Origin of the sequence: Polaribacter sp. (assembly GCF_036480315.1) — a bacterium.
GTDB lineage: Bacteria > Bacteroidota > Bacteroidia > Flavobacteriales > Flavobacteriaceae > Polaribacter.
Window position 1 is genome coordinate 57,672 of sequence record NZ_JAZGGG010000033.1, and the last position, 57,671, is coordinate 115,342.

At 29.4% G+C, this 57,671-nt stretch carries 49 protein-coding genes and 2 tRNA genes (2 of these 51 cut by a window edge); 29 read left to right on the plus strand and 22 right to left on the minus strand.

What is annotated here, in order from left to right; translation table 11 throughout:
• The 3 genes from rpoB to V3V28_RS06345 form a co-directional block, all read left to right on the plus strand.
• A protein-coding gene (gene rpoB, locus V3V28_RS06335) for a DNA-directed RNA polymerase subunit beta (RefSeq protein ID WP_331364175.1) crosses the window boundary here: on the plus strand, positions 1–3,068 show its 3' portion. Its footprint begins 742 nt before the window's first position; only the last 3,068 of its 3,810 coding nucleotides appear in the window; its start codon lies beyond the left edge, outside the window; it ends in the stop codon at positions 3,066–3,068.
• A gap of 79 nt (positions 3,069–3,147) precedes the next feature.
• The gene (gene rpoC / locus V3V28_RS06340; protein WP_331364176.1) at positions 3,148–7,428 is read left to right on the plus strand and encodes a DNA-directed RNA polymerase subunit beta'; all 4,281 of its coding nucleotides are present in this window, start codon (positions 3,148–3,150) and stop codon (positions 7,426–7,428) included.
• A 118-nt stretch (positions 7,429–7,546) separates the two neighbouring features.
• Positions 7,547–7,858, plus strand: a complete 312-nt coding sequence (locus tag V3V28_RS06345; RefSeq protein ID WP_331364177.1) for a DUF3467 domain-containing protein — start codon at positions 7,547–7,549, stop codon at positions 7,856–7,858.
• 37 nt (positions 7,859–7,895) lie between these two features.
• Here the strand turns inward: V3V28_RS06345 and aroC are convergent, their stop codons facing one another.
• On the minus strand, positions 7,896–8,960 hold the full coding sequence (gene aroC, locus V3V28_RS06350) for a chorismate synthase (protein ID WP_331364178.1): 1,065 nt from the start codon (positions 8,958–8,960) through the stop codon (positions 7,896–7,898).
• Between the two features lie 245 nt (positions 8,961–9,205).
• Here aroC and V3V28_RS06355 point away from each other — a divergent pair.
• The 14 genes from V3V28_RS06355 to V3V28_RS06420 all read left to right on the plus strand — a co-directional run bounded on the left by V3V28_RS06355 (position 9,206) and on the right by V3V28_RS06420 (position 26,871).
• Positions 9,206–9,290 (plus strand) — tRNA-Ser (locus tag V3V28_RS06355).
• 163 nt (positions 9,291–9,453) lie between these two features.
• Positions 9,454–9,867 carry an HYC_CC_PP family protein gene (locus tag V3V28_RS06360; RefSeq protein WP_331364179.1) on the plus strand — a complete coding sequence of 138 codons (414 nt, stop codon included), beginning with the start codon at positions 9,454–9,456 and terminating at the stop codon, positions 9,865–9,867.
• Positions 9,868–9,975: 108 nt separating this feature from the next.
• Positions 9,976–13,683 carry an efflux RND transporter permease subunit gene (locus V3V28_RS06365; protein ID WP_331364180.1) on the plus strand — a complete coding sequence of 1,236 codons (3,708 nt, stop codon included), beginning with the start codon at positions 9,976–9,978 and terminating at the stop codon, positions 13,681–13,683.
• Complete coding sequence (locus tag V3V28_RS06370) at positions 13,680–14,897, plus strand: TolC family protein (protein ID WP_331364181.1); 1,218 nt, start codon at positions 13,680–13,682, stop codon at positions 14,895–14,897. Before V3V28_RS06365 ends, V3V28_RS06370 begins: the two co-directional genes overlap by 4 nt.
• A 3-nt stretch (positions 14,898–14,900) precedes the next feature.
• Positions 14,901–16,670: an efflux RND transporter periplasmic adaptor subunit gene (locus tag V3V28_RS06375; protein WP_331364182.1), complete on the plus strand. Its 1,770-nt coding sequence runs from the start codon at positions 14,901–14,903 to the stop codon at positions 16,668–16,670.
• A 36-nt stretch (positions 16,671–16,706) separates the two neighbouring features.
• The gene (locus V3V28_RS06380; RefSeq protein WP_331364183.1) at positions 16,707–17,141 is read left to right on the plus strand and encodes a heavy-metal-associated domain-containing protein; all 435 of its coding nucleotides are present in this window, start codon (positions 16,707–16,709) and stop codon (positions 17,139–17,141) included.
• Between the two features lie 332 nt (positions 17,142–17,473).
• Positions 17,474–19,408: a protein-disulfide reductase DsbD family protein gene (locus V3V28_RS06385; protein ID WP_331364184.1), complete on the plus strand. Its 1,935-nt coding sequence runs from the start codon at positions 17,474–17,476 to the stop codon at positions 19,406–19,408.
• Between the two features lie 17 nt (positions 19,409–19,425).
• A complete protein-coding gene (locus V3V28_RS06390; protein ID WP_331364185.1) occupies positions 19,426–20,925 on the plus strand; it encodes an aminotransferase class V-fold PLP-dependent enzyme in 1,500 nt (499 codons plus the stop codon).
• A gap of 13 nt (positions 20,926–20,938) precedes the next feature.
• Entirely contained in the window at positions 20,939–21,541 is a 603-nt protein-coding gene (locus V3V28_RS06395) for an alpha-ketoglutarate-dependent dioxygenase AlkB family protein (RefSeq protein WP_331364186.1), read from the plus strand.
• Between the two features lie 67 nt (positions 21,542–21,608).
• Positions 21,609–22,499, plus strand: coding sequence for a 23S rRNA pseudouridine(2604) synthase RluF (gene rluF, locus V3V28_RS06400; RefSeq protein ID WP_331364187.1), 891 nt, complete (start codon positions 21,609–21,611; stop codon positions 22,497–22,499).
• 188 nt (positions 22,500–22,687) lie between these two features.
• On the plus strand, positions 22,688–23,818 hold the full coding sequence (tgt, locus tag V3V28_RS06405; protein ID WP_331364188.1) for a tRNA guanosine(34) transglycosylase Tgt: 1,131 nt from the start codon (positions 22,688–22,690) through the stop codon (positions 23,816–23,818).
• Between the two features lie 44 nt (positions 23,819–23,862).
• A complete protein-coding gene (locus V3V28_RS06410; RefSeq protein ID WP_331364189.1) occupies positions 23,863–24,954 on the plus strand; it encodes an LptF/LptG family permease in 1,092 nt (363 codons plus the stop codon).
• Positions 24,941–25,855 carry a DMT family transporter gene (locus V3V28_RS06415; RefSeq protein WP_331364190.1) on the plus strand — a complete coding sequence of 305 codons (915 nt, stop codon included), beginning with the start codon at positions 24,941–24,943 and terminating at the stop codon, positions 25,853–25,855. Before V3V28_RS06410 ends, V3V28_RS06415 begins: the two co-directional genes overlap by 14 nt.
• Positions 25,856–25,917: 62 nt before the next feature.
• Positions 25,918–26,871, plus strand: coding sequence for an acetyl-CoA carboxylase carboxyltransferase subunit alpha (locus V3V28_RS06420; protein WP_331364191.1), 954 nt, complete (start codon positions 25,918–25,920; stop codon positions 26,869–26,871).
• Between the two features lie 80 nt (positions 26,872–26,951).
• On the opposite strand, the gene V3V28_RS06425 is transcribed toward V3V28_RS06420, so the two are convergent.
• Together V3V28_RS06425 and V3V28_RS06430 are read right to left on the minus strand one after the other, a co-directional pair.
• Positions 26,952–27,986 (minus strand): TlpA family protein disulfide reductase, encoded by a 1,035-nt coding sequence (locus V3V28_RS06425; protein ID WP_331364192.1) that lies wholly within the window; start codon positions 27,984–27,986, stop codon positions 26,952–26,954.
• Between the two features lie 3 nt (positions 27,987–27,989).
• Positions 27,990–29,087: a TlpA family protein disulfide reductase gene (locus V3V28_RS06430; RefSeq protein WP_331364193.1), complete on the minus strand. Its 1,098-nt coding sequence runs from the start codon at positions 29,085–29,087 to the stop codon at positions 27,990–27,992.
• A 116-nt stretch (positions 29,088–29,203) separates the two neighbouring features.
• On the opposite strand from V3V28_RS06430, the gene hutH reads away from it, so the two are divergent.
• Positions 29,204–30,712, plus strand: coding sequence for a histidine ammonia-lyase (hutH, locus tag V3V28_RS06435; protein ID WP_331364194.1), 1,509 nt, complete (start codon positions 29,204–29,206; stop codon positions 30,710–30,712).
• A gap of 188 nt (positions 30,713–30,900) precedes the next feature.
• Here the strand turns inward: hutH and V3V28_RS06440 are convergent, their stop codons facing one another.
• The gene (locus V3V28_RS06440) at positions 30,901–32,175 is read right to left on the minus strand and encodes a DDE-type integrase/transposase/recombinase (RefSeq protein WP_331364195.1); all 1,275 of its coding nucleotides are present in this window, start codon (positions 32,173–32,175) and stop codon (positions 30,901–30,903) included.
• Between the two features lie 105 nt (positions 32,176–32,280).
• Between V3V28_RS06440 and V3V28_RS06445 the strand changes: the two genes are divergently transcribed.
• The 3 genes from V3V28_RS06445 to V3V28_RS06455 all read left to right on the plus strand — a co-directional run bounded on the left by V3V28_RS06445 (position 32,281) and on the right by V3V28_RS06455 (position 35,588).
• Positions 32,281–33,459: a Fic family protein gene (locus V3V28_RS06445; RefSeq protein WP_331364196.1), complete on the plus strand. Its 1,179-nt coding sequence runs from the start codon at positions 32,281–32,283 to the stop codon at positions 33,457–33,459.
• A gap of 117 nt (positions 33,460–33,576) precedes the next feature.
• Positions 33,577–34,593 (plus strand): RHS repeat-associated core domain-containing protein, encoded by a 1,017-nt coding sequence (locus V3V28_RS06450; RefSeq protein ID WP_331364197.1) that lies wholly within the window; start codon positions 33,577–33,579, stop codon positions 34,591–34,593.
• The gene (locus tag V3V28_RS06455) at positions 34,593–35,588 is read left to right on the plus strand and encodes a hypothetical protein (protein ID WP_331364198.1); all 996 of its coding nucleotides are present in this window, start codon (positions 34,593–34,595) and stop codon (positions 35,586–35,588) included. The genes V3V28_RS06450 and V3V28_RS06455 overlap by 1 nt, the downstream gene beginning before the upstream one ends.
• Positions 35,589–35,842: 254 nt before the next feature.
• Here V3V28_RS06455 and V3V28_RS06460 read toward each other — a convergent pair whose 3' ends face one another.
• From V3V28_RS06460 to V3V28_RS06500, 9 genes are all read right to left on the minus strand, one after another.
• The gene (locus V3V28_RS06460; protein WP_331364199.1) at positions 35,843–37,120 is read right to left on the minus strand and encodes a hypothetical protein; all 1,278 of its coding nucleotides are present in this window, start codon (positions 37,118–37,120) and stop codon (positions 35,843–35,845) included.
• Between the two features lie 215 nt (positions 37,121–37,335).
• Positions 37,336–38,196 carry a DUF6371 domain-containing protein gene (locus tag V3V28_RS06465; RefSeq protein WP_331364200.1) on the minus strand — a complete coding sequence of 287 codons (861 nt, stop codon included), beginning with the start codon at positions 38,194–38,196 and terminating at the stop codon, positions 37,336–37,338.
• Positions 38,197–38,252: 56 nt separating this feature from the next.
• On the minus strand, positions 38,253–38,450 hold the full coding sequence (locus V3V28_RS06470) for a hypothetical protein (protein WP_331364201.1): 198 nt from the start codon (positions 38,448–38,450) through the stop codon (positions 38,253–38,255).
• Between the two features lies 1 nt (position 38,451).
• Complete coding sequence (locus V3V28_RS06475) at positions 38,452–39,486, minus strand: AAA family ATPase (protein ID WP_331364202.1); 1,035 nt, start codon at positions 39,484–39,486, stop codon at positions 38,452–38,454.
• 11 nt (positions 39,487–39,497) lie between these two features.
• Positions 39,498–39,707: a ribbon-helix-helix domain-containing protein gene (locus V3V28_RS06480; protein ID WP_331364203.1), complete on the minus strand. Its 210-nt coding sequence runs from the start codon at positions 39,705–39,707 to the stop codon at positions 39,498–39,500.
• A 207-nt stretch (positions 39,708–39,914) separates the two neighbouring features.
• Positions 39,915–40,445 carry a hypothetical protein gene (locus tag V3V28_RS06485; protein ID WP_331364204.1) on the minus strand — a complete coding sequence of 177 codons (531 nt, stop codon included), beginning with the start codon at positions 40,443–40,445 and terminating at the stop codon, positions 39,915–39,917.
• 55 nt (positions 40,446–40,500) lie between these two features.
• A complete protein-coding gene (locus V3V28_RS06490; RefSeq protein WP_331364205.1) occupies positions 40,501–40,878 on the minus strand; it encodes a hypothetical protein in 378 nt (125 codons plus the stop codon).
• On the minus strand, positions 40,878–42,233 hold the full coding sequence (locus tag V3V28_RS06495; RefSeq protein ID WP_331364206.1) for a tyrosine-type recombinase/integrase: 1,356 nt from the start codon (positions 42,231–42,233) through the stop codon (positions 40,878–40,880). Before V3V28_RS06495 ends, V3V28_RS06490 begins: the two co-directional genes overlap by 1 nt.
• 52 nt (positions 42,234–42,285) lie before the next feature.
• Positions 42,286–42,359, minus strand: a tRNA-Met gene (locus V3V28_RS06500).
• A 108-nt stretch (positions 42,360–42,467) separates the two neighbouring features.
• Here V3V28_RS06500 and V3V28_RS06505 point away from each other — a divergent pair.
• Both V3V28_RS06505 and V3V28_RS06510 read left to right on the plus strand, forming a co-directional pair.
• The gene (locus tag V3V28_RS06505) at positions 42,468–42,851 is read left to right on the plus strand and encodes an START-like domain-containing protein (protein ID WP_331364207.1); all 384 of its coding nucleotides are present in this window, start codon (positions 42,468–42,470) and stop codon (positions 42,849–42,851) included.
• Positions 42,852–42,954: 103 nt separating this feature from the next.
• Entirely contained in the window at positions 42,955–43,788 is an 834-nt protein-coding gene (locus V3V28_RS06510; RefSeq protein WP_331364208.1) for an aminotransferase class IV, read from the plus strand.
• Here the strand turns inward: V3V28_RS06510 and V3V28_RS06515 are convergent.
• The 5 genes from V3V28_RS06515 to V3V28_RS06535 form a co-directional block, all read right to left on the minus strand.
• Positions 43,785–44,339: a YqgE/AlgH family protein gene (locus V3V28_RS06515; protein WP_442957523.1), complete on the minus strand. Its 555-nt coding sequence runs from the start codon at positions 44,337–44,339 to the stop codon at positions 43,785–43,787. The genes V3V28_RS06510 and V3V28_RS06515 overlap by 4 nt on opposite strands.
• A 92-nt stretch (positions 44,340–44,431) precedes the next feature.
• Positions 44,432–44,704 (minus strand): HU family DNA-binding protein, encoded by a 273-nt coding sequence (locus tag V3V28_RS06520; RefSeq protein ID WP_331364210.1) that lies wholly within the window; start codon positions 44,702–44,704, stop codon positions 44,432–44,434.
• Positions 44,705–44,892: 188 nt separating this feature from the next.
• A complete protein-coding gene (fmt, locus tag V3V28_RS06525; protein ID WP_331364211.1) occupies positions 44,893–45,837 on the minus strand; it encodes a methionyl-tRNA formyltransferase in 945 nt (314 codons plus the stop codon).
• Positions 45,838–45,839: 2 nt separating this feature from the next.
• Entirely contained in the window at positions 45,840–47,732 is a 1,893-nt protein-coding gene (locus V3V28_RS06530; protein ID WP_331364212.1) for a RecQ family ATP-dependent DNA helicase, read from the minus strand.
• On the minus strand, positions 47,729–48,271 hold the full coding sequence (locus tag V3V28_RS06535) for an ATP-binding protein (RefSeq protein WP_331364213.1): 543 nt from the start codon (positions 48,269–48,271) through the stop codon (positions 47,729–47,731). Before V3V28_RS06535 ends, V3V28_RS06530 begins: the two co-directional genes overlap by 4 nt.
• 166 nt (positions 48,272–48,437) lie before the next feature.
• Here V3V28_RS06535 and V3V28_RS06540 point away from each other — a divergent pair, with 166 nt between their 5' ends.
• Genes V3V28_RS06540 through V3V28_RS06560 form a run of 5 tightly spaced genes read left to right on the plus strand, consistent with a single transcriptional unit; the run spans position 48,438 to position 53,514 of the window.
• Positions 48,438–48,719: a DUF493 family protein gene (locus tag V3V28_RS06540; protein ID WP_331364214.1), complete on the plus strand. Its 282-nt coding sequence runs from the start codon at positions 48,438–48,440 to the stop codon at positions 48,717–48,719.
• 11 nt (positions 48,720–48,730) lie between these two features.
• Positions 48,731–50,368, plus strand: coding sequence for a peptidylprolyl isomerase (locus tag V3V28_RS06545; protein ID WP_331364215.1), 1,638 nt, complete (start codon positions 48,731–48,733; stop codon positions 50,366–50,368).
• A complete protein-coding gene (locus tag V3V28_RS06550; protein ID WP_331364216.1) occupies positions 50,368–51,213 on the plus strand; it encodes a hypothetical protein in 846 nt (281 codons plus the stop codon). Before V3V28_RS06545 ends, V3V28_RS06550 begins: the two co-directional genes overlap by 1 nt.
• Complete coding sequence (locus V3V28_RS06555) at positions 51,179–52,561, plus strand: peptidylprolyl isomerase (RefSeq protein WP_331364217.1); 1,383 nt, start codon at positions 51,179–51,181, stop codon at positions 52,559–52,561. Before V3V28_RS06550 ends, V3V28_RS06555 begins: the two co-directional genes overlap by 35 nt.
• Positions 52,561–53,514 carry an AAA family ATPase gene (locus V3V28_RS06560; RefSeq protein ID WP_331364218.1) on the plus strand — a complete coding sequence of 318 codons (954 nt, stop codon included), beginning with the start codon at positions 52,561–52,563 and terminating at the stop codon, positions 53,512–53,514. Before V3V28_RS06555 ends, V3V28_RS06560 begins: the two co-directional genes overlap by 1 nt.
• Positions 53,515–53,548: 34 nt before the next feature.
• On the opposite strand, the gene V3V28_RS06565 is transcribed toward V3V28_RS06560, so the two are convergent.
• Genes V3V28_RS06565 through V3V28_RS06575 form a run of 3 tightly spaced genes read right to left on the minus strand, consistent with a single transcriptional unit; the run spans position 53,549 to position 55,627 of the window.
• Positions 53,549–54,097 (minus strand): RsmD family RNA methyltransferase, encoded by a 549-nt coding sequence (locus V3V28_RS06565; RefSeq protein WP_331364219.1) that lies wholly within the window; start codon positions 54,095–54,097, stop codon positions 53,549–53,551.
• Positions 54,094–54,915 (minus strand): DUF3822 family protein, encoded by an 822-nt coding sequence (locus V3V28_RS06570; protein WP_331364220.1) that lies wholly within the window; start codon positions 54,913–54,915, stop codon positions 54,094–54,096. Before V3V28_RS06570 ends, V3V28_RS06565 begins: the two co-directional genes overlap by 4 nt.
• Complete coding sequence (locus V3V28_RS06575) at positions 54,899–55,627, minus strand: hypothetical protein (protein WP_331364221.1); 729 nt, start codon at positions 55,625–55,627, stop codon at positions 54,899–54,901. The genes V3V28_RS06570 and V3V28_RS06575 overlap by 17 nt, the downstream gene beginning before the upstream one ends.
• A 104-nt stretch (positions 55,628–55,731) precedes the next feature.
• On the opposite strand from V3V28_RS06575, the gene V3V28_RS06580 reads away from it, so the two are divergent.
• Positions 55,732–57,153 carry an ATP-dependent DNA helicase gene (locus V3V28_RS06580; protein WP_331364222.1) on the plus strand — a complete coding sequence of 474 codons (1,422 nt, stop codon included), beginning with the start codon at positions 55,732–55,734 and terminating at the stop codon, positions 57,151–57,153.
• Positions 57,154–57,254: 101 nt separating this feature from the next.
• Here V3V28_RS06580 and V3V28_RS06585 read toward each other — a convergent pair whose 3' ends face one another.
• Positions 57,255–57,671: the 3' portion of a lipid A deacylase LpxR family protein gene (locus V3V28_RS06585; RefSeq protein ID WP_331364223.1), read on the minus strand. It continues 534 nt past the right edge of the window; the window shows 417 of its 951 coding nt (coding positions 535–951); the start codon falls outside the window, past its right edge — the gene reads right to left on this strand; its stop codon occupies positions 57,255–57,257.

Consider the following 57,671-nt stretch of genomic DNA (forward strand, 5'->3'; position numbering starts at 1 on the left):
CTTGGCATGAAGATTTCGTAGATGAAGATACTGGTGAAGTTGTATCTATTGAAAGAAATGAAATCATTTTCGATCGTGATACAATTTTAGATAAAGAACATATTGATGAAATAATTGAAGCAGGTGCTAAAACCGTTTTACTACATAAAGTAGATAACGATATGGCAGATTATGCTATTATTCATAATACACTTCAGAAAGATCCTACCAATTCAGAAAAAGAAGCAGTAGAACATATTTATAGACAACTTCGTAATGCAGAACCGCCAGATGAGGAGACTGCAAGAGGTATTATAGATAAGTTATTCTTTTCTGAACAAAGATATAATTTAGGTGAGGTTGGTCGTTTTAGAATGAACACCAAACTTCAGTTAAATGAACCTATAGATCAAAAAGTATTAACAAAATTAGATATTATAACAATTATTAAATATTTAATTGAGTTAATTAACTCTAAAGCAGAAGTTGATGATATTGATCACTTATCTAACCGTCGTGTTAGAACTGTAGGTGAACAATTAGCAGGTCAGTTTGGTGTTGGTTTAGCTCGTATGGCTAGAACAATTCGTGAGCGTATGAATGTACGTGATAACGAGGTGTTTACACCAATTGATTTAATTAACGCAAAAACCTTATCTTCTGTAATTAATTCTTTCTTCGGAACGAATCAATTATCTCAATTTATGGATCAAACCAATCCTTTAGCAGAAATTACGCACAAGCGTAGATTATCTGCACTAGGACCAGGTGGTTTATCAAGAGAAAGAGCAGGTTTTGAGGTACGTGATGTTCACTATACTCACTATGGTCGTTTATGTCCAATTGAAACTCCAGAGGGACCAAATATTGGTTTAATTTCTTCACTTGCAGTTTTTGCAAAAGTGAATAATTTAGGTTTTATTGAAACTCCTTATAGAAAAGTAGAAAATGGTGTAGTATCTACAGAAGAACCAATTTACTTAAGTGCTGAAGAAGAAGAAGGTATGAAAACTGCCCAGTCTAATTTAGAATTAAAAGAAGACGGTGCTATTGTTTTAGATAGAGTTATTGCTAGAGAAGAAGGCGATTTCCCTGTTGTTACTCCAGACCAAATAAATTTAATGGACGTTGCTCCAAATCAAATTGCATCTATATCTGCATCTTTAATTCCTTTCTTGGAACATGATGATGCGAATAGAGCATTGATGGGATCTAACATGATGCGTCAAGCAGTTCCATTATTAAGACCAGAATCACCAATTGTAGGTACAGGTTTAGAGCGTAGAGTTGCAAAAGATTCGCGTATTCTAATCAATGCTGAAGGTGCTGGACAAGTTATTTATGTTGATGCAAATAAAATTACAATTAAGTACGATAGAACTGAAGAAGAAAAACTAGTTAGTTTTGATTCTGATGAAGTTTCTTATAACTTAATTAAATTTAGAAAAACCAATCAAGGAACCAACATTAACCTAAAACCAATTGTAGAAAAAGGTGATAGAGTTACTGAAGGTCAAGTTCTTTGTGAAGGTTATGCAACACAAAAAGGAGAATTAGCTTTAGGAAGAAATATGAAAGTAGCCTTTATGCCTTGGAAAGGGTATAACTTTGAGGATGCAATTGTAATTTCAGAAAAAGTTGTTCGTGAAGATATATTTACATCTATTCATATTGATGAGTACTCTTTAGATGTTAGAGATACAAAATTAGGAATTGAAGAATTAACTAATGATATTCCTAACGTTTCTGAAGAAGCTACCAAAGATTTAGATGAAAATGGAATGATTAGAATTGGAGCAGAAGTAAATCCTGGTGATATCTTAATTGGTAAAATTACACCAAAAGGAGAATCTGATCCAACTCCAGAAGAAAAATTATTACGTGCTATTTTTGGTGACAAAGCAGGTGATGTAAAAGATGCATCATTAAAAGCTTCTCCATCATTAAGAGGTGTAGTAATTGATAAAAAATTATTTAGAAGAGCTGTAAAAGATAAAAACAAGAGATTAAGAGATAAAGAAGCTGTTGCATCTTTAGAATCATCTTTCGTTGGTAAATTTGAAGGCTTAAAAGATGAATTAATCGAGAAGTTATTTACTTTTATTAGTGGAAAAACTTCACAAGGAGTACTTAATGATTTAGGTGAAGAAGTATTACCAAAAGGTAAAAAATATACACTTAAAATGTTAAACTCTGTAGATGATTATGTGCATTTAACAGGTTCTTGGACAACTGATAAAGACTTAAATGGTTTAGTAGGTGAATTAGTTCACAACTATAAAATTAAAGTGAATGATTTACAAGGTTCTTTAAGACGTCAAAAGTTTACAATCTCTGTAGGTGATGAATTACCAGCAGGAATTTTAAAACTAGCTAAAGTTTATATCGCTAAAAAACGTAAGTTAAAAGTAGGTGATAAAATGGCAGGACGTCACGGAAATAAAGGTATTGTAGCTCGTATTGTTAGAGCAGAAGATATGCCTTTCCTAGAAGACGGAACTCCAGTTGATATTGTATTAAATCCATTAGGTGTACCATCTCGTATGAACATTGGTCAGATTTATGAAACTGTTCTTGGTTGGGCAGGTCAAAAATTAGGAACTAAATATGCAACACCAATTTTTGATGGAGCATCTTTAGATCAGATTAATGAGATTACAGATGAAGCTGGCGTACCAAGATTTGGTCATACTTATTTATATGATGGTGGAACAGGAAAACGTTTCGATCAACCAGCAACAGTTGGTATCATTTATATGATTAAGTTAGGACACATGATTGAAGATAAAATGCATGCGCGTTCTATTGGTCCTTATTCATTAATTACACAACAACCTTTAGGTGGTAAAGCACAATTTGGAGGTCAACGTTTTGGAGAGATGGAAGTATGGGCACTTGAGGCTTATGGAGCTTCTGCAATCTTAAGAGAAATCTTAACTGTAAAATCTGATGATGTCATGGGTAGAGCTAAAACATACGAAAGTATTGTTAAGGGAGAATCTATGCCAGAACCAGGTTTACCAGAATCGTTTAACGTATTAATGCATGAACTTAAAGGTTTAGGTTTAGACGTTAGATTAGAAGAATAAATTTTTTCAGTAACCAATTTCCAATAGCAATTTTGTTATTGGAAATTGAATACTGCCAACTGAATACTTATTAAAAGACATGGCAAGAAAACAAGAGAAGTACACTGTAAAAAAGTTTAACAAAATCTCAATCGGTTTATCATCACCAGAAGCTATTTTAGAAATTTCTAAAGGTGAAGTTTTAAAACCAGAAACTATAAATTACCGTACACACAAACCTGAAAGAGATGGTTTATTTTGTGAACGTATTTTTGGTCCTGTAAAGGATTATGAATGTGCTTGTGGAAAGTACAAAAGAATTCGTTACAAAGGAATTGTTTGTGATAGATGTGGAGTAGAAGTAACAGAAAAAAAAGTACGTAGAGATAGAGTAGGACATATCAACTTGGTAGTCCCTGTAGCTCATATTTGGTACTTTAGATCATTACCTAACAAAATGGGATACCTTTTAGGTTTACCATCCAAAAAGTTAGATATGATTATTTACTACGAACGTTACGTAGTAATTCAGCCAGGTATTGCTAAAAATGTTGAAGGAGAACCATTACAAAAAATGGACTTCTTAACGGAAGAAGAATATTTAGATATTCTTGAAGAAATTCCTGCTGAAAATCAATATTTAGATGATGAAGACCCAAATAAGTTTATCGCTAAAATGGGAGCTGAATGTCTAATTGATTTATTAGCTCGTATTGATTTAGAAGCATTATCTTTTGAATTAAGACACAAAGCAAATACAGAAACGTCTAAACAACGTAAAACTGAAGCATTAAAACGTTTAAATGTTGTTGAAGCATTTAGAGATTCTCAAAAGAATAGAGAGAATAATCCAGAATGGATGATAATGAAAGCAGTTCCGGTAATTCCACCAGAATTGAGACCATTAGTACCATTAGATGGAGGTCGTTTTGCAACTTCAGATTTAAATGATTTATATAGAAGAGTTATTATCAGAAACAATCGTTTAAAAAGATTAGTTGAGATAAAAGCTCCTGAAGTTATTTTACGTAATGAGAAACGTATGTTACAAGAATCTGTAGATTCTTTGTTTGATAATACACGTAAATCATCAGCAGTAAAAACTGAATCTAACAGACCTTTAAAATCTTTATCAGATTCATTAAAAGGTAAACAAGGACGTTTCCGCCAGAATTTATTAGGAAAACGTGTAGATTATTCAGCACGTTCTGTAATTGTTGTTGGACCAGAATTAAGACTTTCAGAATGTGGTATCCCTAAAGATATGGCAGCTGAACTTTACAAGCCTTTTGTAATTAGAAAACTAATTGAAAGAGGAATTGTAAAAACAGTTAAATCTGCAAAGAAAATAATAGATAGAAAAGAGCCAGTTGTTTGGGATATTTTAGAAAATGTAATTAAAGGACATCCAGTTTTATTAAACAGGGCTCCTACTTTACACAGACTAGGTATACAAGCTTTTCAACCAAAATTAATTGAAGGAAAAGCAATACAATTACATCCTTTAGCATGTTCAGCATTTAATGCGGATTTTGATGGAGATCAAATGGCGGTTCACTTACCATTAGGACCAGAAGCTATTCTAGAAGCACAATTATTAATGTTGGCTTCCCATAATATCTTAAATCCTGCAAATGGTGCTCCAGTAACAGTTCCTTCTCAGGATATGGTACTTGGTTTATACTATATGACTAAAGAAAGAATCTCTACTCCAGAAGTTAAAATTAAAGGAGAAGGATTAACTTTTTATTCACCAGAAGAAGTAACTATTGCTTTTAACGAAGAAATGGTAGACTTAAATGCTGGAATTAAAGTAAGAACTTACGATGTTGATGAAAACGGAGAGCAAGTTAGAAAAATAATAAAAACTACTGTTGGTAGAGTTTTATTTAATGAAAAAGTTCCTGCTGCTGCTGGTTATATCAATGAAGTTTTAACTAAAAAGAATTTACGTGGAATTATTGGTGGTATTTTAAAAGCTACTGATATTCCTACAACTGGAGACTTTTTAGATCAGATAAAAAATATGGGTTATAAATTTGCCTTTCAAGGTGGTTTATCTTTCTCATTAGGGGATATTATTATTCCTAAAGAAAAACAATCTATGATTGATGAAGCCAATAAAGAGGTGGATGTAATTGTAGGTAACTATAATATGGGTATGTTAACGCAAAAAGAGCGTTACAATCAGGTAATTGATGTTTGGGGTTCTACCAACAACAGATTAACTGAATTGTCTATGAAAAACTTACGTGAAGACCAACAAGGTTTTAACTCGGTTTACATGATGCTTGATTCTGGTGCAAGGGGTTCTAAAGAACAAATTCGTCAGTTAACAGGTATGCGTGGATTAATGGCAAAACCTAAAAAATCTACTGCTGGTGGTGGTGAAATTATTGAGAATCCAATTCTTTCTAACTTTAAGGAAGGTTTATCAATTCTTGAATACTTTATATCTACTCACGGTGCGCGTAAAGGACTTGCAGATACCGCTTTAAAAACGGCAGATGCTGGTTACTTAACTCGTAGGTTGGTAGATGTTTCTCAAGATGTTATCGTAAATGAAGAAGATTGTGGTACATTAAGAGGTTTAGAAGTTACTCCATTAAAGAAAAATGATGAGATTGTAGAATCTTTATCAGACAGAATTGATGGTAGAGTTTCTTTAAACGATGTTTATCATCCATTAACAGAAGAACTATTATTAGAAGCAAATCAACCAATTTCATCTCAATTAGCAGATAAAGTAGATGCTTCAGGTATAGATTCTGTACAAGTAAGATCTGCATTAACATGTGAATCTGAAAGAGGTATTTGTGCTAAATGTTACGGACAAAGTTTATCAACTCTTAATAAAGTTCAAATCGGTGAAGCAGTTGGTGTAATTGCAGCACAGTCTATTGGAGAGCCTGGTACACAGTTAACATTACGTACCTTCCACGTTGGTGGGGTTGCAGGTAATATTTCTGAAGAAAATAAATTAATTGCAAAGTTTGATGGTAAAGTTACTATTGATGATTTACGTACAGTTGTTGGAAAAGACAGTGATGGTAAAGAAATTGATATTGTAATTTCTAGAACTGCGGAAATTAAAATTATAGATAAGAAAACAGGAATTACACAGAGTACAAATATACTTCCTTACGGTTCTATCATTTTTGATAAAGAAAGAAAGTCTATTAAAAAAGGAGACACAATTGTTCAATGGGATCCATTTAACGGTGTAATTGTTTCAGAATTTGGAGGAAAAGTGAAGTTTGACAATTTAACACAAGGTATTAATTACTCTGTAGAGGTTGATGAGCAAACTGGTTTCCAGGAGATTGTAATGATCGATTCTAAAAACAAGAAACTAATTGCGTCTTTAATTGTTGAAGATAAAGATGGTAATGCTTTACGTTCATACAGTTTACCAGTAGGTGCACACTTAATGGTTAATGATGGAGATAAAGTAGAACCTGGTCATACGTTAGTTAAAATACCAAGAAAATCTGGTAAAGCAGGAGATATTACTGGAGGTTTACCTCGTGTAACAGAATTATTTGAAGCACGTAATCCTTCTAATCCATCTGTAGTATCAGAGATTGATGGTGTTGTATCTTTCGGAAAAATTAAGCGTGGTAATAGAGAAATTATTGTTGAATCTAAAACAGGTGATATTAGAAAGTATTTAGTTAAGCTTTCTAACCAGATTTTAGTTCAAGAAAATGACTTTATTAAAGCAGGTATGCCATTATCAGACGGAGCAACAACTCCTTCAGATATTTTAAGAATTAAAGGACCTTCTGCAGTACAAATGTATTTAGTAAATGAAATACAAGAAGTATACCGTTTACAAGGTGTAAAAATTAATGACAAACATTTTGAAGTAGTTGTACGTCAAATGATGCGTAAAGTTAAAATTATTGATTCTGGAGATACTTTATTCCTAGAAAATCAATTAATTCATAAAATTGACTTTATCAAAGATAACGATGCTATATACGGAATGAAAGTTGTTGAGGAAACTGGAGATTCAGAAAACTTAAAAGCAGGTCAAATTATCACTGCACGTCAATTAAGAGATGAAAATTCTTTATTAAGAAGAAATGACAAGAACTTAGTTGAAGCAAGAGATGCAAAACCTGCAACAGCAGAACAAGTTTTACAAGGTATTACAAGAGCATCACTTCAAACAAAATCGTTTATTTCTGCAGCTTCTTTCCAAGAAACTACAAAAGTATTAAACGAGGCTGCTGTAAGTGGTAAAATAGATACTTTAGAAGGACTGAAAGAGAATGTAATTGTTGGTAAGAGAATTCCAGCAGGAACAGGAATGAGAGCTTACGACAATGTAATTGTTGGTTCTAAAGATGAAATGGAACAAAGTGGAAATTTCTAAATAAACGTTTAAGCGTTAAATATTTTAAAAGTTGAATTGTTTACTGTAACTTATTTACACTATTCAATTCAACTTTTTTTATTTTAAGATAAAAAAGCACAATTTAATACTATAAATTATGGAAGAAAATCAGAATAAAGATGGACAGTTAAATATAGAATTAGATCAAGAAATTGCTGAAGGTACCTATTCTAACCTGGCAATTATTAATCATTCTGTATCAGAATTTATTGTAGACTTTATTAATATTATGCCTGGTGTACCTAAAGCAAAAGTAAAATCTAGAATAATTTTAACACCACAACACGCAAAAAGATTAGCAAAAGCTTTAGCAGATAATGTTAGAAAATTTGAAGAAGCTAATGGTGAAATAAAAGAGTACGAACAACCTACAATGCCAATGAATTTTGGACCGACAGGACAAGCATAAAAAAAAGCGAAACTTAAAAGTTTCGTTTTTTTTTATATTATATTTTTCTTGTTTTATTAAGTAACCAAAAGTCTGCTAACACCAAAGCAGTCATCGCTTCTACAATTGGTACAGCCCTTGGTACAACACAAGGATCGTGTCTTCCTTTACCAGTTATTTCCGTAACTTTATTTTCAGAATTTATAGTTTGTTGAGCACTCATAATAGTTGCTACTGGTTTAAATGCGACTCTAAAGTAGATATCCATACCATTACTAATTCCTCCTTGAATTCCTCCAGATAAATTAGATTGTGTAGAACCATCTGCATTAAAAATGTCATTATGTTCTGTACCTTTCATTTTTGCTCCACAAAAACCACTACCAAACTCAAAACCTTTTACAGCATTTATAGATAACATTGCACTACCTAATTGAGCATGAAGTTTTTGGAAAATAGGTTCACCTAAACCAACAGGCACATTTTGAGCAACACATGTAATTGTTCCTCCAATTGTGTCTCCAGCTTTTCTAATTTCTTGAACTCTAGCAATCATTTTCTCTGCGGAAGTTTCATCTGGACATCGAATAATATTATTTTCAGTTTTAGAAAAGTCTAAATCTTGATACGGTTTGTCTATAAAAATATCTCCAACAGAAGATGTAAATGCATTAATATTGATGCTTGCAATTAATTGCTTAGCTAAAGCACCAGCAACAACCCAATTTGCGGTTTCACGTGCAGAACTTCTTCCGCCACCTCTAAAATCTCTTAAACCATACTTTTGATCATAGGTGTAATCTGCATGAGAAGGTCTGTAAACATTTGTATTATGGTTGTAATCTTTACTTTTCTGGTTTGTATTTCTAATTATAAAACCAATTGAAGTTCCGGTTGTGGTTCCTTCAAAAATACCTGAAAGAAATTCAACAGTATCTGGTTCTTTACGTTGTGTTACAATTTTTGATTGTCCAGGTTTACGTCTATTTAGCTCATTTTGAATAGCTTCTAAATCAAGCTTTAATCCTGCAGGAAAACCATCAATAACTCCACCAATAGCAGTTCCATGAGATTCTCCATAAGTGGTTACTTTTAATAAATTTCCAAAAGAATTAAACGACATAAATTATATAATTAGAATAGTGAAGCAAATATAACAAACTAGTATACAAGAAATCTAAATTTAATCAGTTTTGTAATGATTTCTAACAACTCTAATTCATCTATAAACGTTGATTAATAGAAAGATATGTGCGCTTATAAATGATATTCAAAATAAAATAAAAATAATACCTTTTTTATTTTAATTAATTAAAAAAGCTTTCTATATTTGCAGCCGCATTCAGCGAATAGCTGATGAGACACACTGGAGAAATGGCAGAGCGGTCGAATGCGGTAGTCTTGAAAACTATTGACTGTAACAGGTCCGGGGGTTCGAATCCCTCTTTCTCCGCAAAACCTCACAATTTATTGTGAGGTTTTTATTTTTTAATAGATACATTTATCAAATATTTTAAAAAAAAAGAATTGTTTAGCATTTCAAGATTATTTTGTCATGTTAAACTTCTGATAACTAAAATCATCAGTTGTAAAATTTTACTACCTTTGTAATCAGTATGAAGCAAATATTCCATAAAATAATGTCAATTGTAATGGCTTTTGTAGTGTTATTATCTACAATGTCGTTTACAGTAAACATGCATTATTGTGGCGATGAATTAGTAGAAACTGTTATTTTTCATAAAGCTGAAGGCTGTGGTATGGAAATGGAGAATCCATCTACTAAAGGTTGCGCTATCATCAAAAAAAAATGCTGTAACGATCAACAAATAGCTGTTGATGGACAAAACGAATTACATACACAAGTTGATGCTGTTTCTCTAGAACAACAAGTATTTTTAGCTTCATTTATTTACACTTATACCAATCTTTTTGAAGCTTTAGAAGAAAATGTATCTCCTTACGCAGTATACGAACCACCACTCGTCATCAATCAAATCTTCAAGATTGACGAGTCTTATTTAATTTGATTTTTAAACACTAGACTGTATTATCCTGTGAATTTATTTCATTTGGATAATTTGTTACGTTCGATGTTTTTTTAACATCAATTTCTAACTGTTTAATAATCAAAGTTAATGCTAAATAAAAGTATCAAGTTTTTAATAGAAAATAAACTCGTGGCAGTTCTGCTACTGGTCCTTTTCATCGGATGGGGAACTGTCAACGCACCTTTTAATTTGGATACAGGATTTTTACCAAGTAATCCTGTAGCAGTAGATGCCATTCCAGATATTGGTGAAAACCAACAAATCGTATTTACTAAATGGGATGGTCGTTCACCTCAAGATATAGAAGACCAAATTACGTATCCTCTAACCACTTCCCTATTGGGAATTCCAGGAGTAAAAACCATCCGTAGTTCTTCTATGTTTGGCTTTTCAAGTATCTATATCATTTTTGAAGAAGATGTAGAATTTTATTGGAGTCGTAGTCGCATCCTCGAAAAACTAAACTCATTACCAAGCGGATTATTACCTGAAGGTGTTAATCCTGCTTTGGGTCCAGATGCAACAGGTTTAGGCCAAATTTTTTGGTATACATTGGAAGGTCGTGATGAAAATGGAAACGTTACTGGTGGTTGGGATTTACAAGAGTTGCGTAGCATTCAAGATTACTATGTAAAATATGCATTATCGTCTGCAAGTGGCGTATCTGAAGTGGCTTCAATTGGTGGTTACGTTCAGGAATATCAAGTAGATGTCAATCCAGAATTGATGCGTCAATATAATATTGGATTGCATCACGTTGTGAAAGCTGTAAAAGAAAGTAATAAAGACATTGGAGCACAAACATTAGAAATTAACCAAGTAGAATATTTAGTACGTGGTTTGGGCTATGTAAAATCTATTGAAGATATAGAAAATGCAGTAGTCACGTCTGAAAATTATACATCTATACGAATTAAAGACATAGGTAAAGTATCGTTAGGTCCTGCAACACGTAGAGGATTATTAGATAAAGAAGGTGCAGAAGTTGTTGGTGCTGTTGTAGTCGCTCGTTATGGAGCAAATCCGAAGGAAGTCATCAACAATGTAAAAGGCAAAATTAATGAGTTAAGCGCAGGATTACCTTCTAAAGTGTTAGCAGATGGAAGAACTTCTCAAGTTACTATTATTCCTTTTTATGACAGAACAGAATTGATTCAAGAAACATTAGGAACACTAAATGAAGCCTTAACATTAGAGATTATGATAACCATTCTCGTGATTATCATAATGGTATTTAATCTTCGAGCTTCTATATTAATATCAGGCTTATTACCTGTTGCTGTGTTAATGGTTTTTATAGCCATGAAGCTGTTTGGTGTTGATGCCAATATTGTAGCACTTTCAGGTATTGCTATTGCTATTGGTACAATGGTCGATGTAGGTGTTATACTTTCCGAAAATATTATTAGGCATTTAGACGAAGACGATGGAAAACTACCAATAAATACAGTAGTTTATAATGCTACCGCAGAAGTGTCTGGTGCCATAGTTACAGCAGTAATGACAACGATTATTAGTTTCATTCCTGTATTTACTATGATTGGTGCAGAAGGAAAATTATTTAGACCATTAGCCTTTACAAAAACCTTTGCTTTAACAGCTTCAATTATTGTGGCATTATTTTTAATTCCGCCTTTTGCAGCGTTTTTGTTTCGAAGAAAAAGCATAAAAAAGAATTTCAGTTACATTATAAATGCAGCTTTAATTTTAGCTGGATTAATAGGAGTTATCTATGGTTATTGGTTAGGGGTAGTTTTAATAGGTTTTGGTATTACAGGCGTATTAAAACTTCAAGAAAAATTAAATGAAAAGCGAGCAAACCTTGTCAATATTATCATTTCAGTAACTGCAACTGTATTTCTTTTAGCAGAATATTGGAGACCATTAGGTGTTGATAAAAGCATCTTTTGGAATCTCATTTTTGTAAGTGTTATTTGTTTTGTATTATTAGCTGTTTTCATCTTATTTAGAAGATACTATACACGAATTTTAAGATGGTGTTTAGATAATAAGTTATTGTTCTTATCAGTGCCTACAGCTATTGTAATTACTGGGTTTTTTATTATGAAAAACACAGGTAAAGAGTTTATGCCATCTTTAAATGAAGGCTCATTCTTATTGATGCCAACCTCAATGCCACACTCTGGTGTTGAAGAAAACAAACGTGTTTTACAGCAATTAGATATGGCTGTTGCCAGTATTCCAGAAATTGAAACCGTTGTTGGTAAAGCAGGTAGAACAGAATCTGCTTTAGATCCTGCGCCATTATCAATGTACGAGAACATAATTCAGTATAAATCTGAATATATGCTGAATGCAGATGGTGAACGACAACGCTACAAAGTTAATGAAGATGCTTTATTTGAATTGAAAGATGGACGATTTATAGCAAATCCAAACAATTCAGAAAATGTCACCTTGAGTGCAGTTGAAAGATCACAATTAATTGAAGAAGATGATGGTGAGTTCTACCGAAATTGGCGACCTGAAATTAAATCACCTGATGATATTTGGAATGAAATTGTAAGAGTTACAAAATTACCAGGTGTTACGTCAGCACCAAAGTTACAACCTATTGAAACCAGATTAGTGATGCTTCAAACAGGAATGCGAGCACCTATGGGAATAAAAGTGAAAGGACAAGACTTAAAACAAATTGAAGCGTTTGGAATCCAATTAGAAAATATACTCAAACAAGTTGAAGGTGTTAAACAAGAGGCTGTTTTTGCAGACCGTATTGTTGGTAAACCTTATTTGCTAATTGATATTGATAGAGATAAAATTGCTCGTTATGGCATTTCCATACAAGATGTACAGGATGTATTAAAAATTGCTGTTGGTGGAATGGTATTAACCCAAACCGTTGAAGGTCGAGAACGCTATGGAGTACGAGTACGATATCCAAGAGAATTAAGAGCTAATCCAACTGATTTACAGCAAATTTATATTCCTGTTGAAAAAGGCAGTGCTGTTCCATTAAGTGAATTGGCTACCATTCGGTACGAACAAGGTCCACAAGTTATTAAAAGTGAAGACACTTTTTTAGTAGGCTATGTATTATTTGACAAGTTAGATGGTTTTGCAGAAGTGAGTGTCGTTGAAAATGCACAAGACTTAATTCAACAAAAAATTGATTCAGGTGAATTAGTAGTGCCAAAAGGTATCAACTACAAGTTCACAGGAACGTATGAAAATCAATTAAGAGCAGAAAAAACTTTGTCAGTTGTTGTGCCTTTAGCTTTAGCAATTATCTTTCTGATATTATATTTTCAATTCCGTTCGGTAGCCACATCTCTTATGGTATTTACTGGAATAGCAGTAGCATTTGCAGGTGGATTTATAATGATATGGCTCTATGGTCAAGATTGGTTTTTAAACTTCAATTTCTTTGGAGAAAATATGCGCGACTTATTCCAAATGCACCCAATTAATTTAAGTGTTGCTGTTTGGGTTGGGTTTATTGCCTTATTTGGTATTGCAACAGACGATGGTGTTGTCATGGCAACCTATTTAAAACAAACCTTTGACAGAAATGCACCAGAAAACAGGAAAGAGATTAGAGCATCAATTGTTGAAGCAGGAGAAAAACGTATTCGTCCTTGTTTGATGACCACAGCAACCACCATATTAGCATTATTACCAGTTTTAACATCAACAGGACGAGGAAGTGATATTATGATTCCTATGGCAATTCCAAGTTTTGGTGGCATGTTAATCGCTTTAATTACATTATTTGTTGTTCCAGTGTTATACAGCTGGAAACAAGAATTTCAACTTAAAAGAAAAGTAAAATGAAAAGAATAATTCTAATAATAATTTGCTTTTTGTCATTTGCTTTTTCTAATGCACAACAGTTAGAAAAGTTTATTGAAGAGGCATTAGCAAATAGTCCAGAGATTCAAAAATTTGAATTACAATACCAAAGAGCTTCTGAAAAAGTGAATGAAGTTAACACTATTCCAAATACTGAATTTGGAGTAGGCTATTTTGTAAGTGAACCAGAAACTCGTACAGGAGCGCAACGCTTTAAAGTGTCAGCTAAACAAATGATGCCTTGGTTTGGCAATATAACAGCAAGAGAAAACTATGTGAATTCCTTGGCTGATGCTAAATACGAAGACATTGTTATTGCTAAAAGAAAATTAATGGCTTCAGTTTCCCAATCCTATTACAATCTCTATGCTAACAAGGCGAAACAGGAAGTGTTAGCAGAAAACATAAAACTACTTGAAACCTACGAAACGTTAGCCTTAACTTCCGTCGAAGTTGGTAAGGCTTCAGCAGTTGATGTTTTGCGATTACAAATGCGTCAAAATGAATTAGAACAACTCAAACAAGTTTTAACTCAACAGTTTTTAGCAGAACAAACTAATTTTAATAAACTCTTAAATCGGGATAAAGCTATTTCAGTCAATGTTATAAATGAATTGAATTTACCTTCCGAAGATTTTGAAATAAATTTAGAAAATTTAGCATTACATCCTGAATTGCTGAAATATGATAAACTCTATCATTCAGTAGAACAATCTGAATTATTGAACCAAAAAGAAAGCAGTCCAATGATTGGTTTTGGATTAGATTATATCGCTGTTTCAGAAAGACCGAATATGGATTTTAGTGATAACGGAAAGGACATTATTATGCCTATGGTGTCCATGTCGATTCCCATTTTCAATAAAAAATACAAATCGAAATCCAAACAAAATGAATTGCAACAACAGGAGATTGAATTCCAAAAACAAGAACGCTTAAATACCTTGGTAACACTTTTAGATAAAGCAATAAACGATAGAATTTCTGCAAGAATAAGTTTTGCAACTCAAACAATAAACTTAAAGCAGGCTAAAGATGCAGAGGAAATATTAATCAAAAACTATGAAACTGGAACGATTGATTTTAATGATGTGTTGGATATTCAGGAATTACAATTGAAGTTTCAAATGAATCAAATCGAATCGATAAAGAACTATTATGTTCAAACAACAATAATAAATTATTTAAGTAATTAAATTATGAAAAAATATATAATTTATATAGGAATATTAGCTGTGGGACTTTTATTTGGATGGTTCCTTTTTGGTGGTTCATCAAATACAGAAACAGAGCACAATCATGATGCAGTAACAGAAACTAATCAAATGTGGACATGTTCTATGCATCCACAGATTATGCAACCAGAATCAGGCGATTGTCCTATTTGTGGAATGAATTTAATTCCTGTAGAAAGTAGTTCAGAAGGATTATTAGCAGATCAATTTAAACTAACTAAAAATGCTATGGCATTGGCAAACATTCAAACTTCTGTTGTTGGAAGTGATAAAACGAATGATAACGCTATTAAACTATCTGGAAAAATTGTAGAAAACGAAGAAGTCAATTCTGTACAAGTCAGTTATTTTTCAGGAAGAATAGAACGTTTATATGTAGGTTTTACAGGAGAAAAAGTGAGTAAAGGTCAATTATTGGCAACCATATATTCTCCAGAATTATATGCTGCCCAACAAGAATTAATTACAACTGTATCTTTAAAAGAATCGCAACCTGCATTGTATAAAGCAGTTCGTAATAAATTAAAACTTTGGAAATTATCGAAAAATCAAATTAATCAAATTGAAAAATCAGGTAAAGTTTTAGAAAATTTCCCTGTATATGCTACCCTTTCAGGTACAGTTTCAGAAAAATTAGTTGCACAAGGAGAAACTATAAAACAGGGGCAGTCATTGCTTAAAATAGCAAATCTAAATACCGTTTGGGCAAATTTTGATGTGTACGAAAATCAAATTAATTTGTTTAAAAAAGGGCAAAAAGTGATTATAATTACAAGTGCATATCCAAATAAAGAGTTTATTGCTAAAGTAAATTTTATTGACCCAATTTTAGACAACAAAACAAGAACTATAAAATTAAGAGTAGTGCTTAATAATAAAGAAGGTTTTCTTAAACCAGGAATGTTTGTTGAAGGAAAAATAAATAGTACTACTTCAAATAAAAAACAAGTTGTATCTGTTCCATCATCAGCAGTTTTATGGACAGGAAAACGCTCTGTTGTTTATGTAAAAGAAAACCCTAATTTACCTGTTTTTGAAATGCGTGAAATTACATTAGGTAACCAAATTGGTGATAATTATGAAGTAATATCTGGTTTAAGTAATGGAGAAAGAATCGTTACTAATGGAACATTTACAGTTGATGCAGCAGCACAATTACAAGGTAAAAAATCAATGATGAATAAAGTTGGTGGTAAAGTGATGACTGGTCACGAAGGACATCTTGGAATGGAAAAAACTGCTTCAATAAACAATGATAATCCTACCAATATAAATGAAAGATTGAAGGTGTCAACCAATTTTAAAAATCAATTGAAAGAAGTTTTTAATGATTATATAAAATTGAAAGATGCTTTAGTTAAAGATGATTCAAATAATGTAGTATTAGAATCAAAAAAATTATTAGATAATTTATCTAAAGTTGATATGAAATTACTAACTAATAAAGTACATAATCATTGGATGTCATTAGAAAAAGAAATTAAAGTTTCGACAACTTCCATTTCAAATACATCTAAAATTAAGGAACAAAGAAATCATTTTAAACATTTATCATTACACTTAACGAATGCGATTGAAGTATTTGGAATCAATGAAAAAGTCTTTCATCAATTTTGTCCAATGGCAAATAATAACAAAGGTGCATATTGGTTGAGTAAAGAGGAAAAAGTAATAAACCCATATTATGGTAATGCTATGCTTACCTGTGGAGAAGTAAAACAAGTAATAGAATAATTAAAAGTCAAATAGTAATAATTAAATTTTAAGATAATGAAAAAAGTAATTTTAAGTATTGTATTAATTGCAGCTATAACATTTACAAGCTGTAAGAATGAAGCTAAAAAAGAAACAAAAACAATGACAACAGAAGTTTCTAAAGAAATAGCAACAACCAATCTATCTTTTGGTGTAAGAGGTAATTGTGGTATGTGTAAAAGCACCATTGAAAAAGCTGCAAATAATGTTGATGGTGTAGCAAGTGCAATTTGGAATGTTGATAAAAAGAAAATTGACGTTTCTTTTGATGATGCAAAAACAGATGCAATGGCAATTCATAAAGCAATTGCAGCTTCTGGTTATGATACAGAAAAAATAGCAGGGAGTGAAGAGTCTTATAATGGCTTACCTGGTTGTTGTAAATATGACCATGAAATGGTAATGAATCAATCTGTTGAAAAGAACGAAGAAGATCATTCAGATCATTAATATTAGATAAATATAAAAGAGCCTTGTTTATGGGCTCTTTTATATTTTAGAAATACACAGAAATTTTAATTACTCTTATTTTTTGAATAATTTTTGCAAACATTAAATTCTCTTTCTTTTATTTTTTTACAGTTTTAAAATAGGTTTAATATTATATTTATTCTCAATTCCTATTATAGAATAAATTACAACTAACATTATTTAAAGTTTTAACATAAAATACAATTCATAATTAAACAGTGTTTCATAAATTAATTTATATTTTTGTTCAGATATTATAAAGTATTAAACTTTTAATAATCAGTATCATTTTTAAATGTAAATTAGTAAATATGAAAAAAATTATTACTATTCTTATTTTAATAATAAGTTTTGGAACGATAGCTCAAATACAAGATCCTATAAAATGGAATACTTCTGTAGAAAAAATATCTGACAACGAATTTACACTAATTGCAAAAGCAACTTTAGAAAAAGGATGGCATTTGTATTCACAAAATGTTCCTGAAGATGGACCAATACCAACTGCATTTTATTTTAATGAAACTAAAAATTCAATTCAAAAAATAGGAACAACAATTGAAGAAGAAGGTCATACTGTAGACGATAAAGTTTTTGGTATGAAAATTAAGTTTTTTGAAGATTCAGCAATTTTTAAACAAAGGATTAAAGTTAATGGTGATAAAAGTATAGTTTACGGAACAGTCGAATTTATGGTTTGTGACGATACACAATGTATGGCACCAACAGAAGTAGACTTAGAGTTTAAATTATCTTCAACATCAAACATAACTTACGTAGATACTTCTACTTCAAGTAATAATTCATCATCAAATAAAGGATTACTTTCTATTTTTTTAATTGCTTTTCTCTCTGGTTTTGCGGCGCTATTAACACCTTGTGTTTTTCCAATGATACCAATGACTGTAAGTTTTTTTACAAAACAAAGTAAATCTAAAGCTGCAGGAATTAGAAATGCTATTATTTACGGTCTATCTATAATTGTAATTTATGTTTTACTAGGTGTTTTAGTAAGTCTACTTTTTGGAGCAGATGCATTAAATGCGCTCTCTACAAATGTTTGGTTTAATGTTGTTTTCTTTGTTTTATTACTAGTTTTTGCGGCATCATTTTTAGGAGCATTCGAAATTATGTTACCAAATTCTTGGGCAAATAAAGTAGATTCTCAAGCGGATAAAGGTGGCTTAATTGGTATCTTCTTTATGGCTTTGGCATTGGCAATTGTTTCATTTTCTTGTACAGGACCAATTGTTGGTACTTTATTAGTAGAAGCTGCTGCTGGTGGAAGTCAGATTGGGCCAATAGTAGGAATGCTTGGGTTTTCAACAGCAATTGCAATACCATTTACATTATTTGCAGCTTTTCCTGGTTGGTTAAATTCATTACCAAAATCTGGTGGTTGGCTAAATACGGTAAAAGTAGTTTTAGGGTTTTTAGAATTAGCTTTAGCTTTTAAATTTTTATCAAATGCAGATTTAGTTTTACAATTGCATTGGTTAGAGAGAGAAGTGTTTATTGCAATTTGGATTGCCATTTTTGGAACATTAACGTTATATCTTTTCGGGAAAATTCAATTACCACATGATTCTCCATTGAAGCATATTTCTGTTGGTAGATTAAGTTTAGGGATGTTTTCATTAACTTTTACTTTATATATGTTACCAGGATTATGGGGAGCACCTTTAAATTTAATTAGTGCATTTCCACCACCACAACATTATAGCGAATCTCCTTATGGAGTTGGTTTTATGAAATTAGGTTCTGGTGAAGTATCTCATTCAGATATTCCTGATGGAGCACATCTAATGGCACCTCACAACATTTTAGCTTTTAATGATTATGATAAAGGTTTGGCATATGCAAAAAAAGTAAGCAAACCCGTTATGATTGATTTTACAGGACATGCTTGTGTAAATTGTAGAAAAATGGAGCAAAATGTTTGGGTAAAACCAAATGTTTTAAAAATGCTAAAAAATGATGTAGTTTTAATCTCTTTATATGTTGATGATAAAAGACCACTTAAAGAAAGTGAAATTGTAGATTCAAAATTAAAATTAGGAAAGAAATTAAAATATATTGGACAAAAATGGAGCGAATTACAAGCCATAAAATACAAAACCAATACACAACCTTTTTATGTTTTAATGGATCATAATGAGGTGAATTTAAATAAACCAGTTGCATATACTCCAGATGTTGACAAATATTTTAATTGGATGAAAGAAGGAATTGCAAATTTTAAATAATTTTAGCTACAATAATTATGACTTCAATAGATAAAAACACATCTGTAAAATCTGATTTAGAAAACTATTTTAATCAGTTTAGAGATAATATTGTTGGTATTAATCAAACATTTGAATCTCCTTATGGAGAACAAAAATTAATTTATACAGATTGGACCGCAAGCGGAAGGTTATATCGACCTATTGAAGAAAAAATTTTAAACGAATTTGGACCCTTTATAGCAAATACACATACTGAAACTTCAACTTCTGGCGCAGCAATGACTTTGGCGTATCATGAAGCTAGAAATATTATTAAAAGACATGTTAACGCAAGTGAAAATGATGTTTTAATAACTTCTGGTACAGGAATGACTGGTGTTGTAAATAAGTTTCAAAGAATTTTAGGTTTAAAAGTTTCAGAGAATTTAAAAGAACACACTAACATTCCTGATGAAATTAGGCCAATTGTTTTTATTTCTCATATGGAACATCACTCTAATCAAACTTCATGGTTAGAAACAATTGCAGATGTTGAGGTTGTTCCTTGTGATAATGATGGTTTGTTGTGTTTAATAGAGTTTGAAAAAGCGATTAAAAAACACGAGCATAAAACCATAAAAATTGCTTCAATTACTTCTTGTTCAAACGTAACAGGGATTAAAACGAATTACCATAAAGTAGCAAAATTATTACATCAATATAACGGGTTTTGTTTTGTAGATTTTGCTTGTTGCGCGCCATATGTAGATATTAACATGCACCCAGAAATTGAAGAAGAATATTTAGATGCTGTTTTCTTTTCTCCTCATAAATTTTTAGGAGGCCCAGGAACTTCAGGAGTTCTGGTTTTTAATAATAAATTGTATAAAAATGTTGTGCCAGATAACCCTGGTGGAGGTACAGTAAGTTACACAAACCCTTGGGGACAACATGATTATTTTGATGATGTAGAAACCAGAGAAGATGGTGGAACACCCGGTTTTATACAAGCTATAAAAATTGCACTTTCTATTCAACTGAAAGACAAAATGGGTATTGTTAATATTAAAAAGAGAGAAGATGAAATTAATGAGGTTATGTTTAAAACATTAGAAAGTATTTCTGATGTAAAAATATTAGCTCCAAATATTAAAGATAGATTGAGTATTTTTTCTTTTTATTTTGAAAAATATCATTTTAATTTAGTGGTAAAATTATTGAATGATAGATTCGGAATTCAAACAAGAGGAGGCTGTTCTTGTGCAGGAACATACGGACACTTTTTATTGAATGTAGACCAAGAAACTTCTAATAGAATAAAAGATGAAATTTTACACGGTTGCAATACAGATAAACCAGGTTGGATTCGTTTATCTATTCACCCAACAATTACATCAGAAGAATTAAATTTTATTTGCGATTCGTTAAAAGAATTGTCTAAAAATATTGAAGAATGGGCAAAAGATTATGAATATCATCCTATTAAAAATGATTTTACTCATAAAACTGTAGAACCAATAGAAAAAGAATTGGTTAAAAAATGGTTCTCACTATAAGCATATGTTTTAAATGGATTTGTTTTCATTAGAAAAAATAAAGAACATTTTACCTTTTGATGGAATGACCAATTACCATGGAATTGTTTTAAATAAAAATCAGTGCGATTTTTATTATCAAATACTAATGGATACTATTCTTTGGAAAAATGATGAAGCTATTATTTTTGGCAAGAAAATTATCACTAAAAGAAAAGTAGCTTGGTATGGAATTTCAGAATTTTCTTACAAATATTCTGGAGTTACAAAAACAGCTAACATTTTTACAGATGAACTGTTAGAGCTTAAAGAAATTATCGAAAAAGAAAGCGGAGAAACTTACAATTCTTGCTTATTAAATCTGTATCACTCTGGTGAAGAAGGAATGGCATATCATTCAGACGGAGAAAAGTTATTAAAAAAAGACGGAGCAATAGCTTCTGTTTCATTAGGAGCAGAACGTAAATTCTCTTTTAAACATAAAGAAAACAAACAAAGAATAGATATTATTTTAGAAAGAGGTAGTTTGTTAGTGATGAAAAAAGGAACGCAAACCAATTGGTTACACAGGTTGCCACCAACTAAAAAAGTAAATTCACCAAGAATTAACTTAACGTTTAGAACGATAGAGTTATAATTTTTAACAATGGGTTTAAACCCTTTGCATCAGAAATATTTTCTATTTTTGCAGAAAATTATTTTCTTTGGACAATTCTAATCAAAAATCTATAAACCTTAATAAATACATAAGTTCTTCTGGAATTTGCTCTCGTAGAGAAGCAGAAAAATTTATTAATGAAGGCAGAATTACAATTAACGGCAAACCAACTCAACTAGGTAACAGAGTTGGTAAAAAAGATGTTGTAAAGTTCGATGGTCGTTTAGTTATACCTAAAAACGTAACCTTGTACATCGCTCTAAATAAACCCGTAGGTATAGTTTCTACCACAGATGATAGAGAACCAAACAATATTGTACAACACGTAAACTACCCAGAAAGATTATTCCCAATTGGCCGTTTAGACAAACCATCTGAAGGTTTAATTTTCTTAACCAATGATGGAGATATCGTAAATAAAATTCTACGGGCAGGAAATAATCACGAGAAAGAATATTTCGTTTCTGTAGACAAACCAATTACAGACGATTTTATAGAAAAAATGAGTAACGGAATTCCTATTTTAGGCACCGTTACCAATAAATGTAAAGTCGAAAAAATAAGCGCTAAAATCTTTAAAATCATTTTAACACAAGGTTTAAATCGTCAAATTCGTAGAATGTGCGAATATTTAGAGTATGAAGTAACCAAGTTAAAACGTACTCGAATAATGAATGTTGAGTTGGGTTATTTACAAACTGGTGATTGGCGTGAATTAACGGAAGACGAAATGAAAGAAATTAATACCATGATTTCAAGTTCATCCAAAACCCAAGAAGCATCTGCAGTTAAAGAAAAGCCCAAAAAACAACAATCAAAGAAAAAAGCAGCACCATCAAAAAACGATTTCAATAAAAAAAGCGCCTCTTTTAGAAAATCATCACCAAAAAGTAAAAGAAGTAATTCTGGTTTTTCATCTAAAAAGAAACGTTGGTAAAATATTTTGGGCGTTACCTTACAGGTCAGGCTTTTCATTACAATCTTTTTTATTAGAAAATAATTAAAAAGGATTTACATTTCAATCCTTAACGCACATTTTGCCATCATAATTAAACCAATAATTTTTCGTTTTTTATAACAGTTCATTTTATTTATCAATTCTTAAATAATAGTATCTTTGCCATAATGAAATTTGACTTAAAAATAACCGACCCCAAAAGTAAAGCCAGAGCAGGTACAATTACTACAGATCACGGAATTATAGAAACGCCAATATTTATGCCAGTTGGTACAGTTGGTACTGTAAAAGGCGTTCATCAATCAGAATTAAAAGAACAAATAAAACCAGATATTATTTTAGGTAATACCTATCATTTATTTTTACGTCCAGGTTTAGAAATTTTAGAAAAAGCTGGTGGTTTACACAAATTTATGAATTGGGATAGTAATATCTTAACCGATTCTGGTGGTTACCAAGTATATTCACTTTCTGGAAGAAGAAAAATTAACGAGCAAGGTGTTAAATTTAAAAGTCATATAGATGGTTCTATGCACTTTTTTACACCTGAAAATGTTATGGAAACTCAACGTACAATTGGCGCAGATATTATTATGGCGTTCGATGAATGTACACCATATCCTTGCGATTATAATTATGCTAAACGTTCTATGCATATGACGCATAGATGGTTAGATAGATGTATAAATCATCTAGAAAAATTACCATTTAAATACGGATTTGAGCAAAGTTTTATGCCTATTGTTCAGGGAAGTACCTATAAAGATTTAAGAAAGCAATCTGCAGAATACATAGCAAATTCAAATCAAGTAGCCAACGCAATTGGTGGTCTTTCTGTTGGTGAACCTGCAGAGGAAATGTATGCAATGACAGAAGTTGTTACAGAAATTTTACCTGAAGATAAACCAAGATATTTAATGGGTGTTGGTACACCAATTAATATTTTAGAAAATATTGCTTTAGGTATAGATATGTTCGATTGTGTAATGCCAACAAGAAATGCTAGAAATGGTATGTTGTTTACGGCACATGGAACAATCAATATTAAAAATAAAAAGTGGGAAGATGATTTTTCTCCAATAGACGAAATGGGAATTACTGGTGTAGATACTATGTATTCTAAAGCCTATTTACGTCATCTATTTGCTGCTAAAGAAATGTTAGGTAAGCAAATTGCATCTATTCATAATTTAGGTTTTTATGTTTGGTTAACAAGAGAAGCAAGAAAGCATATTATTGCAGGAGATTTTAGAGAATGGAAAGATATGATGGTAAAACAAATGGATAAAAGACTTTAAAGATTAGGAAAACCTTAATTTAAATTTAAAATAAAGTTTCGCTTTTGAAAATAATAGATTGGTACATATTAAAACGATTTTTGGTAACATTTTTGTTCACCTTACTAATCTTGATTCCTATTGCTATTGCTATAGATATATCAGAGAAAATAGATAATTTTCTTGAACATGCAGATTTAGGGTTTTATCAGATTGTAGATGAATACTACAAGAATTTCATTATTTATTATGCCAATACGTTTATGCCTTTGGCATTATTTATTGCTGTAATTCTATTTACTTCGAAGCTATCTAACAATACTGAAATTATAGCAATTACAAATGCGAAGGTTTCATTTACTCGTTTTCTATACCCATACTTTATTGGTGCTACTTTGGTTACTTTAATTTCTTTAGGGATGAACCATTATGTGGTACCAACAAGTAGTAAGGAAAGGAAAAAATTTGAAAAAGAATTTTTAGATAACCGAGCAACCAAAAATGGGCTAAAACAAGTAAGAGATTTTAGTTTACAACTAACAGATAGTACTTATATTTTTATCAGAAGTTTTGATACGGAAAGAAAAACAGGTTATGACTTTACATCAGAAGTCTATAATGGTTTAGAATTAAAATCTAAATTAGTTTCTAGAACTATTACTTACAATGCTCATGATTCTACTTTTACACTTTCAGATTGGCGAAAACGTAAAATTTATAAAGATAGAGACAGTGTTTTTTCTGGTAACAAGCTCGATACAGTTTTCAGTTTTGCACCAAGAGATTTAATTTATAAATCTGCTTTTGCACAAGAAATGCCTTCAAATGAGTTGATAAGTTATATTGGGGTTTCTAAAAAAAGAGGTGTAAAGAACTTAAATGCCTATTTAGTAGAACTCTATAAAAGAACAAGTTTACCTATTGCATCCTATTTTCTTACTATTATAGCTGTGGCTTTAGCGTTTAGAAAAAGAAGAGGTGGTACAGGTGTTAATTTAGCAATCGGAATTGGAATTATGTTTTTATATGTTTTTCTAATGAAAATTTCCGAAGTTTTAGGAGCGGTTGCTGGCGTAAATTCACTTTTATATGTTTGGATGCCTAATATTGTCTTTGGTTGTTTGGCTATTTATCTGTACTTAAATGCAAGAAAATAAACTTAAAAATTACCTTTTACTTCATTTTATTGTATTTATTTGGGGTTTTACTGCTATTTTAGGAGCATTAATAACTATTGATGCTATCCCGTTAGTTTGGTATAGAATGTCTTTGTCGGTAGTTTTTTTACTTGCTTATTTTATTTTTAAAAACAAATCTTTAAAACTAGATAAACAAGGTTTTGTAAAGTTTTTAGTGACAGGAATTGTAATTGCACTTCATTGGATTTTCTTTTTTAAAGCAATTAAAGTTTCCAATGTTTCAGTAGCTTTAGTTACCATGAGTACAGGAGCATTTTTTACATCTTTAATTGAGCCCATCTTCTTTAAAAGGAAAATTAAATCAATTGAAATTTTGCTAGGTTTGTTGGTTATTGGAGGTTTGTACATTATTTTTAATTTTGAAAGTCAATATAAATTAGGAATCATTTATGCATTAATTTCATCTTTTTTAGGTTCGTTATTTGCAGTTTTAAACGGACTTTTTATCAAAAAATATTCAGCTGATACTATTTCTATTTATCAATTATTTTTTGGTGCACTTTTTATTACTTTTTATATGTTGTTTATAAATGGTTTTTCCAGTTCACTCTTTGTTTTACCAACATTAGATTGGGTTTATTTACTTGTTTTAAGCAGTGTTTGTACGGCGTATGCTTTTACTGCTTCTGTAAAAATCATGAAATTTATCTCACCATATACAGTTATGTTAACTGTAAATTTAGAGCCTATTTACGCCATAGTTTTGGCTTTATTTATTTTTGGAGAAAAGGAAAAAATGAATCCAACGTTTTATTTAGGAGCTTTTATTGTTTTGTTTGTGGTTTTATTAAACGGAATTATTAAAAACAAATCCTTAATTAAAAAGAAATTTCAAGAAAAAACTGTTAGAAAAAAGTAACTTCTTTTTGCTCACAAAAACAAATTTTATAGTATGTTTGTTATTACAAACAACTACAAAATATGGAATATTTAGATTTTGAAATGCCTATTAAAGATCTTCAAGATCAATTGCAGAAATGTAAAATTATAGGAGAAGAAAGCGAAGTAGATGTTACTGCTACTTGCAAGAAGATTGAAAAAAAGCTAGAAAAAGCCAGAAAAGATATTTACAAAAACTTAACACCTTGGCAAAGAGTTCAATTGTCTAGACATCCTAACAGGCCTTATACTTTAGATTACATTAAAGCTATTTGTGGAGATACCTTTATGGAACTTCACGGAGATAGAAATGTAAAAGATGATAAAGCTATGATTGGTGGCCTTGGTAAAATTGGCAATCAATCTTTTATGTTTATTGGTCAACAAAAAGGATACAATACAAAAACACGTCAGTATAGAAACTTCGGAATGGCAAATCCTGAAGGATATAGAAAAGCTTTGCGTTTAATGAAAATGGCAGAGAAATTTAGAATTCCTGTTGTAACTTTATTAGATACTCCAGGAGCATATCCTGGTTTAGAAGCTGAAGAACGTGGACAAGGTGAAGCTATTGCTAGAAATATTTTAGAAATGACTCGTTTAAAAACACCTATTATTACCATAGTTATTGGTGAAGGAGCTTCTGGAGGAGCTATAGGTATTGGAGTAGGTGATAAGGTTTATATGATGGAAAATACTTGGTATACCGTTATTTCTCCAGAATCTTGTTCTTCTATTTTATGGAGAAGTTGGGAGTTTAAAGAACAAGCTGCAGCTGCTTTAAAATTAACTGGTACTGATATGAAAAAGTTAAAGTTAATAGATGGAATTATTCAAGAACCAGTTGGTGGAGCTCATGCAAATAGAGAAGGCGCTTTTAAAGCTGTACAAGAACAGATTATTGCTGCTTTCGATGAGTTAAAAGGCTTAAACGATAAAGATTTGGTGATTAAAAGAATGGATAAATATGCAGAAATGGGTGTCTATAAAGAGTAACCATTTTATTATAAGTATAAAAAAAAGCAAAATTCTGAATAAGAATTTCGCTTTTTTATTTTCAAGTAAATTGAAATTTTTTACATTCCTAAAGAAGTAAATAATTCTTTTAATCTAGGGTCAGAAGGTCTTGGCGCATTTGCATCTACGATATTTCCTTTTGGGTCTATTAAAATAAATCTTGGTATTCCGTTAATTTGATACGCTCTTTGAAAAGAATTATCTTGGCCAGCCCATAATTGAACGCCAGACATTTGTTTTGCTTTTACAAAGTCTCTCCATTTTTTTTCTGCTGCTTCCCAAGACCCACCATTTCTTCTGCTTTCATCTGTAGAGATACTAACAAACTCAATGTTTTTTTTGTGATATTTTTTTTCAAGATTCTGTAAAGAAGGAATTTCTCTAATACAAGGTCCGCACCAAGTAGCCCAAACATCAATATAAACGTATTTTCCTTTAAATGAATCTAAAGATTTTTTACCACCTTTAATATCAATATATTCTTCAAAATTTGGGGAAGTATTTCCTTTACCCATGGTTAGATTATTATTGTAATTACTTTCAAAATAAGTAACTAACTGTTTAGATTGTTGATTTGCCATTACAATTAAAGAACTGTCTATATTTTTGTATGAGTTTAAAATACTATCGTATTCACCTACAATATTTGCTAATTTTTTATCAAAAGCTTCTTTTTCTAAATTTAAAATTATTTGAGGGTTTCCTAAACTTCTACTTTTATCTATTTGCGCAATAATAAAGTTGGTATTAGAAGCACCTTCGCCAGAAACTTTAAGACTATTCATTATGTCATTTTCAAAACCATCTGCATTTATGGTTATATCAAAACCGTTTTTTAAAAAGATAGGCGCTCTTTTTGTTTGAGTTGTTTGCATTGTGTAAATTTCTCCTTTAGCTACTTTTAAAGTATCTTTAAAACTACCGTCATTATTTATTTTTATTGTTTTTATAATGCCCGTTCTTGTAGAAATAGATAAAATAGAGTCTTTATTGTTTTCAAATTTTCCAGAAAGTGTTAAGTATTCTTTTGAATGCTCTTTGGTACAAGAAAATGCAACCAAAAGGGTTAATAATAGAAGGCTTAATTTTTTCATTTTTTATTTTAGTTTTAATGTATCAAATAGTTTTGTTAATTTAGGTGTCAAAGGAGATGGTGCTTGTGCATCAATAATTTTTCCTTTAGGGTCAATTAAAATATATCTTGGTAAATTTATAACTAGATATTCTTTTAAAAACACTCTATCATTTCCAATAAAAAGATGATTTCCTAAAAGATTATTTTTACCAATTGCTGCTTTCCATTTTTGTTTTGCAAATCTAATTGTACCAGAACTAGCTTTATTATCAGCACAAAGAGTTATAAATTTTAGATTTTTATAAGCATGTTTTTTCTTGAATTTATTAAGAAGTTTTGCGTTTTCTGTATAATCTTTTATCCAGGTACCCCAAACTTCTATAAAAACATAATTTCCTTTAAAATCATCTAAACTTATAAGTTTACCTTCTGTATTTTCATAATTAGAGAATTTAGGAGAAGGAATGCCTTTTACTAATTTTTTTAAAGCTTCTTTTTGTAGTTTAATTTTGTCTTTTGTGGTATTATATAAATTCTGAATGAAACCAATTGACTTTGTGTTTTGTCTTTTTGTGAAATCTAATAAATCACTATCTATGTTTTGGTATAAGTTATTAACACTATCTAGGCCAGTTTTATAGGTCTCTAAAGTTTTCTTTAATTCTTCTTCGGATAATGAATAAATACCTTTTCCAGATGCTTTTCCCTGCATTAATCCATATTTATATTGCGCCAACAAATAATTGTTTTCTTTTGCACCAATACCATCATAAGTTATCGATTTTGCAAAGTTATTTGCATCTGCATTTATGTTTACATGATATCCTTTTTTTAGATAAATAGGAATTTGTGTTTTATTAACTCTAATGCCGTTAGTAGTAATTACCTTAATTTCTAGACTGTCTAAAAAAGAACCATCTTCTTGTAAAGTAATTCTTTGGTTTATCTGCTTACCAAAAAGAACAAAATAATTTTCGGTACTGTTTTTAATAACTCCAGAAAGAATAGCATAATCTTTAGAAACCGTTTTTTTTGGGCTTACTTTTTCTTTTTCAATTTCTTTTTTCACACAAGAAGAGAGAAAAATTAAAAAAGAAAGTACATACCAACTATTCTTCATTTTTATAGGTTTAAATTTAAGCATACAAATATAGAACATTAAATTGCAAAAAATAGTTAAAATCATTTGCATATACAGATGCGAATTTGCACTTTTGAAAACCAATAAACAAACAAATGAATACACTCCATTACATAGATTTAGCACCTTTAGATTTATCTAAAATTCATGAAATTATCTCTTTAGATAAAAAATTGACATTATCATCAAATGCAATTCAGAAAATTGAAAAATGTAGAGCTTTTTTAGATGAAAAAACGAAATCGATTTCGAAGCCTATTTATGGTATAAATACTGGTTTTGGTGCGCTCTATAATGTGAAAATTAATGATGAAAATCTGCAGAAACTACAAGAGAATTTAGTAATGAGTCATGCTTGTGGAACAGGAGATGAAGTTCCAAAAGAGATTGTAAAATTGATGATTCTTTTTAAAATTCAAGCATTAAGTTACGGGCATTCTGGTGTACAATTGGCTACAGTAAATCGTTTGATCGATTTTTATAATAATGATATTATTCCTGTTATTTTTACTCAAGGTTCTTTAGGTGCTTCAGGAGATTTATCACCATTAGCACATTTATCTTTACCGTTAATTGGTTTAGGGGAAGTGTATTATAAAAGAAAAAAAATTGCATCAGAAAAATTATTAAGTATTTTCTCTTGGGATAAAATAAATCTGCAGTCTAAAGAAGGTTTAGCGTTGTTAAACGGAACACAATTTATGTCTGCTTACGGAATTTTTAATTTGCTAAAAGCACATAAATTATCATATTTATCAGATTTAATAGGTACTATTTCTTTGGAAGGTTTCGATGGTAGAGTTGAACCTTTTAATGAATTAATTCATTTTGCAAGACCACACAACGGACAAATAAAAACAGCACAAAGAATTAAAAGTTTCTTAGAAGAGAGTGAATTAATTTCTCAAGAAAAGCAACACGTACAAGATCCGTATTCTTTTAGATGTATGCCGCAAGTTCATGGGGCAACAAAAGACACAATTAAGTTTGTAACAAAGACTTTTTTAACAGAAATAAATTCAGTCACAGACAACCCTAATATTTTTGTAGAAGAAGATGAAATTATTTCTGGCGGAAATTTTCACGGTCAACCTTTAGCATTAGGTTTAGATTTTTTAGCAATTGCTTTATCAGAATTAGGGAATATATCAGAAAGAAGAACCTATCAATTAGTTTCTGGACACAGACATTTACCTCCATTTTTAGTTTCTAACCCAGGCTTAAATTCAGGTTTTATGATTCCACAATATACTGCAGCAAGTATTGTGAGCCAGAATAAACAATATGCAACTCCTGCAAGTGTAGACTCAATTGAGTCTAGTAACGGACAAGAAGATCATGTTTCTATGGGCGCAAATGCAGCCACAAAATGTAAAAAAATAGTAGATAATATACAAACCATTTTAGCGATTGAATTATTTACAGCATCACAAGCGTTAAGTTTTGGAAACGGAAAAAGCTCTCCATTTATAGAGTCTATAATTAATTTTTTTAGAAAAGAAGTTACAATAGTAGAGGAAGACAGAGTAATGCATGTTGATATTGTAAATGCTTCTAAATTTATCAATAGTTTAGAAATTGATAGTATAGAATTGTTTGGGTAGTATCTTGCCGTGCTACCTACGAGGTGTTTATACAAAAAGCTATCCCTTATAAGGGAATTGGTTAAAAATGAATACGTTACCAGTAGTAGAAAAAGAGTATTATATATTATAGGTTATAAAAAGTAGAAGGAAAATTAATTCCTTCTACTTTTAGTTCCTGAACTAAATTCAGGATACGATCTTTGACATTAATGGCATTTTATACATTTGGATTTAGTGTTTTGTTGGATTCTAATAGTTTTTTGAATATGAAAGCTATTGGAGTAAGCAGAAAAGTCCATAGATTTTCCTTGAAAAGATTGAATAGGTGTATTTCCATGTAAACTCATTTGAGGTCTTATCCTATTGTAAGCTGTGATGGTTTCTTTAAGAATGTTACTAAGTTGTTTCTCGTCTTCTATTTCTTTATGATGTAAAAATTGATGTTTAATAATTTTGTTAATGGCTTCAATCATAGAATTGGAAAACACAACATCTTTTTGAGCAATTAGATGTTTGATATGATTTGAACTGGTAAAATGAGAAACAGTGTTATTTACATTTTCACTTCCACCATCAGAAAGTAATTGAATTTGATTCGGTTTGTATTTTTGACAGGCAGTTTGTAATAATTCTTTAATGGCAATTCCAGAGGAACTAGACTTAATTTTATAACCAAGAATCATTTTTGAGTAATGATCAATGAGTAGATGAATATAATGTTTGACATGATCTTTGGTTTTAAAAATTGTGACATCCACACACCAAAGTTCATTTGGTTTAGAAGTTACCACTGGATCATAATCATCAGATTTTTTACGCCTAGGTTTATTTTGAAAACCAAGTAAAGAGCAGTATTTGTAAAATGTAGAGATTCCACAGAGCAGATTTCCATCAATGACAGCTTTGAGATAAATAGAAGATTTCGACCAATGTTTATAAATCTTATGAGTCATGTATTTTTTAATAGTGACGACTTCATTTGATAAAAGTTGATTGGGGTGCTTTTTCACACACCAATTGAAATAAGAATCATCACATGTGTAGAGAAGACGATTTTTGTAATGCTCAAATGAGCTTCTGGAAAGATTAAAAACTTTTAAGGCGGAATCAACAGAAATAAACTCCTTTACATTTTCAATGGTATTTACAATTACATCACGATGTTTACGAATAACAGATTTTACTCCCTTTACAGAAGAAAGAGCCTCATGAAAAGTATCACAAAGTTTAAAATAGCTTTGATTAAGTTTTTTAATTTTAGAAGATTGATTGATACGTTTTATAAGTTCAACTTCTTTTTTTATCACGTTATTTATTTCACAATGAAGATATTTGTCATTAGATTCATATTTCCACCGAGAAATATTAGAAGAAGGAATTAAACGAAGTTGTGAATGAGAAAGGACATCATCTAAAACACCATGACGAGTTAGATGTTTTACTGAAGTATCCCAACTCTTGCGAGTAGCAATATGATTCATAGTTTTTTTTTGAAAGCTAAAATAGTCAAAATATTTAATACAAGTTAAATACGTTTTAAATACAGTTTATTTGTATTTTATATACATATATGTTATATTAGTTGTATGAAATTTAATCCGAAATATACTTTATCTCCAAGTCTTACCAAAGAGTTATTGGAGGTAGAACGTCACAGAGAAGCAATTAATATATTGCCAGTTACAGCTACACTTATAGCTTCATTAAGAGAAACTGCACGTTTAATGTCTACACACTATTCTACTCAAATAGAAGGAAACGCATTAACTCAAAAAGAAGTTCAAGAAATAGCAGCAGGCAAAAAAGGAGGTTTCCCTGGACGAGAACGAGATGAGCGTGAAGTAAGAAATTATTTTAAAGCATTAGAATATGTAGAGCAAGAGTTAAAAGCTAGTTCAAAGATCACAGAGAAACTAGTAAAAACGGTTCATAGTTTAGTGCTTATAGGATCAAAAAAATCAACACCTTATCGAGAAGGGCAAAATGTAATTAGAGATGGAGCAACTGGAGGGATTGTATATATGCCACCTGAGGCACATGATGTTTCTCCATTAATGAAAGGTTTAATTGATTGGATTAATAATTCCATAAAAGAACAAGAATTACCTGCTCCTATTATTGCTGGATTAGCTCATTATCAATTTGCAACTATTCATCCATATTATGACGGTAATGGAAGGACAGCACGTTTATTAACGACATTCATTTTACATAGAACAGGATATGATATGAAAGGTATTTATTCTTTAGAAGAATATTATGCTAAGAATTTACAAGGCTATTACAAAGCACTTACCATTGGTAAAAGCCATAACTATTATGGAGGACGAGCTGAAGCAGATGTAACTCCTTTTTTAGATTACTTTTTAAATGGAATGGCAATTTCATTTCGAAGCGTTAGAGAAAAAGCACAGAAATTAAAAGAATTAAATAAAGAACAGGCAATTCCATATCAAACAGAGAGATTAAGAGAATTGAGACCACAGCAACGTCAAACATTTTCTTTATTTATAAAAAGTAAAGAAGTTACTGCAAATGAAATAGCGAATCATTTGGGAATAAAATTAAGAAGTTCACAAGATTTAGTAAAAAAATGGGTAGAAAGCCAGTTTATAGAAATAGTTGACCAATCAAAAAGATCTAGGACATATTCATTAACAACAGAATGGGAACAACTAATCTCTGGAAAACAAAAAACACGAATGGAATCTTTAGAGAGACTAAAAAGTAAGGAAATAAATAGAGATTTAGATTTGGAATTATAACTAAAACGAAGGGATAGTAATAGTGAATTGAAAATTATTATAAAAAGCAAACGTTCTTTGAAAATACCATATTAAAACCAAGAAAAAGGTTGTAAAAATTGTTAAAAGCTCAAAAAAATGACCTTAGATGATTATCCATTTGGCTTGAAACATAAAGGGTATAATAACGTAGTTTCATCAAACGGAAATTCTACTGCACAGAAATTTGGTTACAATGGTGTTGAATTAGAGGAATCTTTAGAATTGAATTTGATGGAAATGGACTTGCGCCAATATGACCCTGCAATTGGAAGGTGGACTGGAATTGACCCAATAACACATCATTCTATGAGTACTTATACTGCTTTTGATAATAATCCTGTCTTTTGGGCAGACCCTTCTGGAGCAGATGCTGAAAATGAAGACCCATTTGGGCGTTCTACACAAGATAAATACGGAAATTATCTTCGTCCTAGTCAAAGAGATAAGTCAAGTGATAATAATGAGGGTGACAAATCTGTATCTGAAATTGCTGATGGACTACTTTCTGCAACGGAAGATGGAGGGCGTTCAGGTTTAGATTTTAATACAGGAGAGACGTCAATTATATCGGCAAAAGATGTAACTAAAATTTTTGAAGGAATTGTTCAAGCAATGAATGAATTACTTCAAAATGAAATGTGGAATGCTGCTCTTGTTGAAGTTTATCCTTTGACTAATGATGAAAATCGTGCTATATACTCTAAACTATCTGCTAAAACAATTGTTGATTTAAAACACATAGATAAGATGATTGGGAGAAAGCCCATTTCTTCTTTTTGGGGAGCAGTTACACTTGATGGATATAATAATGTTATTAAAGGAGATTTTGGACATAGAGGGTCAATATTAGTAAATTATATGTTCGGAACAGGAAGCATAACGGGTTTTAAGTCTACTTTTGATAAAAATGGTGACCCAACTGGTATTGATATTGTAGGTATGGGGCAATCTACGGTGAATTCCAATAATCCATATGGCATAATATTTACTAAAGGAAATAGATCTACAAATAATTGGATTGGCTGGAGAAATAATAAAGGAAAAATTAAGTTTTGGAACTTTTATAAAAATTTAAAAGCTGCATTTATAAAGCAATTTAAAGATAACAAATAATGAGAAAAATTATTTTTTTTTTGATTTTATTTACATGTATTAACTGTAATAAACATAAAAAAATTACAGGATATTATATAAATTTAAAAACATCTGATATTTATGAAATTAACGATGAAAAATTAATTATTTATAATTTAGAGGATTCAATATCTTATGTTAAAGACTATAAATACAAAAATGGTATACTTAAGAACAAGTATGAAAAATATACTTATTCAAAAATAAGCAAGGATTCTTTAACTATATTCAATTTTTCTGAAAATAATGAAGATGTTCATTTATTAAAATTTAAATATGGAGAGTTATCTAAACTTTACTCAAAAAACTTAACTTGGTTTTCCAAGAATTTAGAAGAATCAACACAATATTTAAGTTTTAAAAAAGGAAAGATTTCTAATTTATTGATTGACTCTAATGATGATAAAATAAACAATCATTTTTCCGAAATAGAGTATAGGGGAAAATATTTCAATAAATTTTATGTTTATGTTTATAATTCAATAATTATTCCCACAAATATCGAAGATGAAAAAGTTTCCTTTTTAATTATTGATTATATGAATAGTAATAAAGTAAGAAAGGATGTTTTTCAGAAAACAATTCCAAAATTAATAAATAAAAGTTTGATTGGGAAATGGGAAGCAACTGAAAATTACACATCAAATAATTATAGTGTTTATCAAAGGCAGATGAATACTTTACAAAGTAAAAGTATTAATTTTTCTAAAGAAGATTCAATTATTAATTCTTTAGACTATAGGAATATTGAGTTTACTGTCAACAATAAATTTAAAAAGTTTGTAGGTGGTATATTAAAGGAAGAATATGAACTTGAAAATAGCCCTTTATTAAATTATTATTTTTTTAAAGATAAAGAAATGAAATTAAACTATTTTAAGACTTTAACGTTAACAGAGAATAAGTTGAAAATCAAAATATATAACAGAAATTTAATAGTTTCATATAAGAGAAAGGGTAATGGTACAGATTAGGGGTAATGGTATAGATTAGTTGATAACAAATTTTTAAAGCATAAAATATTGTAGAGCAATATCTATTTGAATCTGCAACAAAAGGGCGCAAATGTTTGCGTTTTCATTATATGATAAATTAGGGCTTCTATTATTAAAAAATAGAAGTCTTTTTTATTTAAAATCGAATTGTATTTAAAAAAGAAAGTGGATTTTCAATTTGTTTTTAATAAACGATGATGAAAAATACCGTTTTTATTATTTTCAAAACATACTTATCCTAAAAAAGCACATTCGTTAAAAGATTGGTTTTTAATAACTCTATCTAATTTTGCTTCTGCAATTTGCGGTTTAAAGAAATTTTTATCGGGTATTTTTCCGTTAATTACTTCAATGGGAGTCAATCCAAATAGATCATTAGGAAATCTATGATGGTTATAATAATCAACAAAAGCATCTAAATTTCCTAGATGTTCTTTTTTGGTTCTAGAGAGTTGTCCTTTTAGAAATTCAGTTTTATAAATACTATGAGTACTTTCCGCCATAGAATTAGATAATGGAAAATCATTAGTTCTTGCAGTAATTTTAGAAACAACAGGAGGTGCATTAAAATGATTTACCCATGTAGAAAATGCTCCTTTGTTTTCAGAAGCACCATCTGTAAGAATATTAATTGGTTCTTTTACTTCATTCAAGTTGAATTTTAAAAAAGCTTCTTCAAATAGTTTTGTGATAAATTTACTATCTGCTTTTTCAGAAACTGAAGCATAATGTAAAATGGCTTTGGAAAAATTATCTTTTACAAAAGCTACTTTTTGCATTCCATCCTCTAATGTTGGTACTAAAGTAATATCAACATGCAACCACTCAAAAATGCGATGAGCTCGGACTCCTTTTCTAGGTGGTATTTTAGGCTTCTTTGGTTTTTGGTATCCCAATTCTTTTGCATACTTACAAAAAGTAGATTTTGCACAAGACACTAAATTATTTCTTAAAGCAAAATAATACAGCGTAGTTTTTGTTTTTCCGAAATGTTCTGGGTTCGTAACCAATTTCTCAATAGCAATCGTTTCTTTAAATGTTAATTGGTTTGGGTGCAGTTTAAAACAAGTTTTAAAAATATTTAAAGAACAGTTTACCTTTCTTTTTTCTCGATAATACCAATCAGAAGAAACACCATAAAATTTGCAAGCACGTTTTATAGTTATACCAGAAGTGGTAATAATCTGATTGATAGAACCAATAATAAAACTAGTGTTTTGTTTCACAATTTTTTTAGAATTATGAATCTCACTTAACACTTTCTGATATCCATCGCTTAAATGAAGTATAAACTTCATTGTTTTTTTAAGTTGTTTTCGCTCGTATATTTTTTGAATATCTCCTAACTCATTTACAAAAGGAAAAACTAAACTCTCAAAATCATACTGTTTGTCTTTGTTTTTATTCCAATGTTGTAGTGTTCTTTTTGGTATTTTATCCAATTGATTTTCATTCAATATTCCTTTGATATAAAACAAAGGAATTAATGGATGGTAATTTCTTTTGTACATTTTCTCATAGCTTTTTCGAAAGCTAAAATAGAAAATAATTGATTATATACTTCAGACTAGAAAAAATAAAACTATTGAAAAGTAGGTAATTATTATCATATATTTTAAGTTTTATGATTGAAGTTGCTACTTTTTAATTCTAATTTAATATAAATTGTTGATTATTATTAAAAATTAGAAAATCAAAGTTTAGGGTTGTGTTAATAAACTATTTATTAAAATAAAAAATCAAACAAATCACAACCATCTTCAAGATTTAAATTTTCCAACAAAGAACTACATTGAATGGTAAAACCTTCTTTATTTAAAAGGATAACTTTTTCATACCATAATTTGTATTCAGTTTTATCTGGATAAGCAATAATTCTATAATCTTTAATTGAGTGTAACATTTCTCTTTTAAAACCTGACTTACTTCCTGTTGCTAACCATAGAAATTTTGGACAAACAATACTCATAATTATTGCTGTTTTTTCAGATTCCACAATGCAAATTATATCATCTTTAGTAATATTGTTTACATTTTGTAACCCAAATAAGCATTGTTTTAATACAAAGTTGTTTAACTTTAAATGTTTATGCATCCAACTAATATGATTAAAAGGTTGTTTTACTCTTTTACCTGTATTACAATTGTATTGCATTATTTTTCCACCTCTTATTTTATTGTTTGTGTCAATTTGCCAAAATACAGTTGCTCCATTCCAATAGTTTGTGATACCAATTTGATACGTTTTTATTGCTTGTATTACACTTTTTGTACTAAAAATACTTAATAAATAGGTGATAAAGTTACTTTGTTGCAACGTATCACAGTATTGTATCACAATATTACTTTTGTGATACGTTGGTTGTATTATATCTGTGATACAAAGATTACTCTTTGTAATACTAAAGTTTTTTGAAGGTTTTTTAAAATAACCGCACTTACTTTCTCTATCACATCTACCATTAATTTCGTCCAAATAATGTTTTGTTTCATTGTCAATAAATTTCACAAATGATTTTTTATTGCAGTTCGGGCAAGTAAATTTTCTACTTGTTTTATCTAAACTAAATTTATAAGTAATATTCATAATGTAAATTTAAAACTCGTACTATTCGTACCTCTTTTTTAGTACGAATGGTACGATTATGTTTTATTTTTTTTTGTAATGTGATTCTTTAATAAAAAACGCAAACCATCTACCATTGTAAAATCTGGTAACTTATTTTTCTTTTTTAGCTTTAATGGAGGTTGATTTAAATCACTTCTAATTATTTCATACAGCTTTAGATACTCTTCTTTTGAAAGAGCTTTTGCAATAGTATGTATATCAGAAGCAAACATTTTATAGACCTAGTTTATTTCTTCTTTTTCTAATAGCTCCTTCAGTTAAACTTAACATTTCTGCAATATGAACGTTCGATTTTCCTTCAGAAACTAAAAACTTCATCTGTTCATCTCTTACTTCTAAATCTGAAGCTCCATAGCTTTTAAGATGTTTTTTTTCTGAACCATACTCTACAAACTGAAATTCTAAAAAATTCTTTTCCTTTTCAATACTGCATACAATCACATTTTCAGAATGATATAAGTGTTCTGTGTTACGTTGCTTAATTTGTTTGATATATCGAAGTGAGGATTCTTCAGAACTAATACCAATTGCAAATGAACTATCGCAAAAATTCATTAGCATTTTACTTCCTGCTACATCGTTTTTATTGATAGGTTTAGATTCATCTCTTTTTGGAGTATGTGCCAATACAAGTATGGATAAATTTTCTTTTCTTGATAACTTTTTTAGCGTTTTCATTAAAACTAAAGCGTCTTTTGCTTTCTCGTTTTCACTACTTAAAAAAGTAAGGTTATCAACGATTAAAATCGAGGTTTTAGTGTTTTTAATTGTTGCATCCAGCGTATTACATAGGTAATCTTCAATGCCTTTATATTCTTTTGGAATATTGAGTTCTGTATTAATTTCTGCTCTTAAAAAGTTAGAACTAAATTGATAATGATTTTGATAATTTTCTGAATACCTATTTTCGAATTGCTTATCTGATAACTCGAAATCTAGATACAAAACTTTTTTTGGTTTACTCTCTAATTTAAAGCCAGGAATAGGAGCTCCTCTGCTTATACTGTCGCCAATTTGAACAGCTAATATAGATTTACCAAGATTTGTATCTGCAAAAAGTATACAAACCTCTTTTTCATACCACAATTCACTAAACAGCATATTTGGTATTGGTCTTTTTTTAGCATCTTCAACCCAAGTATTAGCTTTTTTAACAATCAAACAACCATACTCTGTATTTTTATCTTCAAGTAGTTTTTTATTGTTTGCCAAATCTTTCGATATAATATCTATTTTATCTTGTAGCATATAAAATAGATTTATTGAAATTGGTTATAATTGTGAGGGATTTCTAAAACAATCTTATGGACTTCATTATCCTCTTGTCCATGAGGATTATAATTTTCTAAAAAGGCGGTAATTATTTCTCTTACTAAATTTGAAACTTTAATACCTCTTTCTTCTGCAATTTCTTGCAATTCATCTTTTGACAGTTCGTCAATCCTAAAATTAATTGTTGTTGTATTCATTCTACTTTTGTTTAAATTAATTATTAAATAAATAATCATTAAAAAAGTAGATTGATTTTAAGCCAAAGGGTAACTACCTGATTAAGAGTATTTAACTAGGTGCAATTACGTGATACAATTAAGTTTTGAAAAGGGGAATTAAAAGGGAAAGAAAGGGGAATTAAGGGGGAGAATGATAATATTAAGGGAAATGATATTAATTGGTCTCTATTGAAGGAAATTATTCCAATCTTTTTTTAATTTTTCTATTCTTTTATCGTGTTCTAAATTCGTAGAACTATTATCTTTTAGTTCTCCAAAATCAAAATTGAAATACGAATTAATAACTTCTCCAAATAATTTTGCAGTAGGAGCATTGATGCTTAATTCTTTTTTGAATAAATAGAAAATACTAAAGATATAAGCTCTATTTACTTTTTTGTTATTCAATATTTGATGCTCTATAAATTGAAGTTGTAATAAGGAATCAAAATCTTTAGGGTAGTCTTCATGAATTTTTTGAGCTATGGATTTTGGGGTAAAAAAATCATCTTTTTCAAACTGAAATTTTTTATTAAGTTCAATTATAATGTTTAGCTTATTTTCAAACTCATAAATTTCCAATAAAAGAGGATGAGTGTCTAATAACTCTCTGTTAAAATAATCAGTATGTCCATACAAATAACAATGAAGAATTGTTTCTTCTTGTTTTATTTTTTCAATCAAACCAAATTGAATTTTCTTTAAGGCTTTAAACATTTTTTCTGCTCCAATATCTTCGTTCCCATTCCTGTCTAACCCAATTTGTTCTTTTTTAACTAAGGAAAAAAAATTCTTTAAAAATTTTTAAAGCAGATTTTTTCTGTTTTTTTTCTGAAATACCAAAATTATTAATTTCAAAATTTTTCTTAAACATTAATAAATTTATTTCAATAGAACTGCTCATAAATAATTTCAGAAATGAATAAACTTCCTTAATTAGATGACTTGAGAATCTATTTGTTTTATCTTTTTGGTAAAACCTTATAACCCTCTCGAAACCATTTTTTTCATCTGTTTTTCTTTCTTCTATGAATGTTGGCGGTATATATGATTCAATTAAGTGATTTTTATTCAAGAAATTCAACATTTCTTCATCACTCAATGTATTATGCATTTCCTCTGTTAATATTCCAAAATATTTATGCTTCATTATTTTAATAGTTTTGAATAATCTTCGGGTAAAACAGCATCAATATCTCTTAAATATAATTCTAATGCTTCTATTGTTGCATGCCCTGTAATTAATTGTAATTTACTTTTTACTTCTAAAGGATTTGCAGTCTTTGCCATTTCTTTATACAATTTTGTTATAAAAGTATGTCTAAAACTGTACAAGCCATAATTTTTATCTAAACCAAAATGATCTTTTACTTTTTTGAATTGCTTTGTAAAAAACTCTCTTTTATTATTTTCTTTCGTTTTCCATTCACCTCCAATTTTATTTGGAGTAAAAAGAAAATCTTCTTTATTTAAGCTGGAAATATCTGGTAATTGGTCGATTAAAATATCTGGGACTATTTTAATTTTCACTGCCTTATTTTTAGCTCTAACATATATTTTTTTATCCTTTAGGTCAATATCCTTTATTCTTAATCTACAAACTTCAACAGGTCTCAAAAAATTGTATGAAAAAAACTGTACAAAGAGATACAAAATTGCATGATGCTCTTTTAGGTATTTGAAAATTTCTTTTTCTTGAGTTGGTGTATATGTTTTGTTTCTTTCGGGTCTTGCTTTCAAGACATTTATCTTTTTAATAAAGTTATCTTGTATTACTTCATTATCCTCCAAAGTTTGAAATAAGGAACTTAAATCTGTTCGTGTGTTATTTCTATTTCGAGAACTAGAAGTTTGTAATACACTATTTAAATATTGTATTACAAGTTTTTTAGTAATGATTGAAATATCATTTTCTAATTTAATATTTTCTTCTTTTAACCATTTAAGAAATCTCTTAATTCTACTTTTAAAATTAGCGTGAGAGTTTTCAGCTTGTAATTTAGATTTTATTTGAATCGCTAAATGAAATGCTTTTTCTATTGGGTAAATGGTAACGTTAGTTTCAATTTTTTCAATAAGAAAAGGCTTGTCAATAATAGTTTTTGTTTTTTTAATTTCTTTTTCATCACTTGAAAGAAGTTGTTCAATAAAATCTGCTAATGAACTATTATCTTCATAAGGATTGAAACCTTTCGATAAAACATATTCTAAACTCTCCCTTAATTTTGATAATATATGATAGCGACTTTTTTTATCCTTATAAAAGTTAGCACCCGCTTTAATATTTACCTGTCTTTTTAATTTACCAGTTTTTGGATTTCTATATGAATAATATACATACCATTTTTTTGAAAGCGCCTCTTTTTTATCTCTTACAGAGAGCTTTGACCAAGCATTAATATCTACTCCACCAGTGAAGATTTTGGGTTCAGAATAATTCAATTCCATAGCTGAATCGTGTACCTTTTCGTGTACTCGTTGTAAAAGTAAGAAAATAGAAGACATAAAAAAACGAATTGTGAGACACAATTCGTTGATTTAATTACTTTTAAGCTTGTAGCGAGAACGGGATTTGAACCCGTGACCTCAGGGTTATGAATCCTGCGCTCTAACCAACTGAGCTACCTCGCCATTGGTTTGCGGGTGCAAATATAATTACTTTTTATAGATTAGCAACAAGGGTTTTTAATTTTTTTTAAATAGAATTAATACCTATATTGCTACCTTAAGAAAACAACAATGGATAAAGTTAAATACGAATTAGAAATACCTGTACATGCATCACCAAATATGTTGTATCAGTACATTTCTTCTCCCTCAAATTTACAAGAATGGTTTGCTGATAAAGTGAATTCTAGAGGTAAAATATTTAGTTTTGTGTGGGAAGGAGTTGAAGAAAAAGCAGAGTTAATCACTAAAAAAAATGGAGAAAGAATTCGTTTTAAGTGGTTAGAAAGCGAAGATGACGACAGTTATTTTGAAATTCTTATTCAAGTAGATGCGCTTACTAAAGATGTTTCTTTAATAATTACAGATTTTGCTGAAGATGAAGATGAGGTTGAAGAGTCTAAACAATTATGGGAAAACCAAATTGAAGAATTAAAGCATACTATTGGAGCTTAGTAAAAACTTCATTAAACTATATAAAACTCAACAATAATTGTTGAGTTTTTTTATGCTTAAAATCTATCAAATTATAGTAGTTTTGTTTTTCTAAATTATAGATATGATTAATTTTAATGGCGAATTGTTATTTTTAGAAAATGTAAAATTATCTTCAGAAAATAGAGGTTTTAAATATGGAGACTCAATTTTTGAAACTGTAAAAGTTGTCAATAAAAAAGTCATCTTTTGGGAAGATCATTACTTTAGGTTAATGGCTTCTATGAGAATGTTACGTATGAAAATTCCGATGGAATTTACATTAGAATTTTTGGAAAAAGAGATTTTAAAAACGGTAGCTGTTCAAGATGAAGGTAATTCTTTTAGAGTAAGGTTAAATATCTACAGAAAAGATGGAGGTTTGTATACACCTAAAACAAATAAGATAGATTATCTAATTGATGTAAAAGAAAGTTCTTATCAAATTAAAACTACGTATAATATAGACTTGTATAAAGATTTTTATAATTTCTCTGGCCTTTTATCAACTATAAAAACCAACAACAGAATGGTAAATACATTGGCAAGTATTTTTGCTGATGAAAATGATTTAGACAATTGTATTCTTTTAAATGAAAGAAAAGGTGTTGTAGAGGTTACTAATGGAAATATCTTTATCATAAAAGACAATGTAATTAAAACACCTGCTTTAACCGAAGGTTGTATTAAAGGAATTGTTAGAATGAAGGTGTTGGAAATTATTTCTAAAAATAAAGATTTTACTTTAGAAGAAACTATAATTTCTCCTTTTGAAATTCAGAAAGCAGACGAAGTTTTTATGACCAATGCTATTATTGGTATTCAGCCAATTACAAATTATAAAAAGAAATCTTTTAAAACAGAAATAGGAGAGAAGCTTGCAAACAATTTAAGAGTTTTGCAAATTGCAGGAATCTAATTTAGGTTGAAATCACTTGGTGCATTTGCCCAAAGTTTGTAGTTACCACCTTTTTGAAGTAATTTGTTTTTCCAAAGATCTTCTTCTTCTATAGAAAAAATATTTTCAAAATCGTTTTCTGCAATAAACCAAGAATTCTGGTTCATTTCATCTTTTAACTGATTTTTACTCCAACCAGAATAGCCCAAGAAAAAACGAATGTCTGATGTTTCTATAAGTTTATTGTTTAATAAGTCTTTAAGAGAACTAAAATTACCGCCCCAAAAAATACCATTAGAAACTTCTATACTTTCAGGGATTAATTCGGGTATTTTATGAACAAAATATAAATTATCTTGTTCTACTGGACCACCTTGGTATATTGGAAATGAACAATCGATATCTGGTATTAAGTCCTTCAGAGAATAATTTAGAGGTCTATTAAGTATAAACCCAACAGAACTATTTTCTGTATGTTCTGTTAATAAAACAATAGCTCTATTAAAAGAACTATCACTTAAGATAGAAGGTTCTGCTATTAATAATTTTCCTTTGTTTATGTTCAAATGAATATATAGTTATAGGTTCTTTAAATATAAGAAAAATATTGATAAAAAAAAACTCTCTTTAAAAAAGAGAGTTTTAATATAAAAACGTGAAGTTTTTAGTTTACAGCATCGCTTAAACCAGCTCCCGCTTTAAATTTTGCTACGTTTTTAGCAGCAATTTGGATAGTTTTACCAGTTTGTGGGTTTCTTCCTGTTCTTGCAGCTCTGTTAGAAACTGAAAAAGTTCCAAAACCAACTAATGCAACTTTATCTCCACCTTTTAATGCAGAAGTTACATTTCCTGTAAAAGATTCTAATGCTGCTTTCGCTGCTACTTTAGAAATTCCTGCATCAGCAGCTATTGCATCGATTAAATCTGACTTGTTCATAATAAATAGATTTTAAATTAATTGAATATTATATTATTTGCTTTTAAGCTTAACAAATATAGACGGATTAAGGGCTCACGCAAATAAGTAGGGTAAAAAAGTGCCTTTTTGTTAATAAAAGTATACAAATTGTTAATAAAGGAATGTTAAAATGTCTAGAAACAGTAAAAACCTTACCAATAAAGGGGTTACAACATTTTTGCTTCCGAAGAAAAAGCAAAGCCATTTAACAAGCTTTTCGCGTCCATTTTTTTCTTTCCAGAAAGTTTAATTTCGTGAATAATTATAAATCCTTTTGCTACGGCAACTTTTAACTCTTTTTTGGTTGCAACAATTTTTCCAGCTTTATATGAATGTTCTTCTAATTGTTTTTCTACAGCATAAATTTTAGTAGAAATTTCATCATCATCATTTTTAATAATAGTCCAAGCGGTTGGAAAAGGGTTTAAACCACGAATTTTATTATATATATTGTCTAAAGAATCTAACCAGTCAATTTTACAATTATCTGGATTTAATTTTGGGGCAGACTTTTCTTCTAATTCAGGTTGTTTTGTAGTAATTACATTTCCTTCTTTAATTAAGTCTACCGTTTTAGCTACTAATTTGGCTCCAGAATACATTAACTTATCGTGTAAACTACCAACGGTTTCAGTATCTAAAATTTCAGTCTCTTCCTGTAAAATAATTTCTCCAGTATCAATTTTATCATCAATAAAAAAAGTTGTTGTGCCTGTTTTTGTTTCTCCGTTAATAATAGACCAATGTATAGGTGCTGCTCCTCTATATTCTGGTAATAAGGACGCGTGTAAGTTAAAGGTGCCATATTTGGGCATTTGCCAAACAACTTTTGGTAACATTCTAAAAGCAACTACAATTTGTAAATTGGCTTTTAAAACTTCTAATTCTTTTACAAAATCTGGGTTTTTTAAATTTTTTGGTTGCAATATTTTTAAGTCTTGCGATAAAGCATATTTCTTAACAGCAGATTTATTCAGTTTCCTTCCTCTTCCTGCAGGTTTATCTGTTGCAGTAATTACACCAACTACTTTGTAATTGTTTTCTACTAAATGTTTTAAAATGGTTACAGCAAAATCTGGAGTTCCCATAAAAACGATACGTAAATCTCTCATAATTATTTTTTTAGTTGGAATTTATTTTGATGGTTAATCAATAACTTGTTTTCTGATAATAAATGTCGCAAATGTATTAAAATGTCTTGTTCATTAGTTTCTAAATTAGCACTAATTTCTTGTGAAGTTAATTTTTTGTCATTCATTAAAAGTGATAATATCTCTGAAGAAATATCTTTTTTAGTAACTATTTTTTCCGAAAGGCACACATCGCAAATACCACATTTAGAAGTCGTTTTTTCATCAAAATATTCTAAAACCTGTATACTTCTACAAAGTTCATTGTTCTTTACAAAATTAATAAAATCTGCTGCCTTTTTCTTTTTTTGATTTACAAACTGAACAATTTCTTTAGAAAACCGATTGATTGTTTTATCATCTTCTCTTGGTACTAAAAAAGTAATTTCAGCATCGGTTTTTACAGGATTGTAAAGAATTAACTCATCTTTATGGAGTTTTTCTAAATTAGTAATTACCTGATTAGATGTTATTCCCGCTTTTTTTGCGATTAAAAACTCATTTATTTTTATTTCTTGCTCAAAAAGCCCGCCATAAGTTCTTAAAAGTGCATTTGTAAAGTTTTTAAAAAGTCTATTTTTATGAAGGTAATTAAGCACGTTTTGGTGCGCCGTTATAAATTGTAGTGTTGATTTTTGATTGTAATTATTACTAATTTCTAGTACGCCGTTATTCGATAATATTTTAAGAGTTGCATCAACTTTAAAAGTAGAAAAATTATACTTTTTACTGAACTCTAATAAGTTGAAGTTAAAAGATTCTTCAAGAATTTCTCCGTTTGAAATTCTAAAAAATTGATATAACTTTCTATGTATCTCTTTAATATCTGCAAGTGTTGGCAACGATTTTTCTGTACGTTCTTTAAATAATAAAATATCGTTTTCATTTTGCAATAAAGCAGCAAAAGATTTTTTACCATTTCTACCTGCTCTTCCTGTTTCTTGCACATAATTTTCTATGCTAGAAGGCAAGTTGTAATGAACTACAATACCAACGTTTGGTTTGTCAATTCCCATTCCAAAAGCATTTGTAGCAACAATTATTGGAGTTTTTTCAGACACCCAATTATCAAAAGAAGTTTGCTTTTCTAGAACTGTTAAACCAGCATGATAATAACTGCTTTTAAAATTATTTGCATTTAAGTAATTGGCAATTTCAACAGTGTTTTTTCTTGAGTTTACATAAACAATTGCAGATGTTTTTGTCTTTGTAAAGATTTGTAATAATCGCTGTAACTTGTCTTCAATAGTAAATATTTGATACGCTAAATTTTCTCTTGAAAAAGATTTTTTAAAAATTATAGGGTTCTTTAGTTCTAGATTTTCTTCAATATCATTTAATACTTTTTTATTTGCAGTTGCTGTAAGTGCAATAAAATTTGCATTTGGTATTAGTTCTCTTAAAATTTTTATGTTTCTGTAAGAAGGTCTAAAGTCGTGTCCCCATTCAGAAATACAATGCGCTTCATCTATAGCAATTAAATTAATGTTTAATTCTTTTAGTTTTTGTTGAATTAAAATAGATTGCAATCTTTCTGGAGAAATGTATAAGAATTTAGTTTTTCCGAATTTAATATTATCAAAAAGGGTAATAATTTCATCTTGTTTTATCCCAGAAGGAATTGTTGTTGCTTTTATACCCAAGTTTTTTAAGTTTTCTACTTGGTCTTGCATTAATGCAATTAGTGGAGAAATCACCAAACAAGTACCTTCTTTTGCCAATGAAGGAATTTGAAAGCAAATAGATTTACCACCACCAGTAGGTAACAAGGCAATTACATCTTTTTGTGCTAAAACAGTTGTAATTATTTCTTGTTGCGGATTTCTAAAAGTAGAAAATCCCCAATATTTTTTTAATATTTCTTCTGGTAAAATCATAAATCGCAAGAAAGCGAATGAATTACAAAATTAGTACGTTCTTCAACAGAACCAAAAGGGACATTAATAATTTTGTATCCTACTTCTGTATAGGCTTCTAATAAATAATTATCTATAGTTTGAGATTGTTCAAAAGTTTCATACCGTTCGTTATCTGTTGTATGGATGTCTCTCCAAGGTGCAAAATGAAAAATTACGTCATACTTATAGAATTTACTTTTCTCTATAAATGTTGATGGATAATCTGTGTTAAAATAATTCATGTACGCGTGAACATCTGGAATTCCTCTATCAAAAAAAACAAGTTCTTCAAGACTTTGGTCAGCTGAAGTAAATTGTTCTTCTCGGCCTTCTATAAGCATTTCACTAAACAATAAAGGTTCAGTTAAAAAAAGTTGGTCAATCCCTTTTTCTTTCGCTTTTAAAATTACTTCTCTAGAAACTTCTGGTTTACAGAAATAATTTCTTTTTATAAGTTCATTTAAAACGGAAGTCTTACCAGTTCCTGGACCTCCAATTAAAACAATTTTTTGTTGCATTTCACAAAAATAAATGATTCCCTTTATAAAACTAATTTTTAATGTAATTTTGTGTTCGATTATTTTTGATTCCTTTCTAAACAGGAATCACTATTTAATAATGAAACCTTAAAGGAGCGCCTAATGGAACACTTTTTGATTAAATGACAAAAAGGAATACAATATTATGAGTGATAAAAATGAATTTTATACAAAACTAAAAGTACAATTAGATGATACAACTGCGTTTCCGGCAGATTATATGTATAAATTTATTGTGCCAACAGATGCAAATCAAGTTACTGAAGTAGAAGACTTATTTAATAATAGTGGAGCTGTTATTCAAACAAAAAAATCGAAAGCAGGAAAATATATTAGCGTTTCTATAGTTTTAAAAGTAGAAAACTCTCAAGAAGTAATATCATATTATAAAAAAGCAGCAGGAATTAAAGGAATCATATCATTATAATTAATCATTTTATGAAAAAATCAATTTTACTTATTATTGTTTTATGTTTATCTGTAACTGTTTTTTCTCAAAAGAAAGAAAAAACGATAGTTACAATTAATGGAAAAACAACAACTGTTTCAGAATTTAAAAGAGTCTATGAAAAGAATTTAGACGCAATAGATGATGTTGAAGCAAAAGATGTTACTAAAAATTTAGAACTTTTTATTAACTACAAATTAAAAGTAAAACAAGCGTACGACATTAAGTTAGATACAATGGTTTCTTATAAAAGAGAAATGGCAACGTATAGAAATCAATTGTCTGCTCCTTATTTAAAAGACACTACTTTTTTAGATCAGTTAGTAAAAGACGCATACTTTAGAACCATTAACGAAGTAAAAGCGAAGCATATTTTAATAAGAATGCCAAGAGGTGCTGTACCTAAAGATACATTGTTAGCTTATAATAAAATTTTAGAAATTAGAAATAGAATTTTAAAAGAAGGAGATTTTGAAGCAGTTGCAGTAGAAGTTTCTGAAGATAAATCGGCAAAAGGAGATCTAAAGTCTGGTAGAAAAGGAAATAAAGGGAATTTAGGTTATTTTAATGCTTTTAGAATGGTGTACCCTTTTGAAACAGCAGCTTACAATACTAAAGTTGGTGAAATTTCTATGCCGTTTAAAAGCCAATTTGGTTACCATATTTTAAAAGTTGATGATATTAGAGCCTCTAAAGGAGAAATTGAAGCAGCACATATTTTAATTTTAGATACAACTTCTGTTGGAAAAACTAAAATTGATGAAGTTTATAGTAAACTAGAAAAAAAAGAATCTTTTAAAACGTTAGCAAAAGAGTATTCTGGAGATCCTGGTTCTAAAAATAAAGGAGGTAATCTAGGTGTTTTTGGAAGTGGAAGAATGGTGAAGTCTTTTGATGACGTTGTTTTTGGGTTAACAGAAGAGAATACTTATTCTAAACCTTTTAAAACTCGTTTTGGTTGGCATATTGTAAAGTTGTTAAAAAAACATTCTGTAAAATCATTTGAAGAAATGAAGAGTAAACTTACTCAAAAAGTAAAGAAAAGCTCTAGAATGCAGTTGTCTGAAAAAGCGGTTATAAAAAAATTAACAGCCGATTATACTATTACAGAGCATGAAGAAGCTAAAAAAATATTGAATATTAAAAACTTAAGAGCCATTCCTAAAGATTCTTTACAGAACACAATTTTAAGTATTAATAACAAAAATATTACACAAGAAGTTTTTATTAAATTTATAAGAAATAGAAGACACTTGCCTGTTTTTGTTTTGTTTGAGACTTTTAAAGAAAATGAAATCTTAAGCTATTATAAAGAAAACTTAATTTATACAGAACCAGAATATGCACACACTTTAAAAGAGTATGAAGATGGTTTATTATTGTTTGAGTTAATGCAGCAAAAAATATGGAATAAATCTTCTAATGACTCTATAGGATTAAGAGAATACTTTACTAAGAATAGTAAAAAATACACTTCTAAAAAATTAAATACTATAAAAGGCGAGGTAATGAATGATTATCAGAACTTTTTAGAAAAAGAATGGATTGCAGACTTAAGAAGAAAAAGTAAAATTAAAATTGAAAAAAGACAGTTAAAAAAACTAATTAAGCATTACCAAACTAAATAATGAGAATTTTAAAAGTTTTACTTTTTACCATTCTTTTTACATCCTGTAATTTTTTTAATCTTCAAGAAAAAGAAGTTAATACATCAGAAATTATAGCGATTGTAAATACAGAAAAACTGTTTAAAAAAGATTTAGAAGGTGTTTTTCCAGGCAACTTAAGTGCACAAGACAGTCTTGTTTTAGTAAACAGTTATATTAAAGATTGGGCTGTAAAGCAATTATTACTTAATAAAGCTCAAAAAAACGGCTCTATTGAAGCTATAAACCAAATTAACAGTTTAGTAAAAGACTATAAAGAAAGTCTATTAATTAATAATTATAAAGAACAATTAATAAAACAACAGTTAGATACTATAATTTCTGAAGAAGAAATAGAAGCCTATTACACAATCAATAAAGAAAATTTTAAGTTGAATGAGGAATTGGTGAAAGTAAAATATCTTCACTTTAATAATAATGTAAATAATCAAAAGGAACTTGCAGAACTTTTTAAATCTAATAATATTGAAGATTTAGAAGAACTAGAAAAACAAGAATTAAGTTTTAAGTTCCATCAATTTAACGACTCAATTTGGACGCAATTAGATAACGTTTTGTTAAAACTGCCTTTTTCGAAGGAAAAATTGTTAAAAAAATCAAAATTCATTCAAAAACAAGATTCATTAGGTTTATATTTGGTGGCTGTAAATGATGTTTTACAAAGAAATTCTATAGCACCTTTAAGCTATATTAAATCAACTATAAAACAAATGATTTTACACAAGCGTAAAATAGAATTAATAAGAGAAATAGAAAAAATAATAGTAAAAGATGCCACACAAAACAATAATTTTAAAACATACTAAATTTTCTTTAATTGCTGCATTTTTTGGGTTGATGAGTTTACAGACCATCGCACAGAAAGTAAAAATAGATGGAGTAGCCGTAGTTGTAGGAAAAAACATTGTTTTAGATTCTGATATAGCCAAATTTAAGCAAGAAATTGAGTTAAGAAGTGAAGGGAAAGTAACTATTACAGACTGTGAAATGTTAGAAGAACTTATGCAGCAAAAATTGTTAGCACATCATGCAATTATTGATAGTGTAACAATTACTGATTCTGAAATTTCAAATAGAGTAGATAAAAGTATCCAATTCTTTACACAACAATATGGTTCTGTAGATAAAGTAATTAAAGCATATGGTTTTAATGACTTAGATGATTTAAAGAAAGAGCTTTCTTCAGTTCAAAAAGAAAATATTTTAATAGAAAAAGAGCAGCAAAAAATTACAGAAAAAGTTGATGTTACTCCAGAAGAAGTTCGTTTGTATTACAACGGATTAAAAGAAAATGGAGAATTACCAGATTTTCCTGCAGAAATTGAATTAGCGCAAATTGTCATAAATGCTGAACCTTCTAAAGAAGAAAATGATAGAATATTAGCTAAATTAAACGAAATAAAGAAAGAATTAGAAGCTGGCGCAAATTTTAAAATGAAAGCTATTATAAATTCTGCAGATCCTGGTGTAACTCAAAATGGAGGAAGATATACAGTAACAAAAGAATCTAACTTTATAAAGGAATTTAAAGAGATGGCATTTACATTAGATGTTGGGCAGGTTTCTAAACCTTTTAAATCTACTTTTGGTTACCATTTAATGCAATTGCATGAAGTGAAAGGAAATACTAGAATTGCTTCTCATATTTTAATGCAGCCAGAAATTCCAGATAGTAAACTGAAAGTAATTAAAGAAAAAGCAGAAAAGCTGATTCAAGATATTAAAGACGGTAAAATAACTTTTGAAGAAGCAGTAAAAAAACATTCTCAAGATGATGATACAAAAAACAATGGAGGTTTAATTATAAACCCATCAACAGGTGAATCTAAATTTGATTTAACAAGGATGGATCCTGCATTTTATGCGAGAGTAAGTGATCTTAAAAAAGGTGAGTATACTGATGTTTTTTATGATGAAAATAGAGGTGGAGATAAAATGTTTAAGTTTATCTTAATGAGAGATAGAACTGATACTCATACTGCAGATTTAGTTGAAGATTATGTAAAAATTCAACAATTAGCACTTCAGAAAAAAAAGGAAGAAACTGTTGAGAAATGGGCAAAAGAAAAAATAGTTGATACTTATATAAAATTAGGTGCAGATCGTAGTAAGTGTACTTTTAAAAGAAACTGGAAAAAGAAAGCGAACAAATAATGTCTGACGTTAAAGCTGTTGAAGAATTAGTAAATAAATATAATTTACTAAAAACTGAAATTGGTAAAATAATTATTGGCCAACAAGAAGCTGTTAACTTTACGTTGTTATCTGTTTTTTGTGGAGGACATTCACTTTTAATTGGTGTTCCTGGTTTGGCAAAAACATTATTAGTAAATACAGTTTCTGATGCTTTAGGACTTGATTTTAAGAGAATTCAATTTACGCCAGATTTAATGCCTTCAGATATTTTAGGAAGTGAAATTTTAGATGAAAACAGACAATTTAAATTCATAAAAGGACCTATTTTCTCTAATATTATTTTAGCAGATGAAATAAATAGAACTCCACCAAAAACACAAGCAGCTTTATTAGAAGCTATGCAAGAACGTTCGGTTACCGTTTCTGGAAATCATTATAAATTAGACTTGCCGTTTTTTGTATTAGCTACACAAAACCCTATAGAACAAGAAGGAACATATCCTTTGCCTGAAGCGCAGTTAGATAGATTTATGTTTTCTATTAATTTAGAATATCCTTCTTTTGAAGAGGAAGTAGCAGTTGTAAAAAATACTACAGGAAATATTAATAATACTATTAATTCTTTATTTTCTGCTGAAGAAATTGTTGAAGTTCAAAAACTAATACGTAAAATTCCTGTAGCAGATAATGTTATAGAATATGCCGTTAGATTAGTCGGTAAAACAAGACCAAAATCTCCAGAAGCTACAGAGTTAGTAAAAAGTTATTTAGATTGGGGAGCAGGACCAAGAGCTTCACAAAATTTAATTTTAGCGGCAAAAGCACATGCTGCTGTTCATGGAAAATTCTCACCAGATATTGAGGATGTAAAAGCGGTTGCAATTCCTATTTTATCTCATAGGATTGTAAAGAACTATAAAGCAGAAGCAGAAGGAGTTTCTATTTCTAATATTATTACTTCTTTGTTATAATATTCGTTTATTTTTTCTGTAGAAATACTAATTTTTATTCTTCTATTGGTTCTTCAAAAAAACTAAATACATTTCCTCCATAACGTTTGTCGTAAGAATGTTTTGCATGACCAGTTAAATCTGTATGTTTAGAATGTTCTATAATTAAAGTGCCTTCTTCTAAAAGAATTTCTTTTTCGAAAACTAAATCTACAATTTTTAAAAATTGTTCAACATCAAAATCATAAGGTGGATCTGCAAAAATAACATCTGCTTTTAGATGTGTTTTTTCTAAAAACTTATAGACATCACTTTTATAAGTATCTATAGGTAGATCTAATTCTTTAGCAGTATTACTAATGTATTTTATACAATTATAATGAGCATCTATTGCATATATCTTTTTTGTACCTCTTGAAGCAAACTCATAACTAATGTTTCCTGTTCCAGAAAATAAATCAATTACGGCAATACTATCAAAATAATATGTATTGTTTAAAATGTTAAACAAACTTTCTTTTGCCATATCTGTTGTAGGTCGAACAGGTAGGTTTTTAGGCGCATTTAAACGTCTTCCTTTGTGTTTTCCGGAGATTATTCTCATGAGCCAAGTAAAATGTAGTTAGAATGTTTAGAGTTTTCTAAATGATTAAAAATTAAGTTTTTGCTTTCTAAAAAATAAATATTTCGTACATATTCAAAAGTTATTTTATAAGTTTCTGAAGTAACCTCTATATTACCAGTAAAGTATAGTGGAAATTCTTCAGTATTTAACTCTAGTTGTTCCGCAACAAATAAAATATAATAAATAAAGTCTTCTTTGGTTTCAAATGAAAAAGAGTTTGAGAACAACAACTTTTTATTTTTGATGACAATTACATCAAAAGTTGATTTAGAAACATTTACAAACATTGTTTTTGTTGTTGTATTTGTTGTTTCTATTATTTTTTTAATAAGAGCAGTAGTGTGATGCTTGTACTCGAATTCTCCAAAATTTTGAAATAAATAGTTGTTTATATTCACGTAAGGAACATAGACGCTTTTTGCTTTAATATTTTCAATTTCATCAAAAGCAATAAAATCTGTAGCTAATGTTTTTATATTAAAATTAAGATATTCTGCTAATTTATCTTCATTAAAATATTTATTAGGTACAAGTGTTGCTAAATTATTTTGATGAATAACAGTTACGTTAGAAAAGTCGTGTTGTAAATGCGTATCATTTTTAAAAACTTCTTTAATCTTTAATAATAAACTTTCTGGTGTTAATTTCGTTTCAGAAAAAGTATATTCAGAAAAGTAAATTGTTTCTTTAGATACGTTGTTAGAGATGCAAAAAGAAAATCCATCCAAATTAAATTGGATGGATAACTTTGTATCTTTTATATTTTTTAAAGAAGTGTTGCTATTCTTTTTTAGCATCTTTTTTATCATAAGAAGGCGGCCAGTTACCACTAGTTGAAACTTCGTCTAAAGAACCAACAGAAACATATTCTCCTTTAATTTGATCGGTTGCAATAGCTTCTAATTCTTGTTTTACAAGAGATTCATTTAACCCTTTTAAAATATCTTTTTTAGAAGTTTTAACTAAAAAAGTAGGTACAATTAAACCTTGTACTTTTTCTACAGTTCCTGTTTCTATTTCAAATTCTTTGTCAGTTCCAGGAACTTTAAACATGTCGTTATAGTTTCTGTTTTTAAAATATTTAGAAACTGATTCATAACCAATAGTATCGGTTTTTCTTTTTTCTACATCAACAATAATTCCACCACCTCTGTTTTCTTTTACTACAACAGTTCTAGTTTCTGTTAATGCTAATTTAGCAGTATCAATAAATTTTATTAAACCAGCTTTATCTTTCGTATATTTTCCGGTAACTTCTAAATGTTTTACTTGTGCATCTCTAATGATTTTCAAGTTTTCGACCACTTTAGAATATTTAGAAACCTTTTGTTTATTAAAATGAATAGGTTCCATTATACCGTAGTAAATTTTAGAAACTAAAAATATTGTTAAAGCCAATAATAATAAAGAGGCAATCCATCTTAATTTTAAAGGTAAATATTTAACTATTACTATAGCTAAAAGCACTGCAACTAAAACAGCTGCTAAAATCATTCCAATTAATCCCATTTGATATATATTTTTTAATAGTCTACTCGCAAATCTACAATTTTTTTTTTATGATAAAAATTTTTATTCATAAATCAGCGTATCTTTGTTGTATTAATTTTTTTATGATAAAAAAAGCTACTGATTTTTATAAAGAACTTCTTAAAAAGTTCCCTCATTCTCCAACAATTAAACAAAGTAAATTATTACAGCTTTTAAGCGATTTTATTTTTGAAGAGAATAAAGATGCATTGTTCTTATTAAAAGGATATGCAGGAACAGGAAAAACGACAACAATAAGTACTTTTGTAAATAGTTTAAGGACTGCTAATAAAAAAGCTGTTTTATTAGCTCCAACAGGAAGAGCTGCAAAAGTAATTGCCATTTATTCGAAAAAACCAGCATTTACAATTCATAAAAAAATATATTTCCCTAAAAAACAAAGCAATGGCTCTGTAGATTTTGTTTTACAGCCAAATAAACATAGAAATACTATTTTTATTGTAGACGAAGCTTCTATGATTCCGGATAGTAAACAAAATCAAAAGTTCTTTGAAACAGGTTCTTTGTTAGATGATTTAATATCTTATGTGTATGCGGGAGATAATTGTAAATTAATATTTATTGGAGATACTGCGCAGCTTCCTCCAGTAAAATTATCTGTAAGTCCGGCTTTAGTAGCAGATACCTTACAATATGATTATCTTAAAAATGTAACAGAAATTGAATTAGATGAAGTTATGCGACAGCATGAAAACTCTGGGATTCTTGCAAATGCTACTTTATTGCGTTTTTTAATTGAGAATGATTCTAAAAATTTTAAGTTCGATGTAGGTTTTCTTGATATTAAAAGGTTGGAAGATGGTTATGATATTGAAGATGCAATTGTTACTGCTTACGATAATAATGGTGTGGAAGATACTGCATTTATTGTGCGTTCTAACAAACGCGCAAATCAATACAACCAACAAATAAGATATAACATAAGAGGACAAGAAAATGAAATTTCTGCTGGAGATTATATAATGATTGTTAAAAATAATTATTTTTGGTTAGAAGAATCTTCGGCAGCTGGTTTTATTGCTAATGGAGATATTTGCGAAGTATTAAAATTGTTCTCGATTAAAGAATTATATGGCTTTAAGTTTGCAGAAGTAGAAATGAGAATGATTGATTATCCAGAAATGCAACCTTTTGAAACGGTTTTGTTATTAGATACATTATCAAGTGAAAGTCCATCTTTAACTTATGAAGAATCTAATAAATTGTATCAAGCTGTAAAAGAAGATTATGCGCATGAAACAAAATACAAACAGTTTATGGCAATTAAAAAGAATAAGTATTTTAATGCCTTGCAGGTTAAGTTTTCTTACGCAATGACGTGTCATAAATCTCAAGGTGGGCAATGGAAAACTGTATTTGTGGAACAACCTTATTTACCAGACGGTGTTTCTAAAGAATATTTTAGATGGTTGTACACTGCTATTACTAGAGCACAAGAAAAACTCTATTTAATTGGTTTTAAAGATAATTTTTTTGAAGAGTAGGTTTTTTTAAGTCGCAAAGTCGCAAAGTCGCAAAGTCGCAAAGTTACAGAGTTTTCGCAAAAGTCAACTTGTTTAACAGATACTTCGATTTCTATTTAAAACTAACGCAGCAAATAATTAACAACAATACTACCATATTTTTGACCATTGGTATACCTTAAATTTTTAGATTTATTGGTGTTGTAATTAAAGACATACCCTAAATTAAAACGATTGACTGTAAATTTTAAGCCAACCTCTAAATCAAAAACAAGCGGAACTAATTCGTTAGTAACTTCACTATTTTTGTTTTGAAAACTACCTTGTAAAGTGGCATCATAAAATGCATAGCGTAACATTGGTTTTATATAAATAAAAGATTCAACTTCTCTTACATAATTTGTCTTTTCATTATTAATATTAGTATTGAATGCAATTGAATTCGCAATTTTCTGAAGCGATTTAAAACCAATTCTTCCATAAAAACCTGTAGAAACATTTGTGTAAATAGTTCCTAGTTTTCCTTCGCTTATCCAAGA

Coding starts and splice junctions, on each gene's coding strand:
- rpoC (WP_331364176.1), top strand. CDS start 3,148: ATGGCAAGAAAACAAGAGAAGTACACTGTAAAAAAGTTTAACAAAATC.
- V3V28_RS06345 (WP_331364177.1), top strand. CDS start 7,547: ATGGAAGAAAATCAGAATAAAGATGGACAGTTAAATATAGAATTAGAT.
- aroC (WP_331364178.1), bottom strand. CDS start 8,960: ATGTCGTTTAATTCTTTTGGAAATTTATTAAAAGTAACCACTTATGGA.
- V3V28_RS06360 (WP_331364179.1), top strand. CDS start 9,454: ATGAAGCAAATATTCCATAAAATAATGTCAATTGTAATGGCTTTTGTA.
- V3V28_RS06365 (WP_331364180.1), top strand. CDS start 9,976: ATGCTAAATAAAAGTATCAAGTTTTTAATAGAAAATAAACTCGTGGCA.
- V3V28_RS06370 (WP_331364181.1), top strand. CDS start 13,680: ATGAAAAGAATAATTCTAATAATAATTTGCTTTTTGTCATTTGCTTTT.
- V3V28_RS06375 (WP_331364182.1), top strand. CDS start 14,901: ATGAAAAAATATATAATTTATATAGGAATATTAGCTGTGGGACTTTTA.
- V3V28_RS06380 (WP_331364183.1), top strand. CDS start 16,707: ATGAAAAAAGTAATTTTAAGTATTGTATTAATTGCAGCTATAACATTT.
- V3V28_RS06385 (WP_331364184.1), top strand. CDS start 17,474: ATGAAAAAAATTATTACTATTCTTATTTTAATAATAAGTTTTGGAACG.
- V3V28_RS06390 (WP_331364185.1), top strand. CDS start 19,426: ATGACTTCAATAGATAAAAACACATCTGTAAAATCTGATTTAGAAAAC.
- V3V28_RS06395 (WP_331364186.1), top strand. CDS start 20,939: ATGGATTTGTTTTCATTAGAAAAAATAAAGAACATTTTACCTTTTGAT.
- tgt (WP_331364188.1), top strand. CDS start 22,688: ATGAAATTTGACTTAAAAATAACCGACCCCAAAAGTAAAGCCAGAGCA.
- V3V28_RS06415 (WP_331364190.1), top strand. CDS start 24,941: ATGCAAGAAAATAAACTTAAAAATTACCTTTTACTTCATTTTATTGTA.
- V3V28_RS06420 (WP_331364191.1), top strand. CDS start 25,918: ATGGAATATTTAGATTTTGAAATGCCTATTAAAGATCTTCAAGATCAA.
- V3V28_RS06425 (WP_331364192.1), bottom strand. CDS start 27,986: ATGAAAAAATTAAGCCTTCTATTATTAACCCTTTTGGTTGCATTTTCT.
- V3V28_RS06430 (WP_331364193.1), bottom strand. CDS start 29,087: ATGAAGAATAGTTGGTATGTACTTTCTTTTTTAATTTTTCTCTCTTCT.
- hutH (WP_331364194.1), top strand. CDS start 29,204: ATGAATACACTCCATTACATAGATTTAGCACCTTTAGATTTATCTAAA.
- V3V28_RS06440 (WP_331364195.1), bottom strand. CDS start 32,175: ATGAATCATATTGCTACTCGCAAGAGTTGGGATACTTCAGTAAAACAT.
- V3V28_RS06445 (WP_331364196.1), top strand. CDS start 32,281: ATGAAATTTAATCCGAAATATACTTTATCTCCAAGTCTTACCAAAGAG.
- V3V28_RS06450 (WP_331364197.1), top strand. CDS start 33,577: ATGACCTTAGATGATTATCCATTTGGCTTGAAACATAAAGGGTATAAT.
- V3V28_RS06455 (WP_331364198.1), top strand. CDS start 34,593: ATGAGAAAAATTATTTTTTTTTTGATTTTATTTACATGTATTAACTGT.
- V3V28_RS06460 (WP_331364199.1), bottom strand. CDS start 37,120: ATGTACAAAAGAAATTACCATCCATTAATTCCTTTGTTTTATATCAAA.
- V3V28_RS06465 (WP_331364200.1), bottom strand. CDS start 38,196: ATGAATATTACTTATAAATTTAGTTTAGATAAAACAAGTAGAAAATTT.
- V3V28_RS06470 (WP_331364201.1), bottom strand. CDS start 38,450: ATGTTTGCTTCTGATATACATACTATTGCAAAAGCTCTTTCAAAAGAA.
- V3V28_RS06475 (WP_331364202.1), bottom strand. CDS start 39,486: ATGCTACAAGATAAAATAGATATTATATCGAAAGATTTGGCAAACAAT.
- V3V28_RS06480 (WP_331364203.1), bottom strand. CDS start 39,707: ATGAATACAACAACAATTAATTTTAGGATTGACGAACTGTCAAAAGAT.
- V3V28_RS06485 (WP_331364204.1), bottom strand. CDS start 40,445: ATGTTTAAAGCCTTAAAGAAAATTCAATTTGGTTTGATTGAAAAAATA.
- V3V28_RS06490 (WP_331364205.1), bottom strand. CDS start 40,878: ATGAAGCATAAATATTTTGGAATATTAACAGAGGAAATGCATAATACA.
- V3V28_RS06495 (WP_331364206.1), bottom strand. CDS start 42,233: ATGTCTTCTATTTTCTTACTTTTACAACGAGTACACGAAAAGGTACAC.
- V3V28_RS06505 (WP_331364207.1), top strand. CDS start 42,468: ATGGATAAAGTTAAATACGAATTAGAAATACCTGTACATGCATCACCA.
- V3V28_RS06510 (WP_331364208.1), top strand. CDS start 42,955: ATGATTAATTTTAATGGCGAATTGTTATTTTTAGAAAATGTAAAATTA.
- V3V28_RS06520 (WP_331364210.1), bottom strand. CDS start 44,704: ATGAACAAGTCAGATTTAATCGATGCAATAGCTGCTGATGCAGGAATT.
- fmt (WP_331364211.1), bottom strand. CDS start 45,837: ATGAGAGATTTACGTATCGTTTTTATGGGAACTCCAGATTTTGCTGTA.
- V3V28_RS06530 (WP_331364212.1), bottom strand. CDS start 47,732: ATGATTTTACCAGAAGAAATATTAAAAAAATATTGGGGATTTTCTACT.
- V3V28_RS06535 (WP_331364213.1), bottom strand. CDS start 48,271: ATGCAACAAAAAATTGTTTTAATTGGAGGTCCAGGAACTGGTAAGACT.
- V3V28_RS06540 (WP_331364214.1), top strand. CDS start 48,438: ATGAGTGATAAAAATGAATTTTATACAAAACTAAAAGTACAATTAGAT.
- V3V28_RS06545 (WP_331364215.1), top strand. CDS start 48,731: ATGAAAAAATCAATTTTACTTATTATTGTTTTATGTTTATCTGTAACT.
- V3V28_RS06550 (WP_331364216.1), top strand. CDS start 50,368: ATGAGAATTTTAAAAGTTTTACTTTTTACCATTCTTTTTACATCCTGT.
- V3V28_RS06555 (WP_331364217.1), top strand. CDS start 51,179: ATGCCACACAAAACAATAATTTTAAAACATACTAAATTTTCTTTAATT.
- V3V28_RS06560 (WP_331364218.1), top strand. CDS start 52,561: ATGTCTGACGTTAAAGCTGTTGAAGAATTAGTAAATAAATATAATTTA.
- V3V28_RS06565 (WP_331364219.1), bottom strand. CDS start 54,097: ATGAGAATAATCTCCGGAAAACACAAAGGAAGACGTTTAAATGCGCCT.
- V3V28_RS06570 (WP_331364220.1), bottom strand. CDS start 54,915: ATGCTAAAAAAGAATAGCAACACTTCTTTAAAAAATATAAAAGATACA.
- V3V28_RS06575 (WP_331364221.1), bottom strand. CDS start 55,627: ATGGGATTAATTGGAATGATTTTAGCAGCTGTTTTAGTTGCAGTGCTT.
- V3V28_RS06580 (WP_331364222.1), top strand. CDS start 55,732: ATGATAAAAAAAGCTACTGATTTTTATAAAGAACTTCTTAAAAAGTTC.